The organism is Paenibacillus maysiensis, assembly GCF_000520815.1.
Classification (GTDB): Bacteria; Bacillota; Bacilli; order Paenibacillales; family Paenibacillaceae; genus Paenibacillus; species Paenibacillus maysiensis.
Genome location: NZ_ASRY01000281.1, coordinates 1 through 52,750 on the forward strand (window position 1 = coordinate 1; position 52,750 = coordinate 52,750).

Here is a 52,750-nt window from a genome sequence, read left to right on the forward strand (position 1 = left end):
CATGAAAATCACACCCACGATACGCGCAGAATTAGAAAGATACCTAAAACAAGAGGGTTTGAGCATGACCGAGTTTGGACACATTGCTGGCATGAATCCGGGTACGGTGAGCGGTATTATAACGGGTAATCGTACCATTTCGGTGCACCAATTGGATCGCATTACGTTAGGAATGAATTTACCCACTGACCATTTCTATGAAAGATATATTGAAGAAAGTGTGATAGATGCACCGCTGAACTGGAAAAGAATTAGCCCGTTCTTGTACCGCTGTGTGCAGTTTCGGCGCGTAGACTGTTTGCAAAAAGTAGTGAGTGTTCTGCTGGATAAACCGAGTTATCTCCATTATCTCTTTGAATTAGCCGAGGATTGTTATGAAGAAGGTTATAATGAAGCAGCGGCTTACCTATACGAGAACATCGCTGAGGGTGAGAAGTACCAACATTCTGATCGCTTGGCAATCTGTCATTATCGTATATTCACAATTCAAATTGGAGACGATCAACGCCAAAATCTCAAGGCAGCTACACGTTTTGAATCTTTTGTCGAACGGTTGGACGAAGTAATACAACTTGATGCTCTGAAAGATTTGGGGAATGTGTACCGTTCTTTGCGTGAATGGGACAAGGTTGACGAAATGGCAAGGAAAATGAGAGGAAAAGCGGAAATCCAATATTCGATGAAACATCAGCAGAAGAAACGAGAGCATAATGAGTCTGAAAAGAAGCTGAGTCGTCCCATGTTTGTGTACATTAGCTATGCAGATTTATTATGTGCAGGTGTATGTGAATCACGGGAAGATTATGAACAGGCTCTACAATATACATACGCCTATGCTGATTTAAGTTGGGTCAAAGAGACGGATGAAGATGCTAAATATTGGATTAGCTTGTTTAAACATTGGGCGCAAGCTAACGTTATAGTGAACAAGGTTTTATCTGGAGATATAAAGGCCTTATATGATTATGTAGAATATATTGGTGCATCGTCAGATACAACTGACCAAGATATGGTCACCCAACTGTTAAACATTATGATGATGGCAAACGGATACCAGATAGACGTAAATGATATACTTCAGCGTTTTGAAACGGATATTAACTCACTTTTGCAATTGCCTCAATCTAATGATGTGTATACTCAACAAGTGATTCCAGAACAGTTTGCACGTTTGGGATACGAATTGGCTTATTATTATTTGTATTGGGGGATGTACAGTGTTGGCTTTAAACATTTGATGTATTCAATGGAGAAATATCATATACTAAATAATGAGACTTATTTTATAAAATGTATGGTGCTGTTTGAACGTTATCGAGTCTATGTAGTACCCGAAACTAAGACAACATATTTAAAATTTATTGAAAGGGTGTGGATAGATGATGTTAAGAAAAATGGTGCTATTGATCGTCGCAACTAGTTTTTTGTCTATCGTGACTGTACCTGTTCAGACTCATAGCCAACACCAGAATATCGTGCTTTACGATCAACATGGAGGCGCTTAACATTTCAAATGAATGAGGAAAGATATAAAGCCCATCTTAACAAAAATACACTCCCTAAAACGGATATTGGAGGAACCTAACACAGGTTTAGCCGATAAAATTCTAAGGAGTGTATTTTTATAAATGACGGATTGTCAAGCCAAGTGCGACAGTTCCTCTGTAACCGATTCGTGAGCCGTTTTCCAACCCAAGCATTTTCGTGGACGATGGTTGATTAAATCCAGGGAACGCTCCAATGCTTCATCTGTGATCTGTGCGAAATCTGTACCCTTGGGAAAGAACTCTCGAAGTAGGCCATTGGCATTCTCGTTTGATCCGCGTTGCCAGGAAGAGTATGGGTCAGCAAAGTAGATCTGCACGCCATGTGTGGCTTCCAGATTTGCATAACAAGCGAACTCCTTTCCACGATCGGCCGTAGCGGTTCGAAACGCTCCAGCGGGATACTGTGAAGCGGCTACGCCAAAGGCAATCTCCATCGACAAGGCTGTGCGATCCGGCATTTGAATCGCAGTGTACAGGCGGGTCTTCCGTTCAATGAAGGTCGCCACACAGCCTTTACTTTTTCCTCGACCAGACACCACTGTATCCAGCTCCCAGTGTCCAAAGGTTTCCCGGGAACGCACCTCCTTGGAGCGTTCGGAAATCGACTTGCCCACGGCAAACTTCCCTCGTTTTTCAGCAGGCTGTTGCCGTTTACCTTTGTGCCGCAGCACTTTCAAGTCCACTTGGGCAAGGCGACCGGCATAGATCCAACGATAGATGGTTTTGCAGCACACGGTGGGCTTGCCTTCTGTTCTAAAACGCTCCACGATCTGCTCCGGAGACCAGGTCGCCTGTAGCTTTTCTTCCAGTTCTTTGGCTTGTTCTTCTGTCCATTTGCCTGGGGATACAGAAGCTTTACGGCGCTCCTTGTAAGCGTGTGGGGAGCTTTCTGCTTCGTAGGATGGTAGCTGAGCATTCCGACGGATTTCACGGCTAATGGTGCCGTGGTGTCGTCCCAACTCCACGGCAATCGCTCTTGCACTTTTCCCCTGCTGATGCAGGATTTCTAGCTTGCTTCGTTCGATTATGCTAAGATGTGAATAACTCATGGACTGATTCTCCTTGTGTGAATGCTGGTGTGGTAACTTTCATTCTACACGAATCAGGCCATGGGCCCTTTTTTATTTATTTCCAGCGGGTGTCGCACTTCATATTACAATCCGTCATATATAAGTAATCAGCATACATATGGAATTGGTGACCAAAATTATTTTGCTCACCAAAACTCAAGAGGATATTGCTAATGATTTGAACATAACCACACAGCAGCTACAAAACTAAAAAAAACTCCTGACACTCATCCCTGAATTACAGGATATGGTTAAAGAACAAGATTTGAAAGTGACGACTACTACATCCTAACTTATACATCATTTAACGGGAGTTATACAATACTTTAGACATAGTAAATCTTTTTTATATCAGTTCATTTGTCACATAATATAAAAGGGAATTTCAGGATAATAGATGGATATCCCTAAACATCTCCTTCTGATAAGATTACTTCCATCTAAATTAAAGTGGGCGTGATCAAATGGGCAGAATATTGGTTCCACCTGACAAGCTAATGCAAGTGGCTGACCAGTTCTTGCAAGGCAAGCAGCAAATGGGACATATGTGTGATCAACTGAATCGGCAAATGATGTTCGTCCAAGGTGGATGGGATGGATTGACAAGTCAACGATTCTTTCAAGACTTCCAAAGAGCACAACAATCCATGAGTGTGACGCTTGAACGACTATCGACAGTAGCACAGGAACTCATTTTTATCTCAAAAAGTTTCACACAGATAGATGGTGAGAAAGTCGTGCTGGATGTACCGGGAAATGGTGTACCTATTAAAACGGCATCCAGCGGTGAAGGTTGGTTACATAAAATCTTTGAACAGATCGGACAAGCTGAGATCACCAAGGCTGAAGCCCAGATGGAAGCTAGCAAGCTTCAAGGTGAAATTTTATGGGATACGGCTCAGGGAGCAAAAGGAGCCATTCAGGAAGATTTAACCTTGGGGATGTTACCTGATAAAGAACGGGACTATGATCATCCTATGGCAGCTAAAGTAGGTGAAATTCTCGGTCACGTAGCTACGACATTGCAGGGGGCTGGTGAGGTAATAGTTGGAACAGGTGGAGAAGGATTATCAGTTGCGGTTTCATCTACGGGAGTTGGAAGTATAATCGGAATACCGGGATTGATTGGATCAGCAGCTTTAGCGGCACATGGAGGTACAACCGCAGTTAAAGGAGCAAGCGGAATTGGGAAAAGCTCAGCGGAATTGTGGCAAATGGCGAAAGGGGAAGGTGGAGGCTCATCAAAACCGTCCCTATCATCGGAGGTTAAGGCAGAAAGTGTACCTCATACTGAAAGTAAGGGGAGAAATCAGGAAGAACTAAAGCAAAGATTGTCGCATGAACGTGAATTGAAAGCAGACAAGAAACCCGAAAATCATATGGAAACATTAGCTCAAGCAGAAAAGAAAATTGCTGAACATAAAATGCAGATGGAAAAACTAATCGACAGTGATGGGAACTTTAATCCTAGTAATGGAGTAATAGAAAATGGAAAAATAAGCGAACACCAACTACAATCTTGGGTTCCATCAGGAGCAAGTAATAATTTTAGACCTGATCCTGGTATTATTGAGAGTGGTTATAAGTATAATTTTAATTATAATGGGACAAAGGTTGAAATAAAATGGCATTCACCACAGCTTAACCTGAGCAGCAAGCTTTCTCCATCTGAGCTTGCTACAAGCAATTCCTATAACGGATGGAGCGCACAAATTAAAATAGGAAGAAAGTATTTGGGTACTGACGGGAATATGTATAGAAATAATCAGCAAAATATTACCCATATACCAGTTGATCTTGGGAGGTAAACAATGAATTTGAATGAAATTAAACAGTTGCCTGATATTATGTCTAAAGAACAGTTAGAGTCCTATATTATTCAATATTTAGACTCCATTGAAAATTTAGAGAAGATAAATATTCTTGAAACGTTGGAATGTTTTTCAGAATTTGCTGACAGGAAGACTTATACTTACGAATTGTTAAGTGATTCGTTGAGAAAAAGATTAGACAGCTTTGTCCAGAAAATATGGGATGATACATCTTCAGAGTTAGTAGATGTATATTCTTCAGTTGTTGTCAATCTGAACTTAAAAAGTAGCTATAACTTGATGAAAGAATCTTTAAACAAGGATTTGGATGAAGATGTAAGGGAAATCATCGAGGAAACTGTAAATGAAATTGGTGAAGATATAGAGGTTCCATTTAAAATGAACTAATATGTGAGTTCAGAGCTAGATATACATGATATCAGACGATGTTGATTTGCCCCCAAGCTTGCTCCTTAAACATAGAGAGTGAGCTTTTTTTAGTTGTCCAATCAGAATAAAGGGGGATGATATTTGCATACACCCTGCTTCAAACGAAGGTGCGTCAAATTTAACTCACCATGCTCCAATATCCACCGTGACAAATTCTTATGCTTGGGTAGGCGATCAGCGCGCGCGACAAAATGGCGAACGGTCAATGAAAGATGTAGCAAAATCAATTGGAGAGACCCAACGTACTATCTAAAAGATATTGCTGAAAGCATTGGAGAAAATGAATAGAGTAGGTTCAATTAGAGCCAAATAATACGACTCAAATTTTTCTTCATTATATACATTTCATACATTTCTAATATTCTCATGCCGATGCACACGCATAGCTCCTGATTGTAAAAAATTAGATCATTTCAATTTACTGTTGACAGATATATTCCCATGATATACTATGGGCATATCAACCAGAGCGTAACAGGCTTCAGTTGGAATCACAAAGAAAAGGAGATGCACCAGTGAGGCAAAGGTGAAACGGGATCAAAGGGAATAAAAGTTAAGTAGTTGACAATACATATTGCATTACCACGAATACAATTAACACAGCAGATTTAAAACACAGTAAGTAAATGAGATGAATACTAGATTGGATAGTTGGAATAAAATTATTTTTAGGATTGGCAACTTAATATTATTTTATTCGCTCTATCTGAAATGGATCGTTAAGTTTATTTGTTGTGCGATCTTTGAAAACTGAAAAACAACGGAAGTGGTCTATATTTCTAAAGATACAACTGTCATTCATTCGCGCACACTATCTCTTTACCTTCAGTTAAAGGGATTTATGTTGGTTGCGATTGGTGATGATTTGAAGAGTGACAGGAATGTTTATTTGTTTTGCTCTAGTGAACGCTTACAAAAGGCAATGGCAGATTATAAAACCGATCATGAGTTTCATGAGTATGCCAGCAGAATGCCAGTAAGGGGCTAAACCAATACATTCCAATCATTCTATTCCAAATTTTGTTGATGTTTATGGCGAGAAGTATACAAATAAAATTTTAAATATGAAACGGAGGATATTAGAAGGGGAAACTGACCCGAATACGTTTGTAGTTATTGATTTAGAGGCTTCACTCGGTAAATCGGTGGAAACAAATAAGATTTTGAGGGAATACATAGAGTCCTACCAGTTTACAGGTATCAATTATGGGAAGCAATACAGGAAGTTTCTGTTAGTAAAACGCTTCGCCAAAGATGTTGAAGATTCTAGTCAGTACATAGGTGAAAATGTAGACAGGTTGTACCAAGGATTTGGAGACAGTAACGAACGGATTATAGGCAAAGATCAGCATATCATTGGGATTACCTCTGATAATTGGAGTTATTATAGGCAGAATCTTGAGGTTGTATGTGATTGTGATGTTCTCATTATTTACGCATTCACGCTATAAAATGCTGTGTAAAGATGATGAACTAAGACGTTGGTTCACAGAGGGCAGACACACACAAATCATAGACGAACGCATTGACTTCGATATTGTCAGTTTCAGTAGGTCGGAGTATAACAAATTATTTTCTGTTTTACCGCATACTCTTCATCCCTTGTTGTATGATGCAGTCAGTGGTTTGCTTGATCAGATTAATGAATGTGAACGAATGAAGACAAGTGAAGGGAAAAAGCTCTCAAGCAGGGGAATTATCAAGTGTCATCCCAAAATAGATAGCTTGGAGCCTGTCTATGAGTTGTGTAATGTTATAAACAAAAACAAAGCAGAGATTATCCGTGACAAATCATTACCAGTCTATAATAATCTCAAAGGCATTGTGCAACAACTGGAATTATTTTATAAAAACACATGCTATTACAATTATCATTCGCTTAGTACATATAACAGAAAGCACAGATTGTTTTGTCTAGCCAACAATGTAATACTAGACGCTAACGGGCAGATAGATCACCTATACAGTGTGAAGAACGGGAATATCAAATTTATTTTGGATAAACAATCCAAGCTTATTGACCATTCAGGCTCAACGATAACGCACATTAAATTCAGCACCAGCAAAACCAGCATTCATAAGAAGCTGAACACTGAGACAGGCAACAATGGCTATTTCGAGAAAGTATCAAATTTCATTAAGCGTAACTTTAAGCTTGATAAACGCTATTTGATTGTCTTACATAAGGAGTTCGTGTTATCTGCTAACGGTGATGAAGGTGATTTTATTCGTCAACTCAGACAAATTGGATTCATGGATATTGCCATAGGGGATGAATATAATGGCGAATCTATATCGGTTAACTGGTATGGGAATCTGATAGGTAAGAACAAATGGCGCGACTTCGATTGCTGTTACTTGTTTGGTACGCCTAATTCACGGTTTGAAGCCCATGTCATACATTTATGCCAATACACGGATAGGCATGATTGGAGAATTGGATTAGGTGTTGTTAAGAACGGGAAAACTAAATCTTTCAAAAATGCTGACCTAGAGAAAATTAGGCAATCCACAATCATATCTGATATGTATCAGACAGTGAAACGGGTACAACGCAATCCCAAACCTCAAGCAGAAATATTTATAGTGACAAATGAAGAAGAGGTTTTTAGAGGGGTAACCAAGCAATTAAAAAAAGTAAAAATCGGTGAACCTATCCTATTAGCTGTAGATGATTTTGTTAGCAGACATGAATTAAACGGTGCTTCAGGATCATCAAATGAAGATACAATGACAGAAATGATTGTCGATTGGTTACTTAAACAGCCGCCGGGAACATATCCAAAGAAAGATATAGCCAAGCAACTCAATATTAACAGTAAACACTTTGCGAGGTACTTTAGTAAAGATTTGATTCTCGTCCAAACGTACATAAGAGCAAAACAGATTCGGATTGAATATCGTTCCATCGTCAAGCTGTGATCTTTCAACTACTTCTGCAACAGAAGGATTTAAAGAAAAACTTTTTAAACCTTGTCTCTCCTCATACGAGGATATACTAATTGGGATTCTTGAACTTGATCGAATACTAAATTATCTAATCTATCCAATCTCTCTATATATAATATATAGAAAAATGGGGATATTGACAAAAAACTCCATGTTTATCTATGTTTTTTGCATATTTATTTTTATGAGTTATAGTCAAAAACATGCCCTATTCGGCTATTTTTCAATCAAACTTTTGATTACAATGGGGAGATTGGTGAGATGTAAAATTGTTTAATTATCTGAGTCGTTTGATTTGGATAAGGTTCACAGTGTATGAGATGAACAACATAGCGTATGCTGTGGGGTAAATGTTTGAACACGACCCGATAAGGGGAGTTTTCTAATCGTTACCCGTTGCAGAAGTAGCAAATAGATTGATTGAATCAAGTGATTAGATATATATCTAATTTTAGTGTAAAGATGTGGAGAATAAAAAAATGTGACATACCTTAACGATTTACAGCCTTTGTCATAAACTTAAAGTAGGAGCCAATACAAATAGCTCAGAATTACACCAATACATATAAAAAAGGGAGAAACTACGAGATGAATAAATTCAATGAGGTTTTTGATAATGCTGAAAAAGTGATTGAAAAGGGTGTCGATTTGATATGCAGTTCTCATTTTAAGACAAAGGAGAGTCAGCAGATGATTAGGGAATATGTAGAGGAGGTCAAAAATACCATTCAAGCTATGATAAGAGCGCATGTTAGTGATATTGAAAAAATAACCAATGACACCACTAAAAAGCTAGATTCAATGCGCTCCAGTCTTGACATGGTTAGTTTAGAACTCAGAGAAATTCAAGGTGTACATTCGCAAACCATTGTTCATTGAACGAGGTAGCATGAAAGGGGGGGGGATGTCGATTGAGCGTATAGAATGGTTGCGAGTCGAATTGGAACGTGAAAGAGAACAAATAAAATTGGCATTTTACCATTAGTGGTTGTATTAAAAATCTACCAGCAGAGTGAGCATGTACATAAAAGTAGCTTCATACAGGCGTAAACGTTGTTTTAAGGCGTATATGATGAAGGGAAGGACTATAAATTTAGAAGCTAAGAAGACAAGCTAGACTCTATACATAAGAAGTTGAGAAATAGCGTGGCAAGATTTATGAAGCAGTTAAACAAGGAATGGAATAGGACAAATTAAAACATACATAGGAGTATTTTGAGGTGAGCGTGATGGCTAAAACGATGGAGAGCGGAAAAGTTATGATTGGTGTGACGGATATTATGCGTAAGATGGGAATCGGACGAGATAAGGCATATGAGCTAATTAAATCCAAGCAATTTTACACCATAAAATTAGGAACCAGATATCTGGTGCATGAAGAAGTATTTGAAGACTGGATGAAAGGTCGGCTATAGCGAATTACAAGTAGGTTATAGGGAGGCTCCATGTGGTATGATTACTTTTAGTCACATGCTTGGCCTCCTTTCTTATTGTCACAAGAAGGGAGTTTTATATGGCAGAACCTTTTGTAAATGAGAAGACAAAAAAATGGGATTTTGTTTTTGATTATTATGATGAAACGGGCAAGAGACGTCAAATCCGCAGAAAAGGCTTTAAGACTAAACGTGAAGCAAATGACAAGATGGTTGGGCTTCAGAATGATGTGAAAAATAAAGAATATATCAGGAAAGATAACACTACACTCAATGAGTTTATGGATTACTGGCTGGATAACATCCGGGTTCATGAATGTGGCGAAACAACGCTTTACAATAACAAGTTGTATTTCAAAAATCATATTAAGCCTAAATTCGGAAAAATAAAGTTGCAATATTTTGATTTATTGAAATGCCAAGATTTCGTGAATGAGTTGCACAAGAAGAATTTTGCGAGGAATACGATAGATCGCATTACAACCATGGTCAAAAAAGTATTTGATAAGGCAATTGAATATGGCTTCATTAAAGAAAATCCCATGCGAAAAGTGACACTTCCCAAGCGAATTAAAAAAGAATTGTCTATTTGGACGCTGGAGCAAGTGAATCATTTTCTCCAATTTACCAAAGAAGATCGTTATCATTGTGTTTATGGACTCGCTTTATTAGCAGGAATGCGGCAAGGGGAGATTTTAGGATTAAGATGGAAGGATATTGATTTTGAATCAAAGACAATTACCATTAGACAAACGCTTGCTCATTATGGAACTCGGATCAAATCTGGAGCTAAAACCAACGCCGGGGAACGTAAAATATCTATACCTAATCAACTGATTGCAATTCTTAAAGAACAGCGTAGGCTACATGAAGCTTACAAAGTGAAGTGGAAAAGAGAGTTTGGAGACGGTTTTGTCGATATGGATATTGTCATTTTCAATTTAAAAAATGGTAAAACGGTGTTCCCTGCTAATTTGTCCAAGGTTTATAAAAGGGATGTTTTAAGTGCCAAGCTCCCACATATTCGTTTTCATGATATGAGGCACACCCATGCGACAATGCTGTTGGAAAAGAAAATGAATGTCAAAGTGATTTCAGAGAGATTAGGTCACAGTAAGATATCTGTCACGCTGGATACGTACAGTCATGTGCTTCCCAGTATGCAACAAGAGGTAGCTGATGAGCTTGAGCAGATGATCATGTTGTGATTCTTGTGACCTTTTTGTGACCTCAAATGATTTGTTGCTTAAAAACTGTTGATATAAAAGGCTTTTCTGATGGTTCACATCATGTGCGGCGCACTGGATGTCGGATTGCTGAATGAACGGCTGGGAGATCGGAAAATTCTTGCCGCACGAGCTGTGGGTGTAAAAACGCTGCGCGAATTGTTGGAAGCGCCCATGGAGTCGGTGACGACGGAAGCGGAGCAGCTAGGGATTAAGCCGGGTATGCCGGGGTATGAGGCGCTTTTGAAGCTGGTCTAAGTGGTAGGGCTTTTGCTCTACGAAGGTAGAAAAACGTGAAAAACCGGGGCAACTTCGCTCCGGTTTTTTCAATAGAAAAGTTACATTTTATCAAGTACAACGATTCAACCTTCATGGCATGGATGCCATCCCAGACTTCCTCGGCTGTGAACAAATTCAGTATCACGATGGATTCGGGCAGCAGTCGCTGATCCAGCATTGGGACAAGTGGTCACCTTTCCACACCAGCGACGAGAGAGCCTGACCAGGCACTATTACTTCATTGGAAGCTCCAATCGCAGATTCTTTATTTTCACTCATATCCATTAAGCTCCTTTAATTGAGGCAGCCGTTGCTGTCTGAATAATATCTCCCAATTCACGAATCGAATGCACCTCACGATTGCGTAGAACCAAGGCTTTCCCGATAGATAGCGCCAGTCTTTCCGCTGCTTCCTTGATCGCAGGATTGGCAATCGTGTCTATATCGGCCACATGCGACAAGCTGATGATGCGACGGATGACTTTGCAGCCTGCAAAGCCAATCGTATCTTGCAGCACTTTCTGGAGGTACAAGTCCTGATATCCCGGTGTGCGGGCCATGTGGTCAGTAACATGCTCGTCCCACAGTTTGCGGAACCCGCTTTCATACCGCTCCCATACCTGAATGGCAGTCTCTAAAAGCCAGGCACGCCGTTGCTGCATAGCTGTCTCGCCAGTAGTCCATCCGGGCTGTGCTGCGTAGTTCAACAGCAGATTGGCAATCACCGCTCCGATATCAAAGCCCATCGGTCCGTAATAGGCAAATTCGGGATCAATGACTTTAGTGGACTCCGCTGTTACAAAAATACTGCCCGTATGAAGATCGCCATGCAGTAGCGCTTCTGTTCGCGTCAGAAATTTCTCGCGCAGCAAAGCTACTTCCAGGTGAATGGCCTGATCTGTACGAAGCGCCTCAGCCTCGTCTTCGATGTACGAACCGTAGTTGTTATTGTCTGAAAACCGATAAGGCTCGTCCAAAATAAGATCCTCGGTGATTTTACAAAGATCCGGGTTGATAAAGCGCTTGACCAGCTCTTTTTTGTCCTGCTGATTCATGCCCAGATCCGAGGTGAAAAAGAGCGTACGCGCCAGAAATTCTCCAATATGGTCAGCGAAATGCGGATATGTGTTTCCTTCGATTAATCCTTTGCGCATGATTGTGTATGAGCTTAGATCCTCCATCACAGTCAAGGCGAGTTCATCGTCATAGCCGAGCACTGCAGGAACCAGCTCAGGGCAAATGTGGTGCTCCTGCTGAAGTGCCTCGCGTTCAATACGGGCACGATCCAGTGACAGCGGCCAGGATTCACCCACAATTTTCACATAGGGAAGCGCCTGTTTGGCAATGATACTCTTGTCAGATTCAGAATCCGTAATATGAAAAACCAAATTCAGGTTACCATCACCGATTTCTCGGCATTCCAGACGGGCGTCCTGACTAAAAAATCCGGGGATACCCTTCACGAATTCAATTGCTTCTTCTGTCGTTAAAGGATGATATTGGGACAACGAAGTCACCTCCATAAAATGTGCTTAAGTCGATTTCCAAAGATACTAAAAGATTAAACCAACCATTTTGCTTGGATAGAGCCAAGTATAACGAAAAACGCTTGAATTTTGTACATTTTTTTTTACGAAACGCCGGAAGAGTACTCAGGAACTCTGTTGTTTTGTTTCGTCTCTATACTGGAAGGGTAAATAATAAACAGTCGTCCGGCAGCGAACTGGCGTCTTCCTGTTAGAAGGACGGTGGATGAATACGTAAACGTTCCTGAATGATCAATTTGATGAAAAAGGAAGGGATTTATCATGGCTAAAACAACAAGCAACTCGAAAAATACGCAAACGAAATCGGTGGAAGAACTGTTAAACCGTCAGGTGGCTAACCTGAATGTGCTATATGTGAAGATTCATAACTATCACTGGTATGTGAAAGGCTCCAACTTTTTTACACTCCATGTCAAATTTGAAGAGCTATATAATGAAATTACGCTAAAAATGGACGAGATCGCTGAACGCCTGTTGGCGCTGAAAGGTTCTCCTTCCGCAACGTTAAAAGAATATCTGGAGATGTCCTCAATTCACGAAGCAAGTGGTAATGAGGATGCGCCGAAAATGGTACAAACGCTGATTGAGGACTTTGCCACCGTCTGTGAGGAATTTCAGGAAGGGATTGAATTGGCAGAAAGTACTTCTGATCAGCCAACCGCAGATTTGCTGATTGGTTATAAGGCGGATCTGGAAAAACATATGTGGATGCTTCGCTCTTATCTGGGCTAACCACAATGATGCTGAAAGCTTAATTCTGACAGTTAAATTCCTATCCCGATAGAAGTGGGATCGTGTTTTGAAATAAGCGCTACACATGTAAAAACGCTACTGACATCATGTTGTCGGTAGCGTTTTTATGGCTGAAAAAGACAATTTACAGCATTTTAATGTTTTTTCATAGATAGGGTACGATTATGATGGGATATGCGGTAATGATGAAGAATTAAGCTATAATAAAAAAGTTAGGAAGCAGAAAATCACGGTAAAAGTGTTGAGTAGTATGAATATTTTATGAAGAAAGTCTGATAACGTGTGTCTGTTGGTTGCACCCTTGAAGATATTTATTATAAAATAACTTGAGAATCATTGAGAATCAGTTTAGAATGATTATAAATAAATTTTTAAATATTTCGCTTGCTTGAAATCAGGGGGCTCCCCTGTTAAATATACTTTCTGATTTCGACACCACACTACAAATTTTGGAGGGTATTCTGAATATGGCTACAAACTTTAAGATTGAAGGTCTCAAAGCGACCATTGAAGGCAAGGAAATTCTGAAAGGCATCAACCTCGAAATGAAGGGCGGAGAAATCCATGCCATCATGGGTCCTAACGGAACGGGTAAAAGTACATTGGCTTCTGCTTTGATGGGGCATCCTAAATATGAAGTCACGGATGGCAAAGTAACTTTGGACGGAGAAGACGTTCTGGACATGGAAGTGGATGAGCGCGCACGTGCAGGATTGTTCCTAGCTATGCAGTATCCAAGTGAAATTGCAGGGGTAACCAACTCCGACTTTTTGCGTAGTGCAATTAACGCACGCCGTGAAGAAGGACAGGAAATTTCTCTGATTAAATTTATCCGCCAAATGGAAAGCAAAATGAAGGAACTCGAAATGAATCCTGAGTTTGCTCACCGTTACCTGAATGAAGGTTTCTCCGGTGGTGAGAAAAAACGGAATGAAATTTTGCAAATGATGATGATCGATCCGAAAATCGTCATTCTTGACGAAATCGACTCTGGTCTGGATATTGACGCGTTGAGAATCGTGGCTAGCGGTGTTAATGCTATGCGTTCCGAAGAACGCGGTTTCCTCATCATTACTCACTACCAGCGTCTGTTGAATTACGTTAAGCCTGATTTTGTACATGTTATGATGCAAGGACGCATCGTTAAATCCGGTGGACCTGAGCTGGCTGAGCGTCTGGAAGCGGACGGTTACGACTGGATCAAGGAAGAACTGGGCATCGTTGATGAAACTGTAGGACAAGAGGCGTAAGCCGGAAGCGAGGAGGAAAACTAATGAGTACACAAACAATCCTTCCGGTAGATTCCGAGCAACTGCGTGTTCTGTCCGAACGTAACGGCGAGCCGTCATGGCTGACCGCAGACAGACAAAAAGCACTTGAGCTTGCAGGCAAACTGGAGCTTCCGGTATTTGAAAAAACCAAAATCGAACGTTGGAATCTCAACGATTACGGTCAACATAAAAACAGCGAGGCGATTGCATCGGTGGGGCAGGTTCCCGCAGCGATTGCCGATCTGGTAAAAGAGCAGCAGGAGGGCGGTCTGATTATCCAGCGCAACTCCGGCGCGGTATATGTGAAGCTGAGCGAGGAACTGGCTGCGCAAGGCGTTATTTTCACGGATCTGCAAACGGCGGTTAAGGAGCATGGTGATTTAGTTAAAGCTCATCTGAACACGGTTATTAAGACGGATGAAAATTCATTGTCCGCACTGCACGCAGCGATCTGGAACGGTGGAGTATTCGCTTATGTGCCGAAGAATGTGGAGTTAAATGTTCCGCTCCAGGCTGTTTTCCTGACAGATGATGCGACAGCGACGTTTGCACCTCACGTACTGCTCATTGCTGAAAGCAATAGCTCCGTAACGTACGTAGACAACTATGTATCTGCGGATTTGGCAACACCTGTTCTTCATAACGGTGCGGTAGAAGTTGTTGCAAATGCAGGAGCCAAGGTGCGCTATGCAACGGTGCATCAGCTTGGAGAGCAAGTAACGGATATTTCCATCCGCCGTGCTGCGTTGGGTAATGACGCAGCTATCGAATGGATTGTCGGAGAAATGAACTACGGCAATACAGCGAGCAATACGATGTCCGTGCTGAAAGGCAATGGCTCCAACTCGGATGCCAAGATTATTGCTGTTGGTTCCGGCTCACAAAAGCTGAACTATACGACACAAGCACAGCATTTTGGTAAAAATTCCGCCAGTCAGATGATTACGCGCGCAGTGATGCGTGAAGAAGCGTCTTCCATCATTAACGGAATTACAAAAATTGAAAAAGGTGCTACCAAAGCAGACGGCCAGCAAACAGAACGTGTTCTGATGCTCAGCCCGAAAGCGCGTGGTGACGCTAACCCGATCCTGCTGATTGATGAGGATGATGTAACGGCAGGTCACGCAGCATCGGTTGGTCAGGTGAACCGTGAACAAGTGTATTACTTGATGTCCCGTGGGATTAGCCGTGCAGAAGCTGAACGTCTGATTATTTATGGCTTCCTGGCACCTGTCGTTTCTGAAATTCCGCTCGAAGGACTTCAACAGCAGCTGCAAAGCCTTGTTGAAAGGAAGTTAGGCCAATGAATACTGCATTGATCCGTGAACAATTCCCGATTTTACATCAGGAGATTAACGGTCATCCGCTGGTTTATTTGGATAATGCGGCCACTTCGCAAAAACCGCTGGCGGTCATCGAGGCGATCAAGCACTACTACGAATATGATAATTCGAATGTTCACCGTGGTGTGCATACCTTGGGTAGCCGCGCAACGGATGCTTATGAAGGTGCGCGGGAGAAGGTAGCCCGCTTTCTGAATGCAAAGCGCAGTCAGGAAATTATTTTTACAAGAGGAACAACAACGGCGCTGAATCTGGTCGCTTCTTCCTATGGTAGAGCCAACTGTCAGGAAGGTGATGAGATTGTCATCACACAGATGGAGCATCACAGTAATCTGATTCCGTGGCAACAGGTAGCCAAAGCCACAGGCGCGACTTTAAAATATATTCCACTTCAAGAGGATGGTAGCGTTGATCTTGCTGATGTGGAGAATACCATTACAGAAAACACGAAAATTGTAGCGATTGCGCATGTCTCCAATGTGCTTGGTGTTGTGAACCCTGTCAAAGAGATTGCAGCTATTGCGCATCGCAAAGGCGCAGTCATCGTTATAGACGGTGCACAAAGCACACCACATATGAAAGTAGACGTGCAAGACATCGATGCTGACTTTTATGCTTTTTCTGGTCACAAAATGTGTGGTCCTACAGGGATCGGGGCATTATACGGCAAAAAGGCGCTGTTGGAAAACATGGAGCCGATTGAGTTCGGCGGGGAAATGATCGACGATGTGGGATTGTATGAATCCACATGGAAGGAGCTGCCTTGGAAATTCGAAGGCGGAACCCCGATCATTGCCGGAGCTGTTGGTTTGGGAGCTGCCATTGATTTTCTGGAAAGCATCGGGCTGGACGCTATTGCACAGCATGAAAGCCGTCTGGCCAACTATGCTCTCAAACGTCTTCGCGAAGTGGAAGGCTTGACGATTTACGGTCCTGCTGAACGTCATGTGGGACTCGTAACATTCAATCTGGATGATGTGCATCCGCATGATGTAGCGACCGTGCTGGATAGTAAAGGGGTGGCTGTACGTGCAGGCCATCACTGCTGCCAGCCATTGATGCGCTGGTTGAAAGCCAGTGCAACGGCGCGAGCCAGCTTTTACCTCTATAACACAGAAGAGGAAGTCGACGTTTTGATCAGCGCCTTAATCCAAACAAAGGAGTATTTTGGCGATGCAACTTGATGACTTGTACCGACGTGTAATTATGGATCATTATAAAAATCCGCGGAATCGCGGACGTTTTGAGGATGACGTGGTCACGGTGGATTTGAACAATCCTACGTGTGGTGACCGGATTTCTCTTCAACTCAAGACGAAGGACGGCGTTGTCGAGGATGCCCGTTTTACAGGGGAAGGCTGCTCAATCAGCATGTCCTCCGCTTCAATGATGACAGAGGCGGTTAAGGGAAAAACGATTGATCAGGCGCTGGATATGGCGAATCGCTTCTCTTCTCTGATGAAGGGTGAAGCCGCCGAATTCGACGATTATGAAGAACTGGAAGCTTTGTCAGGTGTCAATAAGTTCCCGGCCCGTATCAAATGTGCGACTTTGGCCTGGAACGCGCTGCGCAAAGGAATTGATGAAGAACAATAATTTAACTAGAATAGAGGAGGTTTGAGAAACATGGCCAAGAAAGCGCCGGAAATGGAAGAGTATAAATATGGCTTTCGCGACGAGCACAAATCCATTTTCCAAACAGGTAAGGGTCTCACTCCGGAAATCGTAAAGGAAATATCCAAAATTAAGGATGAGCCAGAATGGATGCTGGAATTCCGTCTGAAAGCACTAAAGCAGTTTGAAAAAATGCCTATGCCAAACTGGGGCGGAGATATGAGTGAGCTGGATTTCGACGATATCCAGTACTATGTAAGACCTTCCGAGAAGCAAGGAAAAACATGGGAAGAGGTTCCTACGGAAATTAAGGAAACCTTTGATAAACTGGGGATTCCTGAGGCGGAGCAAAAGTTTCTGGCTGGTGTATCCGCACAGTATGAATCCGAGGTTGTTTACCATAGCATGCAAAAGGATCTGGAAGATCAGGGCGTTATTTTCATGGACACCGATACGGCGCTGCGTGAGCATCCTGAAATTCTGAAAGAGTATTTTGCAACAGTTGTACCTCCTGCGGACAACAAGTTTGCAGCACTGAACAGTGCGGTATGGTCAGGCGGAAGCTTTATCTATGTGCCGAAGGGTGTAAAATGTGAAGTTCCATTGCAGGCTTACTTCCGTATTAACTCGGAAAATATGGGACAATTCGAGCGTACACTTATTATTGCCGACGAAGACAGCTTCGTTCATTATGTAGAAGGCTGTACGGCTCCGATTTACAGCACGAACTCGCTGCATAGCGCAGTGGTGGAAATCATTTGTAAGAAAAACGCACGCGTTCGTTACACAACGATCCAAAACTGGGCACCAAACATCTTTAACCTGGTGACCAAACGTGCGGTTGCAGAAGAAAATGCAACGATGGAATGGGTCGATGGTAACATTGGTTCCAAGCTGACGATGAAATACCCGGCAGTTGTGCTGAAAGGCCGTGGAGCTAAAGGTATGGTCTTGTCCATTGCAGTTGCAGGCAAAGGTCAGCATCAGGATGCAGGGGCGAAAATGATCCATTTGGCACCAGATACGACATCGACGATTGTATCCAAGTCGATCAGTAAGCATGGCGGTAAAGTAACGTATCGCGGACTGGCTTCATTCGGTCGTCAGGCTCAAGGGGCAAAATCGAATATCAAGTGCGATACGTTGATTTTGGATAACCAGTCGACCTCCGATACGATTCCTTATAATGAAATCATGAACGACGACATTACGCTGGAGCACGAAGCGACGGTTTCCAAGGTATCGGAGGATCAGTTGTTCTATCTGATGAGCCGCGGCCTGACCGAAGCGGAAGCGACACAAATGATCGTTATGGGCTTTATCGAACCGTTCACCAAAGAACTGCCGATGGAGTACGCGGTAGAAATGAACCGTTTGATCAAGTTCGAAATGGAAGGCAGTATCGGTTAAAACGTTATAAACGTTGTTGCATCAAGGTTTATGATATGATTTCAAGGGGTTAAAGACGGGTCGTGCCGATTTTGTGCCGACTCGGATTCCCTGCTAGTGTAAGAGGCGAACTTTTTAAGTTCGTCTTCTTCTATTTTTTTCGTAATGTCTAGGTAGGTGTCGACAGTTGTCTTAATTGTCTTATGTCCTAATCGTTGCGATACAAATATAATACTGGCCCCGGATTCCAATAAAAGCACAGCGTGAGTATGTCTAAATCCGTGAGTCCCCTTGTATCCTACGCCAGCCCCTTCACAATATCTTTCAATTGAATCACGAGCGGTGGATCATCATTCAGTGCTATCGTTCGATAAGAAGAAGTGTTTTTTAAAGTTGTTAATTTTAGCTTGTTTTTATTATCCCTACGTGTTTGACGTTAACTGTCAGTTTCCCGTTTTTTATATCTGTCCATTTGACGGCTAAGGCCTCGCTAATCCGTAGTCCTGTCTGACTTAGAAAGTACATAAGCAATGCGACAACATATGCGATACTTCGATATGACCCTCCAATTAGTATAGAGAAGATTTAAATACTATGGAGGTGTCCTATGATAAAAGGAATCGCAAAAGGATTAATTGTATTTTTACTGGCAGCTATCTTTTCCGTACAAGGAGCATATGCCGAACCTGTTTCGAGAAGTGTACAAGCAGCAGCTGGGTATACGTTGGAGTTTCCGAGTTCACGTTATCCAGAAAATGGGAGAACATATCAAAGATGCAATAGCAGCCGGACATTCTGCTGTATGTACTATTGACCGGGACGGGGCTTAGGAAAACCGAAAGGAATCCTTAAAGGGAGTTCCAATAAAAAAAGGATATGACCGCGACGAATGGCCAATCGCAATGTGTACAGAAGGCGGTGAGGGAGCAGATATCAAATACATAAGTCCGAAGGATAACCGTGGAGCTGGTAGTTGGGTAGGTCATAAGCTGGATGACTATCCGGACGGGACCCGAGTAGAATTTATAATTAAATAACGGATAAAGATTCTATCTGCAATTTCTGATAGAATCTTTTTTTAGCAGGACAAGCTTTCCCTTACTTCGACATGCGATTAATTATATATTAATTACGTAAATAAAATAAAAAGGAGAGTTTGAAATGAGTGTAAATGCATTAACAAAAAAAATCATGTTAAGTTCTGCAACTGCAACCCTGCTATTTTCTGTTGTGTCTCCATTTTCCGCTTCTGCTGCAAGTACATCTGTGACTTCTTCTACATATAACGAATCCGTCAATCAACCAGAAGGTGTTGTGCCACCAGTAATTAACGGTACTGATCCAAGTCTTAATGGAGATGTAACGACACAAGGTAAAGTCTCTTGGACAATTAAAGGAATAAAGGCGGCTCTTAAATCACAGGCAAGCAAAATTGATAATGTTATAAAAACGACGATTGAATGGCTGCCCGTAAGTGATAGTGTTAAAAAGAATCTTGTTAATATTGTCAAAGTCGATGCGCTAATAAAGGCTTTAGATGTGGTCACAGATTTCAGTGGTAGTATTGAAGATGCGCTATCACAGGCTATGCAGTATTTAGGTGTAGCGGGATGGTTAGCTGATATTATCGCTAGAGCTATCGGCGCTCTATTCCTTTAATAACTGTGATTAACAACGACGAGTGACGGAGGAAGAATGAAAAGAAAGTGGTATTTAAGGCCAATGGTCATAATTTTAATGATCATCATAACCCCACCGATAGGCTATTTGAATGTATTCTTAAATAGGAAGAAATTTGAACCGTCTGAACGCTTAGGCTACTTAGCGATAGCTACAGTATTTGCTGCCCTATGGCTAACAAAATTTCTACCGAATTCATGGCGAATTCCCGCTATAATAGTTGTTGCACTTATTGGGCTATTCATATTCAGAAAAAAATAAATAGTCGAGTAATAAAACAAGCTCTGCTAAACTTAATTGGTCGGTAGAGCTTGTTTTATTTGCGCGCATCCTTTGCGATGCGAGTTCCTTGATGCAGCCCCAAATTGTGTGCGTCTGCTAAATAACTTCTCAGCAAACTCACATCATTTTCGCGGGACAGGTCTATGGTCATTATTCCATGTTTGCGGTGCAGATCCAACATGGACTTTAACAGATTATCAAATTCGGCGCTCATACCCGATCCCTCCAGACCTTTACCGCGACATACACCGAGACGACCAAGGCCGCAATGCTAACAACCATCGTTATACTCTCCATACAATTACCTCCTATAGAGGGGCCTCAGCCCCTTCTTTATTTTACTCTGACCCAGCCTTCTTATCGCATTCAGCTTTTGCACGCTCTATGCCGAGATTTGGTCCCGGCCCTTCCCCAATGATTATACATACTTCGCCGTGGGTGATAGTGTCATGGATAACTTCATAGTACGCACTTCGCTTGCCCTGTACTCTTCTGATCCAGTAGTCACCGTTTTGATACAGGATATCTTCTTCTGTCATCATTCTGCATCCCTCCCGCGTAGGCTCGCCAGCAGATTGTTTATATAAATCCGATATGTTATGATTGGGTATAGAAGGCGCTGTGTAAGCCGCCCTCTACCAAGGAGTCCTTAACGTCTGCGTGGGCCGCGTCGGTTTTTGGTTCCTTTTTTCTTTGTCTTCTTACGCAAAATCGAAAACTAAGCTTGCCGGATGGTTGATGCTTGTGAGCGGTATTGCTGGGTTCATAAGCATTTCATTATTTTACTTCCAGGTGTGTTGCTTATTATTGCTGGATTCATGGGAATATTCAGCAAGAAGAAGACAAACCAACAAAACGCAGCGGTATAAAAAAAGTGACCTTGGGATATAACTCCGAGATCACTTTTTTCGTTCAAGCAGATTAAAACCCAGATTGCTCCGGGGCTCTTTATGCATTACTTCTTCTTTTCAGTAATTTTAAGACCGACTTTTTCTTTTGCTTCCATTAGTTTAAGAATACCTTGCATTGTGTCCTGATCTGCTAATTTGATATTCTCTTCGAAGTCATTCATATAACTAGGTTTTTGTTCATCAAGATATGAGAGTACTGAATTAAATGCTTCACTTTTCGAGTAATAGGCAGTTGCCAAGTGTCTTTTGGATTGTTCAAGAAGATCTTTAACCTCAGAAGGCAAAGCATTTGGAACTTCAAGCTCATTATATTGTGACATTAACGATAAAGCTGTATCTTTTGCGTCCTTAGTTGATCCATATACCGTCAACACGTCAGTCTTACCTTTACCTAAGGAATCCATGTCTGATTTGTATTTATTGAATACAGTTGATCCACTGTTCTCAACACTAAAAAATGTTTTCTCAAAATTAATAACCAGTTGCTGCTTCATTTTTTTATCTGCTGCTTCTTTCTTAGGATCAGAAACAGCGACAGGCGTTTCAATTTTCTTTTCTGGTGTGGATTTCTGCGTGGCATCTGCCGGAGTGAATTGCTTTGTACCCGTATCACTAGCGTTCTTATTCTCTTCTTTATCTTTACCCATATTACCTATTCCGCTAATCACAATAACAATAATGACCCAAAACCACCACTTCTTATAAACAGGTTTCTTCAAGCTTTTTTTCTCCCCCTAATGGATCAGTAATATACTCCATATATAGTCTATCAGGCCTAGGAATATTTTTCTAATTAAATCAATCTATTTGAGTTTAGTCTTGAATTGCCGTCACGACTCCATTCTCAAGATAGATATACTTGTAATGTTCATAGACCCATTGTTCATTTACTCCATATAAAGTTGTGGTTTTGTTTACGCGTTTTGGCAGTCCCCATTTTGAATCCAATACTTCCTGTTCGGTCATACCGATTTGGGGAATAAGTTTTTCAGGTGGAATATCATCGTAATCTCCGATCTTTGTATATGTTCTGGAACCAAAGTAGGGGTCCTCATCCTTTTCGATTAGTTTATCGTTTTTGAGATAATATATTGTACCGATATCGTCATGCAATTCTTTCCCTACGATGGTCGTTGACCAGGTGTAGGTACTTTCATCTTGCAAGCCAGAAGATGACACTTGGGTTACTTCACGGTAGAGGAGTTTCATTATATGGGAAAACATCAAATTGAAATACCGTGGGAAGTCGAAAAGGAGAATTTCGAAATTTTCATTCGGTTTGTGATCCATGTATACCAAATAAAGACTCCTGTTCAAGTTGAGGCTATATCACCTTCAGACTCTTACAATTTTTTGATTACAAGTTAGAGATGGTAATAGTTTTCGGAGGACCCCAAGAACATATTTACGTTAATTACGTATTTATAATAGAAGAAACTCGTCGTTAATTTGTATTAGTTGAATAAAAAAATGCCATTTAAGCATAGGCGCTCAATGGCAAAGGAATACTATGAATTACATTTTGGAGGACGTGCCGAATTCGTGCCGACAAAGCTAATTAACCAAAGTTGCTGTTTAAAAAGATATTTAATCGAATTTTTGTTTTAAAAGCATTTTTAAAGAGTATGCAATTATGCGGATACCTCATTTGATCAAATTCGAAATGGAAGGTAGTATCGGTTAAGCCTGATATATCGGGGTTTACACGTCGGTTTCTTCCAGACGAAGCGCATACTATACCTAAATGCGTGTAAAATTGTTAGTTAAATAGGAAATCCCCGCTAACCATAATGAGTCGGCGGGGATTTTTGTACATATGTGTCGTTACGAACAAGCTCCTAAATAAATTTATGCATGAACAGGTTCAGGGCGTTTTATTTGAAGAGGCGGGGGAATAAGCCAGCCCTTTTCTTTGTTCATTTGGAGTATTCTAACCCCTAAAGCGGTCTTAGTGAGGTGATATTTAGCGAATAAAGCACCGATGTCTTCTCTAATGGATTGGCCCATAGCTTGGCTGCAAGACGCCAAACTGACTGATGTATCTAATGCGATTTTAGCTGCTATTTCGGGATCAGTAAACCTAGCCCCAGCAGGGATATCTTCAAGTTTCACAGGTGGTCTTTCTGGCATGGTAGGAGCGGGAGCAATTCCGTTATCAGTGAGCAATGTATCGCATTCTTTAATTTCAAGTTTAGCCTGATCAATAAGATTTTCCAGTACTTTTTTAAGTTCCTTGTCTCCAGCGTGGTTTAAAAATGCTTGGTAAAATGAAACACTGCCCTTTGCTAATGTAGAAAACTGCCACACGGTATAAATTTCTCCATAGTGCATAGGTTCATTTTTTGGATTACCGCTTAGGATACCCATCGTATTTGTCGCTCCTTTGTATTTTATTTCGTGCGAGTTTAGAGTGCCCAACAATGAAAAATTAAGCAAGACCAGATATGAGAAAAAAATACATAATTTTCACATCACTTCATATCAATAGGTATTAAAAGTATGCCGCATACAAAATAATAGATTGGACATACTTTAGCTATTGTAAACACTAAATTAGAGGAGTCGATCATATGTTAAAAAAGGTTAAGATGATGTTTTTAACGGTATTAATGATTTCAAGTCTCGGAGCAGCAGTCGCATTTGCTGAAACCACTGGAAATGGGGCGAACACTACTGACACAGGTACAACACAAATGCAGACAACAAATAATAATGATGACGATAATAATGATTGGGGATGGCTTGGCCTTTTAGGTTTAGTTGGATTACTCGGTTTAAGACGTCGTGATGGGGATACTCGTAAAGTCGATAAACGTTGAACTTTCCAACTTTAAATGTGTTATCCTTGTTTTATAAGGGTTAACTTGGAGCTGAGCCATGATAACCACCAAGCATTTGTTGTAACATAAAAAGAGACTGTCCTTCGTAGAAAGAATCTACGGATTTAAGGACAGTCTCTTTCGCGTAGCATGTGCCTCGGCAGAACATTCCGTTCTGTTCTACCGAAGAACTGCCGAGCGGCAATTGCAAATCAGTGCGGGGTCGCAAATCAGGATTCCAAATAAATTTCATCAATGGATACATGTCGCTCTCTGGACAAATCTACATACTCATTTTCAGTAATTTTTACTAAAGGTCTGAAGTAGTCAGCAGGATTGTTCAGAATAATGGTTCCTGTCTGACCAGAAGTCAGAAGTACCTGCTTGTTAATAAAGTTCGGAAGCATATGCCGGATAAAGACTTGAGTGGCTTCTGGGTTTAGATGTCCGAAGCTCATGCTGTGCAGCTCGCGCAGTACGGTGAGCAGCTCCTGCTTCGTCTGGTACACACGGTTGGAGATCATAGCGCTATATACGTCCGCAATCGCCGTAATACTAGCGAAAGGATGAATATCCTCCTTGAACAGTCCGTGCGGGTATCCGCTCCCATCTTCTCTTTCGTGATGCTGCAAGGCGACGATGGCTGAAATCTCATCGCTGGTTGAATTGCGAATGATATCATAGCCGTAGAGGGAATGTTTTTTCATTTGCTGAAATTCTTCAGGCGTCAGCTTATCAGGTTTATTCAGAATCTCATCCGGTATCATGGACTTGCCTATATCATGTAAATATCCGGCCTTGCCGGCGGCATAGGCTTCTTCTTCCGTATATCCAAGCCATATGGCAATGTAATACGACAGTACGCCTACTTGGAGAGAATGATTGTACGTATAGTGATCTCCCCGCTCCATAATTAACAGCAGAGATACGACATCTTTTTGATGAGTCAGCTCTGAAACGAGGGGGCCGAACAGCTCATCGACTCGAAATTCATCAAATTTGCCGGTTGCGGAAGCTTTGAGAAACATGCTTTCAAAGCCATGAATAGTCTGCTCCATGAGGGGAACGACGCGTTTAAGGGACTCGGGGGAAGCGGGAACATCGGGGGCAAAGTCAACCGGAATGCTCGCTGAACCGGCATCAATGTCGATATAATCGACACCGTGCATGATGAGCTTGGAAATATCGTCGTGCTGTAGCATGGTGCCCTGAATCATGACGGGTACGCCGTGTTCATTGTATGTATCAGATCTGAGACGATCTCCTGGCTTGGCATCGGTAACGTGAACTCTCATGTGCTTAACCTCCTTATTGTCGTAAATTTGTCGAATTTACGAAGCAAACCTAATATATCAAGAATTATATGGGATGACAACGACTAATTTACTATTATTCCTAGCTGTAAAATAGGTCTCAGGAACCCATCTTTTCTCAGAGGCATACGAAGACATTGTGACCTTGCTTCTCCCCGGGTCTCTATCCTGAGGCAACAGAGTAGCTAAATCGTAGGTTGTAGCTCACCCCCGCCGACATGTACCATAATGCGAAATAACATGGTATCCTTAAACATTAGAAGCAACAGAGTCGATATATAAACTATAGAGGAGGGCGGTTATGGAGATGACGACTCAGCAAACGTTAACCATTTTGCATACCAATGATATACATAGTCATTTTGGCAGTATGCCTTCGATAGCCGCGATGATTCATGAACGAAGAGCTGCATCAGGAGATGCGCTGCTTGTGCTGGATATGGGAGACCACATGGACCGGATGGCCCCCGAAACGGAAGGAACGCTGGGTGGGGCGAATGTGGATGTGATCAATTTGACGGGGTATGATGCGATTACGATTGGTAACAACGAGGGTCTGACTTTTACCCCGGATATTCTTGCACAGGCCTATGCGGGAATTCACTGCCCGGTCGTATGCGGAAATATCAGGGAGAGCACCACAGGGATGAAGCCTTCGTGGATGACGGATTCGCTCATTTTGGACAAGGCGGGGATTAAGGTAGGCTTGCTCGGAGTGACGGCTCCTTTTGGCGAGTTCTATCAATTGCTGGGTTGGGATGCACTGGATCCGTTTGAGGTATTGGGCGAGCAAATTCCGTCCCTGAGACAGCAGGTCGATGTTCTGGTCGTGATGTCGCATCTGGGTTTACCTTCGGATAAGAAATTGGCGTCGCAGTTTCCAGAGATTGACGTGATTCTTGGAGGGCATACCCATCATGTGCTGGAGGAACCGTTGTGGATCGGGAACACAGCTCTATGCGGAGCTGGTAAGTATGGAACGCTACTAGGTGAAGTGACCCTAAGCCGCAGCAGCAGTCATGAACCGTTTCGGGTTACGTCAGGCGGCGTAGTTCCTGTAGATCACACACTGCTGGATGAAAAGGTGGCGTCGGCCATTGTACTGCATCGCAGACAGGCAGTGCGTGCCATGGAGAGCACGGTTACGGTGACGGATCGGAAACTGGAGATCGCATATGATCGGGAATCTCCTTTCGGAAATTTGCTGGCACAATCGGTGTCACATTTTACGGGAACCGCTATTTCTCTAGTGAATGCTGGCCAACTGCTTGGCTCTTTGCCTCAAGGTGATATCAGTAAAGGAATGCTGCATTCCTTATGCCCTTCGCCGATTAATGCCTGTATCATGAAGCTGTGGGGAAGAGATATTCGGCTCGCGCTGGAGCAGTCTTTGCTACCGGAATTTGCTAACAAGAAAATGACGGGATTTGGCTTTAGAGGTAAAGTGCTGGGTACGATGTGTGTGGAAGGTCTAGAGATTCAATATGATCCGGTCCGCGCTCCTTATGATAAAGTGACGGATATACGTGTAGCGGGTCGTTCAATGGAGGAAAATGAGCAATATACGGTGGGTACGTTGGATATGTTCACTTTCAGAGCAGGTTATGAGGTGCTTGCGAATGGAACGGAACTCCGATTTATGCTTCCAGAATTTTTGCGGGATTTGATTGAAATGGAGTTGAAGCGTCCGGGCGCGATGGAAGAGTGTTTTGCTGCTAGGTGGCTTCAGGTATCAAAACAATCGGGAGAGGATTAAGCTGCGACTGGTACCTATTACATTATTGAGAGCCGGCATGAAGCTGGGCAAAAAAATATACAATGAAAATGGAATGGTGTTGCTCTCGGAAGGTGTTGAGCTTACTTCGCGATTGATTGAACGTCTAGGCCAAGTCGGAATTGGATATGTATACATTGAGGATGCGGTGACAGAAGATATCGTGATCCCCGAAATGATCCATGAACAGACGAGGGCTGCGGCGCTACAGGAGATCAAAAAGCAGTTTCAGGGTCTGTCCTCCTACTCCGTAGATCATAAGCACCAATACTTTGGCAAGTCATTTTATAAGGTGATGGAATCCATTCTGGATGATATCGGAGGCCGTCAGGATGCCGTCATTATGCTGATGGATATCGGGGCGGCAGATCAGGATCTGTATCATCATTCATTGAACGTATGTCTCTATTCGCTTGTACTGGGAATATCCAGTGGCTACGATAACAACCAGCTCATGGAGCTGGGCATAGGTTCACTACTGCACGATATTGGCAAAATGAAAATTTCACCCCAAGTGCTCTATAAGCCGGGCAAATTGACGGACGAGGAATACGAGCACATGAAAACGCACACGGTGATCGGCTACAAGCTGCTTAAAGACGAACCGGGAATCCCCCTGCTGTCTGCTCACTGTGCATTACAGCATCATGAACGTATCGACGGCAGTGGATATCCGAACGGCTGGAAGAAGGACCAAATCCACGAATACGCCAAATGGATCGGCCTGGCAGACTCGTACGATGCGATGACAGCAAGCCGCATATACAAGCAGGCATTGTTGCCCTATGAAGCAATGGAGGTACTGTATGCCGGTGCAGGCACGCTGTATGAGCAACGGATGCTGGAGGCATTCCGCGATTGTGTAGCTATATACCCGCTGGGGCTCTCTGTAGTGCTCAATACGGGGGAAGAAGGGGTTGTGGTGCGCATACACTCCAAAATCCCGCAAAGGCCCGTTATTCGCATTGTGAGGGATCGGGATGGACAGGAACTGAAAGCACCTTACGATGTGGATCTGTCCGTATCTCTTTCGGTGATGATTATCAACACACTGGGCGCTACAGCTTCCCCTTTTGGAGCAATACACGTGGATTAGCAGATGAAGTGGAAGAAAACATGCAGACACTTTACACATCATGATATGATATTCATACGTCTTTTGAGGTTAATAACAGAAATAAGGTGAAAAATAATGACAGTTCTACAAAACAACATACTTCCACAAATATCGCCAGCGTATGATCCGTGGGACCCGATTGTCTCGCTGCGTACACATGGTCGTCATTTGCTGACAAGTGTGGAAATGACCGTGACGCATCTGTGCAATATGCGCTGTGAGCACTGCGCTGTGGGCGACATGCTTGTTATGAAGGAGGCTCCCTTCCTTCCATTAGATCTGATGCTGAAACGACTGGATGAAGTCGAGCATCTGGAGACGATCAGTATGACAGGCGGAGAACCCGCTTTGCTCGATAAAACGGTGGACGAAGTGATCGTTCCGTTGCTGAAATATGCCAAAGAGCGTGGCATTCGCTCGCAAATCAACTCCAACCTGACATTGGATATTCGCAGATATGAGAAGATGCTTCCTTATCTGGATGTCATGCATATATCGTTTAATTATTTGAATGAAGACGATTTTTATGAAGTGGGTTTTGCAAATACCGGACGTGCGACTCCACGCGCGGGGGCTGTTCGCCTTTATGAGAAAATGGTGGAAAACGCCCGCAGGTTGAGCGAAATGGGGATGTTCATTTCTGCCGAATCCATGATTAATTACCGTACTCACACGAAGCTGGATGGTATTCACCAGTTGATTAATGAAATGGGCTGTCGACGGCATGAGGTTCATCCGATGTACGCATCGAATTTTGCCTCTGCCTTGCCAGTCCTTTCACTCGACGATATGCGCAACTCCATTCATAAGCTGCTGGATGTGCGTAATCAGGATATGTGGATGCTGTTTGGCACGTTGCCGTTCTTTGCCTGCTCGGACCGGGAGGAAGACCGCAAGCTGCTTCGCCGACTGCGCCAAGAACCGAATATTACGGTGCGTAATGATCCGGACGGAAGAAATCGCGTAAATGTGAATATGTTCACGGGCAGCGTATATGTGACGGATTTCGCAGACATTCCGGCTTTCGGAAATATTCAGGAGCGCGGTCTGGACGATATTTTCGGTGAATGGCTGAATGAGCATCCGTTGAATCAGACCGTGAACTGTCATTGTGATGCCGCTGCCTGCTGCGGACCGAATCTGCTCGTAGCGGATATGTATTACAAGGGAGTAGATTTTAAATCCAGAAAAGCATTACAACTATAGAAATGGGGAGTTCGTATTGGAAGGTCATACCGAGTTTCATTGGGGATTGCTAACGGTGAATCTTCTTTTGGTACTGCTGCTCGTCTTTCTGAACGGTGTATTTGTGGCAGCGGAATTTTCGCTGGTTAAAATGCGCCAATCCCGATTGACGCAGCTCCAAAGTGAGGGGCATCGTATGGCAGGCTATGCGCTAAAGGTGAACCAGAAGCTGGATGCTTATCTGTCCGCCACCCAATTAGGCATTACGCTGGCTTCGTTGGGCTTGGGCTGGATTGGTGAACCAGCAATATCCGGCTACCTGATCGAGCCACTCATGCACAAACTCGGTGTAACTGACGGTACACTGATTACAACGGTATCCGTTGTCGTCGGATTTTGCGTGATTACCTTTTTGCATATTGTATTGGGTGAGCTGGCTCCAAAGTCTTTGGCGATTCAGAAAACCGAAGGTGTGGCCTTGTTTTTATCCGCTCCTTTGCTGCTTTTTTACAAGATATTTCTGCCTGTCATCTGGGTGTTGAATAACGCTGCGAATTTGCTATTACGGGCGTTCGGCATCCAACCTGCGAGTGAAGCGGAAGCGGCGCATTCGGAGGAAGAGATCCGTATCCTGATGAATCAGAGCGCCAAAAGCGGTGTTATTGATAAGGACGAAATCAAGCTGATGGACAATATTTTTGATTTTTCCGATTTGCTGGCCCGTGAAATTATGCTTCCTCGTACGGATATGGACTGCTTGTATACGAATTTATCGTTTAAGGAAAATCTGAAAATCATCAGTGATACCAAGCATTCTCGCTACCCGGTAGCGGTTGAGGATAAGGACCAGGTTATCGGCTTTGTTCATATTACCGATCTTTTGTTGGCTGAGCAGGGTGAGCAACTGGATCTGGCCTCGGTGGTGCGTCCTATTTTGAATGTGCCAGAATCCATGGAAGTAAGTCACGTGCTGCGTCTTATGCAGAAAAAGCATTCCCAGATGACTCTCGTGGTCGATGAGTACGGCGGAACGGCCGGACTTCTGACAGCGGAGGAAATATTGGAGGAAATCGTCGGGGATCTCTACGATGAATTTGAGGATGAACGTCCAAGCGTGGAGATTAAGGATAATCTCATTTCCGTGGACGGTCGTATGCTCATTGAGGATGTCAATGATCTGACCGGGGTGAACATTGAAGACGACGAAGTGGATTCCATCGGGGGCTGGCTGTTTAAAGAACTGGAAGGCAGCCCGGTGAAGGGGAAAAAGATTGAGTTTTATAATCTGACCTTTGAGGTGGAGGAAGCGACAAGGCTTCGTATTATGAGAGTGAGGATTCACCACAAGCCCGACAACCCTGTAATCGAAGATGAACTTTCCACCGATGAGTCCTGATCCATAGATATGGTTAGGGTCAGTTCCGGTGTGAAAGCTATTATAGAGTGTAAATGCAAGAGCCTTTAAGCACCACGTTATCGTGGTTTTGAAGGTTCTTTTTTTATCTGTAATTTTGTGTTCGAGACTTGGGCGATGCCGCATATGTTGAATAGTAAAGCAGATGAATCAATCAAAGGAGGCCCCGGCCCGTGAAATTTCCACAGCAAGGTGAGTTTGCCCCGTTTGTCGGTCCGTTCGATCCGTGCCCGCCCGTTTTGTGTAAAACCTTTGTGCTTCCACCGAATCTGTTTGTGCAATTTCAGCCCCCAGGTCTGCCTCAAATCAGTCCGGAGGAGGCACTGAGGAAGGGAACGCTATGGCCCTTGTTTTACAGCCCTTATGAGTCTTGCAGAAACCAGGGGGGAGGCGAGTAAAATGGATTATCCAAATCAGGGTCAGGCCCAAAATCAGCCTCAGTATCGAAATCAGGTTGAGAACCAGCAGCAGAATCAGAATCCAAGCCCCTATTCAAACCCGTATCAACAACAAAACCATACTGAGGGCTACAATCAGTACGACAGAAACCCATACCAAGGCTATGCGCCCCAGACCAAGCCGGGTGATGCACAGTTTTATGCACTGTTGGAGAAGCTCCAGGCGGTGGATTTTGTATTGGTGGAACTGAATTTGTATCTCAATACGCACCCGGATGATTTACAGGCTATCGAACAGTTCAATAAGCTGACGCAGGAAAGGACCGGGATTGCCAATGAGTATCAGATCCTATACGGACCTCTGCAAAATTTTGGCCGTGCCTATTCCAAGTATCCTTGGGAATGGAACCAAACCCCTTGGCCGTGGCAGGTATAGGCAGATACAACCTTTTATAAAGGAGGAACATAAATGTGGGTATATGAAAAAAAGCTGCAATATCCCGTACGTGTCAGCAAATGTGATCCTCATATGGCCAAATTGCTTATGGAGCAGTATGGGGGAGCAGATGGTGAGCTCGCCGCAGCTTTGCGTTATCTGAATCAGCGATATACGATTCCTGATAAAGTCATTGGTGTGTTGAATGACATCGGGACGGAGGAATTTGCGCACCTCGAGATGATTGCCACGATGATTTACAAGCTGACGAAGGATGCGAGTGTGGAGCAATTGAAAGCGGCCGGTCTGGGCGAACATTATGCGGCGCATGATCATGCGCTGTATTATCAAAACGCTGGCGGTGTTCCTTTTACAGCGGCCTATATCCAAGCCAAGGGCGATCCTATCGCGGACCTGTATGAGGATATTGCAGCAGAGGAAAAGGCGCGAGCTACATATCAGTGGCTGATTGATTTGACAGATGATGTGGATTTGCAGGATAGTCTGAAGTTTTTGCGCGAACGTGAAATAATCCATTCGCTCCGCTTCCGTGAGTCTGTGGAAATTTTGAAGGAAGACCGGAATCAAAGGAAAGTGTTTTAAGGAAATCATTCAGAATGTCTCTTGGTAAGCTAATGCTTGCAGGAGACATTTTTCTTTTAAGAATTGTAATTTATGAAGGGCGCTTCAGCATCGAAGCGCCCTTCGTGTTGTCTATATAAGTGAGCAGAAATGATCTCGGGAAACGGCTCAACGAGCTGCTGAGCCAGTTGCAAATCATGGAGTACATTAATTAAGGCGGATAATCGTCAGGGCTGCGCCTGTCGCGCCGCCTCCGACCAGTGTGGCAGCACCTACGGCCCCGAAAAATTGCACGCTGACGGTTGTAGCGGCTGCTACGTTCACAATAACGGTATTGATATAAGAAGAGAGGGAGAGCACGGGCGAAATGACGGAGCCTGGAGCCTGCACGCCGTTAATGAGCAAACGGGTGCTCAGCGGAAGACCGGCCGTTGTGTTCACCTCATAGGTAATGTAGTAGGTTCCGGCACTCGCCAGTGTCAGCACATCGTTCGTGCGGTCGACTGCATAGAATGACATACCCGGTGCCCGTCTTCCTCATCCCTATTGTAGCTGTGAGAAATACTGTTCATTATATAAAACGCTCGGATGAGTAGGATGGTGCAACTGGGAAATACGGTGATGCAGCTTTGCTTTGTCGATGTCGCCAATCCGGTCGTAACACAGACATAATTGCAAGTGCGGAAGCCAGGTGTAATAGGACGAATTGGTTAAGGCCATCGCATCTTGTGGCGGTTCGATCAGTGTAGCCTGACGGAACCAGTAAATGGCTTGGGCATACTGTTCCGCTTCAATCAATAAATTGCCAAAGGCACAGCAGAACTGGGCGCGTGGTGTGTCGAGAGTAAGCGTGCGAAGCAGAGTGATGCGCTGCTCCTGCTTTTGACCTTGGCGGCCGTAACAATCCGCAAGCTTAAAGCAAGCAGCAATCCGGTCCTCGATCCATCCCTGATTGAGGCTTAAATAGTGTTCGTACTGCTGTATGGCTTCTACCGTTCGTCCGTTGTCATACAGTTCATTGCCAAAATAGTAGTGATCTCGCTCAGAAAATGCGGTGCCCTGCTCCCGGTGCCTGAGATAAATATGTAAATTACGGTCAGTGTAGGCACGTGTCTTTTTATGAGTCACCGCTATATTGCTGTGAAAGGTGCTTCCGGTCACTTGCAGGAATTCATGCACAAATCCGATCCATCTGAAATGACGGTCCCGGCGGACAATCCGGTTTCTTTTGAGCTTATACAGCGGTTGTCCCTGTTCATCTACCGATAACACATAATCCATCGTAATACTGTCATACGAGAGGGTGTCTTGCTTTTTCCAGTCGAGAAATGCCAGTCGGTCTTGCTCTTCCAGGATGTCGTCGGCATCCAGCCAAAATTGATAGTCCTGTGTTGCCTGATCAAATGCATAGTTACGGGCTGCGGAAAAATCATCGCACCATTCAAAATCGTATATCCGGGCATTAAACGATGCGGCTACCTCTTGGGTGCGGTCGGTAGAGCCGGTATCGACGATTATGATTTCATCCACCAGATCATGGACTGATTTGAGGCAGGTGTGAAGTGCTTCTTCTTCATTTTTAACAATCATGCATAAGCTGACGGTTACCATGCTCTTTGTCCCTCCCAAAAAACTTGGTATGATTTCCATTTTATTAGGATAGCTTGCTCATTATGTAGGAATTTAGGTTGAACGATTGAAGGGTATGGTGATGATCATAAATGGGGCAGCGCTCTAATAGATTAGAAAATCAAAGTCTGATGCAAGGGGGGAGGCATGAACCGCCCATTCATTTCACTGTGCATGATTGTAAAAAATGAGGCGGAACGGATCGAAGCTTGCTTCACCTTCAGCATTAATCAGGTGACTTAATGACAGCTCTTGAAAGGCGATGCAGGCAAGCAGTGTATTGATGTTGTTTTCATCGATATTTCCAGGTGTAAGTCCATTCATATCACGCTCACTCCCTTATCGCTTCATCGCAATTAGCGTATGCGTCAAAGCAAGCAGGAGGAACGGTTATGAGGCTTCCGCCTGATGGGAGGCGTCGACTCATGCGTATATTAATCGGCAGTCCGGTGTATCAGAAGCCCGAAATATTAGCTTTATTTCTTCAAGCTTTGGAGCGGCTGGAAGCACCCGATGTGCTGCCGGATTATTTGTTCGTCGATGATAATGACAATCCAGCCTCAAGCCAATGGCTGGCCGATTTTGCGAACCGGCTCCCGGGGCGTGTTTTGCCCCCGCTGTCAGGCTTGCAGCAATATGAGAACCGAAGTGATGAGCGTACCCATTATTGGCCCCCTTCCCTCGTCTGGAAAGTGGCCGGGTTCAAAAATCGTCTCATTGACTACGCGCTTCAGCATCATTACGACGCGCTATTTTTGGTTGATTCAGACCTGGTTCTCCATTCCCGTACTTTATGCAGATTGGTCGAGACGGAGAAGGATATCGTATCCGAGATTTTCTGGACACGCTGGCAGCCCGATGGGGCGTTGTTGCCTCAGGTGTGGGTCAGTGATGAATACAATCTGTTCCATCGTGAAGAAGGTGAAGTGCTATCGGCAGAAGAGCGGGCACATCGCGAGCTACATTTTATACATCAGTTGCATGTTCCCGGTTTGTACGAGGTAGGCGGTCTGGGTGCGTGTACCTTAATTCGCAGACGGGCGCTGGAAGCCGGAATTCATTTTGGCAAGATCTCTAACGTTTCTTTTTGGGGAGAGGATCGACATTTTTGCATTCGGGCGGCGGCGTACGGGTTTTCGCTTTTTGTGGATACGCATTACCCGGCCATGCACTTGTACCGCGAAGCGGACCGCATCAAGGCAGAACAACTGCTACTGACTCTGAATGGAATTATTACGCAGGGCGCAGCTAATACGGACGATCAAGAAGCTTCACTCACTCCTGAAAATTCAAATATTCCAGAAAATTCTCCATCCAACACTGCCTCTAAAGCCCCTGAAATCACCATTCCACCGGATCTCCGCGAGTCTACTGTCTTTGCAAAGCATCCTGCGGATTCTTTTGTCGTGCCAACAGCCTTATCCGGTCCACGACATAGTGAGCTTCATGCTCCGCCTGTCTTCAGGCCCAAATTGACACTGAGCATGACGGTATACAATGAGGCAGATCGCAAGCTTGCAGAAGTGCTTCGAAGTCATCGGGAATATATTGATGAAGCGGTCATTATTGATGATGGCAGCCGTGATGATAGCGGTGAATTGTGCCGGGATCTGCTAAAAGGGATTCCACTGCGTTTGATCCGTAATGAGAGGGCCTCCTTTACGAATGAAGTGGAGCTGCGAAAACAGCAATGGAGAGAGACGCTGGCATCTTCCCCGGAATGGATTTTAAACATGGATGCTGACGAAATATTTGAATCCCGATTTGCTCAAGCTGTGCATGCTTTATTAGCCGGAACGAAAGCCGATACCCTTTGTTTCAGGCTGTTTGATATGTGGTCTCCCACGCATTACCGTGATGATGATTACTGGCAGGCCCATCGTTATTACCGTCCTTTTTTAACTCGGTATCGAGATAGCTTTCCTTATAAATGGAAAGAGCAATACTTGCATTGCGGGAGATTTCCCGATAATGTGCTTGAGCTTCCCAGTGAAATTAGCGACTATCGTATCCAGCACTGGGGCTGGTATACACCAGCTATTCGCACATCCAAATATGAACGCTATCAACAACTGGACCCGGATGCCCGTTATGGGTGGAAGGAACAATATGAGTCCATTTTGGACCCAACTCCCCGTCTCAGTCTCTGGATAGACCCAGGCCGGGATGATGTAAGCAATATACATGAGGCTGAATCCGGAGACACTGCCAGCATAAAATCCGATGTGAGCACGGGCATGAATATCGAGGATGCGACTACTGAGAATAAAATTGAAGCAATTCATACCGTTGAAGCTGTTCAAATGGCTAACGCTGCCAACCCCGTTGAAACTGCTCCTGCTCATGAAGTTATTAACCCTTCGAGCCCTGTCAACACAAGTGCTGTCGCTAAGATTGCTAGTGTTCATGCTATTATTGGCTCCCGTACGCTTACCAAAGGCGAAATAGAGGACGCGCTTTATGAAAAAGGGAAAGGAGAAGAACAGGGCATGGCGTGCAAACTGTGCGGCTCGTCCAATACGGCGGTGTTCCATCGGTATGAACATTTTACATTGATAGGATGCGGCTCCTGCGGACTTATTTTTCGCCATGATGTGGATCAGATACAGCCTGAGGATATGATCGCAGATATTTATAACGTCAAATGGGTCGCCATGCGCGATAGTGCAGCCGCTTCGACCTACGGGGACCATGCTCTTTTCGGACTCATGCTGCTGGATATGTTCAGTCCCGGTAAAGGAAATTTGCTGGAAATCGGATCAGGTACGGGAGAATTTATTCATGCTGCCCTTCAAAGTGGATGGAATGCTGTGGGCATTGAGCCTTCCATAGACTCGCGCGCATATGCCAAATACAAATATGACGTGGATCTGCTGCCGGGCTACTGGAATGGCGATACAGGGATAGAAACAGGAGAAGAAGTGGCGAATGAAGCGCCAGAAACAGAGGGAGATACTGCCTTATCACTGGATCACGAATATGAGGCCGTTGCATGCTGGCATGTGCTGGAGCATATTGCAGACCCCGTAGCATTTTTAACGGATTTACGCGAGCAGCTTCAACCGGATGGAACGTTATACATTACAGTACCCAACAAAAACTCGTTTACTAATGAGGCTTATGGTGCTCACTCGCCTTTATTTACCGAGGAAGATCATTTGTATCATTATTCAGAGCACACGCTGACACGTTTGCTGGCGAAGTCCGGTCTGCGCCCGGTGGCCCTGTTCACCCGTCAGCTTCCTTCCGGTCTGGACGCCTTGATAGAGGCACATCCCTTGTATGGCGAGCTTACTTTCACGGAGCGGATGGGGCTGTTGGCCAAACTTCAAGGTGAGAAACGTGGTCATGAGCTATGTTGTGTGGCAAAGGCGATCTGAGCTGGCTGGGGGAATATGCGGTCTGACCCCATACCGTTTCACCTTTCATTCAAAAAAGGAGGCTGCATCCATGAACGCTGCTGATCCGTACCTCTCCCGTTTTTTCGTGCATTCTGACCCCAATACCTCCAGCCTGATCTACAGGCTGCCCCAAAGCTGGTGGAGCCGTCCCTATGAGTATGAGTGGTGTCTGCACTTTATGTCCGGGCAGGATACGGTGCTTGACGCGGCATGTGGTATTCCGCATCCGTTCAAGTTTGAGCTGGCCCGGCGCTGCGCTCAGGTCTATGCCTGCGATCTGGATATGAGGATCGTTTCCGTGGATGCCATATTGGCCGAAGTGCGCCGGGATATCGGAGAGGAGGCTGCCGAGCGTGTTCAGGAAATTTTACCGATTCGTCTTCACTCTGCGCATGCTAATTTAACCGCCTTGCCTTATGAGGATGCCAGTTTTGACAAAATTGTATGTATTTCAGTACTGGAGCATCTAACCCCTGATGACTCGTTAGCTGCCTTGCGTGAATTTCACCGGACTTTGCGGGATGACGGGATGCTTCTGCTGACCTTTGATTATCCTACGGTTAATCTGTCCACAATGGAGCAATGGATGAGTCGGGCGGGGTTTTCGTACTGGAGCGACGTTGATCTCAACCTTCCGCCGGACGCCTTGCATACGGATTTGTGGGGCGGTTTGCATTGTTTCAGGGCTGTTTTGAAAAAATATAAGAGTTAACGGTATGCGCAATGAGGTTTACACGGACCTCTCTTATTGCTTAACATGAGAGGGGTCCGAACTGTAAATCTGCATAGGAAAGGAATGACTGACAACTACATGAACAATGCACCTGTGTTGAAGAAACCTGAGGCTATGGTATTTGATATGGACGGTACACTTTTTCAGACGGAGACGCTGCTGCTTCCTGCGTACCACAAGCTGTTTGATACGCTGCGCGCCGAAGGGCTTTTTGAAGGAGAGACGCCGCCCGAGGAGCTTATTTTGAATAGTTTGGGTATGCTGCTGGATGAAATCTGGAGAAGAGTAATGCCGGAAGCCAGCGAAGCGGCCCACAGAAGAGCGGACGAGCTGCTGCTCCAGTTGGAGCTGGAGGGATTGAAGAACGGAAGTCATGCCCTGTATCCACATGTAAAAGAAACGCTCCAGACCCTCCACGAGCAGGGTGTTCGGTTGTTCGTAGCCAGTAACGGACTGGAGGATTATGTAAAAGGGATAGCGGCTGCATATGAAATGGTCCCGATTTTTGAAGGACTGTATAGCGCTGGTGAATACAGCACACTTTCCAAAGTGAATTTGCTGGAGATTTTGTTGAGCAAGCACGGGATTTCAAACGTATGGATGGTAGGTGACCGTTCTTCTGATGTGGAGGCAGGCAAAAAGAACGGACAAACAGTCATCGGCTGCGCCTATGCTGGATTTGGCGTAAACGACGAGTTGAAGGGTTCCGATGCGATTATTACGGACTTCACGCAGTTGCTCACACTTTATAAAAACGCCGAGTAGCTACGAAGCACAGGTTACTGGTTATAGAAATGCTTGACGTACCCATATAAAAAACATGCGAGGCTAGTCGAATAAATGACAAAACAAGGAAGGCGGCCGCTTTTACGCGGAGCCTTCCTTTGCTTTATTTTCAGTTTTGCTTTCGGTTTTGCTTTCGGTTTTGCTTTCAGTTTTGCTTTCAGTTTTGCTTTCAGTTTTGCTCTCTGTGTTGTGATCCGTCAGAGGTTTTGGATTAATTTGTGTGTGATAGACCCATAAGGCGTATTCCATGGGCTTGGCGATAGAGCGGCGGTAGGTTTCTTTTTCACCGATACGTGCAAATACCTCGCGTGCTGGCTTCGGATTGACCTCCAGTACATAAATGCGACCGTCCTTGTTGATCGCCAAATCGAGCGCAAGCTCGCACAATGCCCCGTAGCTTTTCTCCAGATAAGCAGCGATATCCAGACCGAGCTTTTCCCCTTGCTTGATGATCTTCTCTCTCTGGTTTTCATCACGAATCCATTGCGTCAGCAGTTGTTTCATCGGTACCGCCTTGCCTCCGCCATGCAGGTTGGAAGTGACGCTGCGATGTGCCCCGATCCGTCCTGCACATCCGGTTAACTCCCATGTCCCCTGGCCATTTTTTTGCACCAGCATACGGTAATCATGAACCCTGCCATTGGGCAGTTGCACAGGAATGCCCTCCTGAACAATGTAATTATCCATGTTCCAGCTACTCAAACGTGGCTCCAGACGGTCCAGACGCACCCGCTGTTGAGGAATAATATGACGTTTGCGATTGCGGCCCTCGACCAGATACAGGCCGCTCTGCTTGTTAACAGGCTCAATGCGTAAAATTCCGCGTCCTCCGGTACCGTTAATCGGCTTGAGGTAGACCAGTGAATTCTTTTTGAGCATCCGCCTTACACTATGAAATCCTACGAACGGCTCCGTTTCAGGGAGATGTGATCGGAAGGCAGACTTTCTCGCAAGCTGCTGATGAATGGCCCATTTGTTACTCAGTGGCCGGTTTAAATATACGAGATCAGTATATTGCACCCGAAATTCCTGCAACTGACGATATCGTTCACTGCGCTGTACCCGGCAACGGTCGAAAATCATATCCGGGAATTCACGCCATTTAAGGGCCCATTTTCCACTGTGCGGATCATACATTTGGGCAAGGAGCAGCTTGCGATCCTTGTGGACATCGGCTGGAGTGAATACATACATATCCAGCCCCAGTCTTTTACCTTCTGTAATCATGCGCTCATATATGGCGCGTTCCTCCAATTGCTTTTTGTTGTTCAAATACAAGGCCATGATGCCTAGGACAGGTTTTGGCACAGCATTCCACCTTCCTCTGCCGTCTGCTCATCTTCGGACAGCTCCCCGCGAAATACGAGGGTGGGCTTTCCGGTCGGTCCAGTCGTCATTTCATGCGCCACAAGTCCTGCGTGAAAGCAGGTTTTGAGACTGGCCATATTGTCGGCGGCCACGCTGCACGTCAGGCGACGCAGCTGTTTGAGCTGGGCGGACAGCAGTCTAGCGCCCAGTCTGCGGCCCCGATAAAGCGGACGAATGATCACGATGCACGCATCCTCACCGTAATTCAGAGCGAGACAAAAGCCCGCAATCCGTAGCCCTCCCTCCGTGCGCAGATAAGCGCACAGGAGGGAGGAGCCGGGGGATTTTAATTGCTCCGGCGTTAAAACGGCCAACTGCCGCAGGGCATCTCGGGTAATGCGCATGCCACCTGAGCTGCGGGCCAGAAACAGTAGTTGCCGTCGTCTCAGCAGCCAGCTCCGGGCAGGCAAATGTTGAACATCGCTAATGTGCGGCATGATTCCACTTCCTTGACTCATAATTTCATTCGTCCGGCCAAATAGGAGCTGTACTGGAATATGCGTCTCAGCGATTTTTGACGAATTTCCGGCTCGTCGAATTTCATGGGTTTGGCGTTGGCTTCAAAAAACCAGGGAGTACCGAGCGTATCCACCCCCAAATCCATAGACATTTCCCCATGAGAAAGGCCGGAGCCACGTTCAATTTGGCGTGCGATCTGAATGGCCGTACTTTTGATCTTGTTCAGCAGGACCGTGCTGCTTTCAGGCCCAAACAACGCAGACAGCAGCTTGAACGGGTCCTCCACACTTCCACCGCGAGGGACATGTGTCGTAATACTTCCTTTGCCTGCCAATCTGGCACCAACTCCGGTAATGCTCCATGAGCCACGGGCGTTTTTTTGCACCAGGAGCCGCAGGTCGAACGGCTTTTTCTGATAGGTTACCAGCTCGATACCCTGCTGGATGATATAAGGTGACGCACCCGCTTCCCGGCGGATGCGCCCCCACAGTCGGGACAATGATACCGACCTGTAGGTTACACTTTTTTTGTCATGCTGAATCGTCAGCCTGTAGGCCATCAGATGGTCCGGCTGGTATTTGAGAATCATAATCCCTTTTCCGGCCTTACCGTTCTCCGGCTTGAGATACAGGTATGGATACGCAGACAGCATTTTCCCCAAGGCAGACAAATTGCTTAACCGTTTGGTTGCCGGAACGAGCTGACGAGTGGATTCCGAGGCACGGAGCCATTTGAACAGCTCCCATTTGTTGAAAAAGCCCGGATTGTACAGCTCAATGCCAGAGGCATGTGAAATTTCATCCAGCTTTGTGCGCACAGAGGTTTTAAGCTCATAATTGCGGTTCGGGATGCGATTATAAATGACCTGAGGCAGTGGAAAATTCTGTTCCTCCCACGTCTGTGAGCTTTTGCTGAAAATATAGCCCTTGACCGTTTCGGATGCCAGCTTCAGATCCCTGACGGTAATGATGTACACCTGATAGCCCATCCGTGTTCCGGTTTCAAGAATATCCTTAAAATTGCGCTGATTACCCTTAAAAAATTGTCCTTGGTCGTGCACGGTCAATACGGCAACGACTGGTTTTTGCTGCGCCCGGGTATTCATAGTTCCTCTTTTCTGCGGAATTTACTGAGGTAAAGACAGTGGTCCAAAATATGCTCCACGGATGCTTTACCCTCCGCACGCAACGATGGATGCTGAAAAATGGATCGCCCCGGCTTGGAGTTAGCTTCGAACATCCATACCTTTTCCTGCTGGTCAATGCCCAGATCGAAGCCGATTTCACCCAGCAGATGCTGGTGATGGTGCTCGATAGCTTCTGCGAGCGTAACCGCTGCGTTCTTGGCGCGCTGAAGCACCTCACCCGCCCGGTCTCCGAATACCCGGTTCAGCGCCTGCTCGGGTGTCATGAGGGAGCCGCCGTTTTTAATATGGGTCGTGACACTGCCGCGTCCGGCCTTTTTGGCTCCAATTCCGACGACGACCCACTGGTTATTGCCGTTCTTGTGCATATGAAATCGGAAATCAATCGGGCAATTGTCAATCTCAATCAGCTGGATACCCTGCTGAATGACGTAGCCCTTTAACGTCTGGCCCTGATTGGAGTGAAGCATACGGAGCATGGAGTTAAAAGAGGTAAAGCGCAGCAATACATTGCTGTTTTTCTTACGGTACCTCACATAATAACCTTGCTTTGGAACATGGGAGAGACGGTAAATTCCTTTGCCGAGACTGCCCCCGCTCGGCTTGTAATAAGCAAATTGGTGACGGTCCAGCATACCCCGGATACGCTCTGAGTTGGGGTTCATATACGATTCGGGGACATAACGGTTGACCTCCGGGTTATTTTCCAGTAGATGATAGATATCCGATTTGTTGAAGAAGCTCCAGTTGAAGAAGGGAATCCGTTTGCGGGAAAAGCGCTCGCGCAACTGATTGATCGCCGGAGAAAAATCAGAGCGGCGGCTCGGCAGCCGATTATAAATCACGTCCGGCAGGGGTACGATTTTACGTGTAAAATCCCCACCCGAGGACAGAAAATAGCCGTTAATTGTATCATTTTGCCAGTTGATATCCCGAGGGGTGAAGACGAAAATATAAGATTTCTTGCTGCCTTCCTTCAGCAGTTGCTTAATGAAGCCCGTGCGTGAGCCAAAAGGGCGGGTGGCAGAGGCGGTGCCGTCAGACAGCACGCCAATTAACGGTCCGAGCTGTATATCTCCATCCAGATTCCGCAAATAGATGGCCCCGCTTTTAGGAACACGGATGGCATTACGCAAGCCTGAGGTCAGGTACAGATGGCGTCCCGCCTTCTGAATCGGTTTTATCGTCGCGGGAATCTGATCCTTGCCGAGCCGCAGACGAATGGACTTGGTTCCGGATAATTTAAGGCTTTTCAACAAGGAAGTGGATATATACGCCACCTTGTCGGGCTGCTGTGAGAAATGCACATTGCAATGCGTTAAACTCATCTGTTTATCCTCCTATACCGTATGTTCAAGGGAGGCGCCCGCGCCCTTTGACCCCGTCGGTTTCGAATGAGTCATTAAATACCGGGCATATTCGAGCGGGCGGTTGACTGACCGGTAAGCGCACTCTGGCTGACGGGTCTGAAAGAAGGAGGCCCGACCCGGCCGGGAATTAACCTCCAATAGCCAGATGTTCCCGCTCCGGTCAATACCGTAATCAATTCCCAGCTCGCCAAGGCGGCCGTATCGTTCCTCCAGCGCCCCGGTAATGGTCAGGGACAGCGCCATCATCTGCCCGATGATGAGACGCGTGCTGTCCGCGCCATATTGTTCACGAAGGTAAGACTCTGCCGGATGGGCTTTACCCCCTCCGTGCAGATTGGAAGTCAGGGTTCCTTTCCTGCCTTCTCTCACGGCAAAGCCCGTCAGGCGCCAGCAGCCGTTGCCGTCCTTTTGCATGAGCGCGCGGACATCAAAGGGATGACCGCTTTGGCTCCTTAATTTCAAATAAGGCTGCACGATATAGGATCGTCTGCGTGCAATCCCGTCGACCCATGATAATCCGGCATCTAGCTCGGAAAACAGGCGCCGGAACGGACGGTTTCGGGAGTCTCTGCCCTGCACGAGCAGTGCGGTGTCTCCGTCCGTTAGTCGTAGATACAACGTGCCCTTGCCATGCGATCCGGCCTGGGGCTTCATAAATAGCGCCGAATGGCGATGCAGCCATTCTACAAGCTGAGCCGTGTCCCGGTAAGGCGCCGTAGGCGGCACAAAGAGACGCACTTCATCTATTGCGTGCAGCGTACGATATACCTGCCATTTGCCGGGCAAGTTACGCGACCAGTAGATGAGCTTGCGTGATTCCTGCTCTGCTATATGCTCCAGTGCGTGCCCGGCGCTCTGGCTACCGTGGGCGTGGAAACAGCGATTATACACAATATCAGGCAAAGGGAATCGGCCGGATGTCCATACTCCATCGCGATAGGTATAACCTCGTATGGAGTGATCTTCGGGCGAAATTCCTTCGGCGGTAAACGCCATTACGTTAAGGCCGGAGCGCCTGCCCAACAGACTTAGCCTGCGGCAAAACTCCGCTTCGGTAATCGGGGGAATCGCCGCCTGATTCCGGCTGACGAGCACGCCCAGTGTGTCTGGTACGACAAGAGACACCGATAACAGCCTCCTTTGGCAGCTGGATTCCGTAAGAGACGGATTTATTTGAATCCGGCTGAATAACGGCAATATTCAATCATTTTCTTCACAGACGGTCGGGTTTTCTGATCATTTAACGGCGTATTGTCATTTTTCGAAGGTTTGGAGTTGACCTCCAGCAACCAGATATGCCCCGTGCTGTCAATCGCCAGATCAATGCCAAATTCCGCGAAATGGGCTGGAATCGCCTTCTCAACGCCGTTTGCAATTTCGAGCGCAGCTGTTTTCAGATGAGTCTGTCCGTTCGATTTGACTAAGGCAGGCAGCGTGGTTTTGGCCAAGGCCTCCTTGACCGTGCTCAGCGTGCCACCTCGCGCCAGATTGGACACAAAATGGCTCCCCCCGGCAATCCGGGCGACGATGGAGGTCACGGTCCATTCGCCAGAGGCGTTTTTCTGCACAAGCGCACGAAAGTCAACCGGACGCTTGCCGTGATCAATCAGGGTAAGGCCCTGCTGGAGCTGGAAGCGCGTCGTTTTCATTTTTCCTGCCAAGCCTTTGTACAGCTTTTCGACGTTCGGATACATTTGCTTTCTGGGTGTGCCGGCGGTGGTGGACAGTACGCAAAAGGTGCCATCGTCTTGCTTCGTAATGCGCATAATGCCTTTGCCCAGACTTCCCCTTACAGGCTTGAGAAAAACGGTGGGGTACTGGTGACACATTTTTTTGAAGACCGCAAAGGTTTGTAACAAGTGGGACTCGGGTAAATACTTGCGCAGGGATGAATTGGATTTAAGCGCGTCGAACACTTCATTTTTATCGAGAAACTTTTCATTAAAAATGGTCGTGCCGTACTGTGATTTTACTTCTTTCATAAAATGCTGTACGCTAGTTCTGTTCTCGAGTTTACGAGAGGTGAGCCGGTTATTGACGACATCCCCGGCGGGCATGACGGTCTTTTTCCAGCCTCCGTCATAGACCCATCCCTGAACGCGTCCGGGCTGATTTCCAATATGCTCCGGGGTGAAAAAATACACATATGCTCCTTGTCTGCGGCATTCCCCGACCAGTTCACGGCAGAACAGGGTGATCGACCCGAAAGGCTTGTCGGGCTGTTCGGGATAGTCCCGACTGACCAGCACGCTAATAAGTGGGCCCACTCGAAGTGTCCGGCGTCCTCGGCTGTAGGTTACTCGCAGCCCACAATTGGAATGAAGTCCCATTTTGCGGGCCAGCACGCTTCCCACACGCAGGCCGCTGTAACGGGGTACCGAAATGACGGTAACCTGCTGGCGGAACGAACCGAAGGCGAGCTGTACGGGGTGGCCTGCGGATATTTTCCATTTGCGAAGCAAGGACTCGCCGACCATGAGTACGTCATCCTGCAAGATGCCCGATCCGATGATTTGAATCGTTGTTTTTTTGATGGACATCGTGGATCTCCTTCCAGGCAGCAACTTGATGTCTTAAAAGTAACGGGAAACGTGAAGGGCTGTAATAGCACTGATTCATCATATGAGGACATATATCCCTTGGTGATTGACGGACAATGTGAAATGTTTGCACTATTATTTGAATTGGAGGAAATAACGAATATGAATATCTATGACAAAGCCCATGATTTGGCGAAAGCGTTGAAGGAAAGCAAAGAGGTAGAGGAAATTACGTCAGCGATGAAGCTGATTGAAACCGACCCGGAAGCCAAGAAAATGCTCGATGATTTCCGTGAGCGCCAAATGGAAGTACAGCAGCGGATGATGAGCGGTGATATGCCGGCACAGGAAGAGATGGAAAAAATGGAAAAGCTGTTCGAGGTGCTGAGCCTGAACCTAAATATCCGCCGTCTGTTCGACGCCGAACGCCGCCTGAGCGTGATCATCGAGGACGTTAACAAAATTATCGCAGACAGCCTTCAGCATTTGTACGGCTCGTCTCTGTAAGTTTGTCTCATATTCCTTCCTGCCCTCTCATAGACTAGATACATAGAGTCACAGGGAGAGGAAGGGATAACATTGGGTACCTTTAAAAAATGGAAACACGGCTTGTACACACTGATTGCGCTGGCTATGGTGCTTACCGCGCTGCCGCGTATCTCGCTCACGGGCGGACTGAACTGGGTCAACGGCTTCGGTATCGTCTGGGTACTGTTCGCGCTGCTTGTCATCGGAGCGAATCTGCACTTTTTGCTTGGCGTGGATGAGGAAAAAAGGAAAACGCTGGAGCGTGTGCGGCGGGCCAAAATGAAGCAGTGGCAGATGAAATGGGATAAAGAAGCTGATAAAGGCAGCACGCTATAAAGGTTTCCTCCCGGCTTGTCGTGAGCATGCTCTGATGCTGTCTATCCGTGATAGTTAAGAAGCGGTCCCTGTAAAAAGGAGATCGCTTTTTGCTATTTCTGGCCTTGAAATTCAGTGATTCACGAGGGTCTAAAAAGCTAGGGTTTTGTGCTATAATAGATACAGAATGATACAGATTGAACGTTGGGGGTGTAACAGATTTGGACGGGCTAGATGAAACGGTTACGAAGCATGAGCAGCTATTGCGTCATATCGAGCAGTTGAAAATAGGCTCCAAAATTTCTGTGCGCAGGTTGGCTAAAGAAATGAGTGTCAGCGAAGGAACGGCCTACCGGGCCGTGAAGGAAGCGGAGAACCTGGGGATCGTTATTACCAAGGAAAGGATCGGGACGGTACGGGTGGAAAAGCGTCCGCGCGGGTTGTCCGAGCAGCTAACCTTTGCGGATGTTGTGAATATCGTGGAAGGGCATGTACTAGGGGGAAGCGAGGGACTGGAAAAGCCCTTGCACAAGTATGTCATCGGAGCGATGCGTGAAGAGGCGATGGCCCGATACATCGATGCAGGCAGCCTGCTGATCGTCGGTAACCGCGAGGATGCGCACTCCCTTGCGCTGGAGCAGGGAGCTGGTGTGCTGATTACAGGCGGCTTCGGGACGAGCCGGGAGGTCAAGCAACTGGCGGACCAGATCAGCTTGCCGATCATTTCCTCGCGTCACGATACCTTTACGGTGGCCTCTATGATTAACAGAGCGATTTTCGACCGCTTGATCAAAAAGAAAATTATGCTGATTGAAGACATCGTGGCAGGCAAACCGAAGACGCAGACCTTGAAAATCAACAGTACTCTTACCGAATTTGAAGAGCTTTCGGTGACGACTGGAAACCACCATTTTGCGGTGGTGGATGAATGGAACCGTCTGATCGGCATCGTCAGCCGCAAGGATGTGGAGGGATTGCAACCCGAGCATACGATGGACAAATGCCTGATCCGCAATCCGGTAACCGTGACCTACCAGACCTCGCTCGCTTCGGCTGCGCAGATGATGGCGTGGGAAGGTGTGGATTATTTACCGGTCGTGGATCGCAACCGCAAGCTGCTGGGTTCCGTTACACGGCGGGAGGTACTGGATGCACTGCGCAACGCCCAAAAGCAGCCTCAGCTTGGCGAGACGTTCGACCAGCTGATCTGGAACGGATTTGCCGAGGAGCGTGATGAGGACGGATCATTATTTTTTCGTGGCTTCGTCATTCCTCAGATGGCGACCAATCTGGGTACCATCTCGGAAGGCGTGCTGGTGAACGTGATGACACAAGCGGGTTACCGGGCGGCCAGAGACATGAGCGGGAAGGATTATGTGCTGGACAATTTAACGACCTATTTTATCAGACCGGTACAGATCGAGGATGCCATAGTCCTTCGTCCGTTGTTGCTGGAAACGAGCCGCCGCAGCTGCAAGCTGGAAATTGCAATTTCACGGGAAAATCAATTGGTATGCAAAGCGGTGATGACACTTCATTCCATTGAACACGGCTAGTGTCCATTCGTGTGTGGTAAGTGGAGTCGGAACAGAGCGGGTTAATGACTTTCGGGAAGTCTCTCTCTTGCCTCCAGCCAAATTTGCAGCACACCTTCCATTACAAGCATCGTTTTGACCTGGATTGTATACTCCTTGTCACGAACGGTGTATTTTTTTTGGTGAAGCAGCATGCGTACCAGCTTGCTGTCGGAATCAATCTCGAACATGTCCCGGCCTCGAAGCACCTCCAGATCCCGGCTGACGCGGCGAAGAAGCTCCTTTAGATTAATAGAGTCAATCTTTTCGGCAGAAGCTTCTTCGGCGATTAATTTGATTTCCTTGACAACAGTCTGGCGTTTGCTGTATTTGCGCAGTGTTTTATTGTCCTCCTGCGCTTGCAGGAGCTGGAATTGAAGGTCCTGATTGTTTATCCACAGCTCATTGAAGCTGGCGTGCCAGATGGCATTGTAGACAATCGCTCCGGTAATCATGCCCAGCACAAACACGGAGGATAATTGCATAAAAGGGCGCAGGCGCTCAAAGGGGGGCACTCTCATGGTCTGTTCACCTCACGGACGTCCGTTGCCGCACACCCACTTGACCAGCTCTGCACCCATATGAGCGCCCAAAAAGGCGAAAATCAAATATAATATCTGCTTAATGGCAGGCGACAAATTACCATCCAGCATATTGCTCTCAATGACCCGGATCGGGTCCATCGTTCCTCCCACAGCGGCGGCAAGCGCCCATATTTTAATTCTTCCGGCAACCTCCAGCATCGTCTGGGTAGGCGGCTGAAGCGATACCACAGCTCCCATTCCGCCGAGCATGGCTCCCCCGAGCACGATGCCGAAGGCAATGAAGAAGTCGAGAATCGCTTTGGATATAAAAGTGCTCATGCTCTTTTCCTCCTTAGGTATACGAATCAGGACCGCGCTTGTCCGCCGAGGTCTGTACTTTTATTGTATGGGCGCTACCAACGTGGATATGATAAAATAGTTTGAAGAAAAACAAGCGGTGAAAGGAAGAGAAGCGCATGAGTTCATTTGTGCATTTGCATGTTCACAGCGAGTACAGCCTGCTGGACGGCGCGGCTCGTACCGCGGAGTTGGTCAAACAGGCATCAGCTTACGGAATGAAGGCACTGGCCCTTACGGATCATGGGGTTATGTATGGTGCCATTCCTTTTTATAGAGCGTGTGTGGAGAACGGCATTAAGCCGATTATCGGGTGTGAGGCCTATATGACGGCAGGCTCGCGCAAGGAGCGTGGTAGCCGAAAGGATCAGCCCATATATCATTTAATTTTGCTCGCCAAAAATAAAACAGGTTATCAAAATCTGATGAAGCTGTGCTCTATCGGCCATTTGGAGGGCTTTCACTACAAGCCGCGCATCGACATGGAAGCTTTGGCTGCCCATCATGAAGGCATCATATGCTTGAGCGCATGTTTGGGCGGTGAAGTGCCGCAGCATTTGCTGCATGGTCGGGAAGCCGAGGCAAGGCGGGCGGCGGAACGCTACCGCAACATTTTTGGCGACGATTTTTATCTGGAGCTCCAGGATCATGGTCTGTCGGAGCAAAAACGTGTAAATCCTCTCTTGATCGCACTGGCGAAGGAACTGGATATTCCGCTGGTGGCGACGAATGATGTGCATTATCTGACCGAGCCGGATGCGGATGTTCAGGACGTTCTGATCTGTATCGGGACAGGGAAGACGGTTGATGATGAGGAGCGCCTGCGTATACCGACCCGTCAGTTGTACCTGAAAAGCCAGGAGGAGATGACTCGTTTATTCCCGCATGTGGCGGAAGCCATCGACAATACAGTGCGTATTGCTGAAAAGTGCGAACTGGAGCTGGAATTCGGTCAATCCATTTTGCCTGAATATCGTCCGCTGCCGGAAGGCATGACTCCTTCGTCCTATCTGCGCAGTTTGTGTGTGCAAGGGCTGGAGCGTCGTTATGGGAATGATCTGGGGTGGGAACAATCGGAGGAACGGGAAAGGCTGGAGCAGCGGCTCAGTTATGAGCTGAGCACGATTGACAGCATGGGATTCAGTGATTATTTTCTGATCGTGTGGGATTTTATCGCTTTCGCTCATAAGCATAATATTGCTACTGGCCCCGGACGGGGTTCCTCGGCGGGCAGTCTGGTCGCCTATGTGCTTAACATCACGAATGTGGATCCGATGAAATATAATCTGCTGTTTGAACGGTTTCTGAATCCTGAACGGATTAGCATGCCGGATATAGATATTGATTTCAGCGATGAACGACGGGATGAGGTTATCGACTATGTGGTGCAGAAGTACGGTAACGAGCATGTAGCGCAGATTATTACCTTCGGAACGCTGGCGGCAAGAGCCGCAGTGCGTGACGTTGGGCGTGCGTTGAATGTACCGTATGGCGAAGTGGACAAGGCAGCCAAGCTGATTCCGGCGCAGCTCGGAATTAATATCCGTCATGCGCTTGAGATCACCCCGGAGCTGAAGGCACTGTATGAAACCAAGCCCAAGACGCGCGAACTGCTGGATATGGCGATTAAAGTAGAAGGCATGCCGCGTCATGCCTCAACTCATGCGGCGGGTGTCGTCATTTCGCGGACCCCGTTGACCGATGCAGTTCCGCTTCAAGAGGGGAGTGAAGGGGTTCCCCTGACGCAATACTCAATGGAAAATCTCGAGCGGATTGGTCTGCTGAAAATGGATTTTCTTGGACTGCGTACCCTTTCTATTATTGAACGCTGTATGCGTTGGATTACCGAAGAATATGGGGAAACGCCTGATTTTAGCCGCATCCCTGACAATGACCCACATACCTATGACATGCTGGGCAAAGGCGACACAGGCGGTGTGTTCCAGTTGGAGTCGGCGGGGGTACGCCGGGTGCTCAAGGATCTAAAGCCAAGTGTGTTCGAGGATATTATTTCTGTATTGGCCTTGTATCGTCCGGGTCCAATGGGCTTCATTCCTAACTTTATTCAGGCCAAGCACGGGGAGATTGAGGTTCATTATCCGCATCCTGATCTGGAGCCCATTTTGAAGGATACGTACGGCATTATCGTATATCAGGAGCAAATCATGCAGATTGCTTCGCGCATGGCGGGCTTTTCCTTGGGAGAAGCCGATCTGCTGCGCCGCGCCGTGTCCAAGAAAAAGCGCGAAGTGCTGGATCTTGAGCGAGGTCATTTTGTAGAGGGTAGTGTCAAGCAGGGTTACACGGAAGAGGAAGCCGGAAAAGTCTACGATATGATCGTCCGTTTTGCGGACTATGGATTTCCACGTGCACATGCGGCAGCCTATGGTGTGCTGGCGTTCCAGACGGCGTATCTCAAAGCCCATTATCCGGTGCATTTTATGGCTTCCATGCTGACAGCGGTGATGGGTAGCCACCGGAAAGTGGCGGAATATGTTGTCGAATGCCGTCGTATGGATATGGCGGTCCTGCCGCCTGATGTGAATGAAAGCGGGGTGTTGTTTACTCCGTTGCAGCAGGGTAATATCCGCTTCGGACTGGCCGCGATTAAAAATGTCGGCACGCAGGCGATGGAAAGTATTCTCGCTGTTCGCCAGGAGCGTCCTTTTGACAGCTTGCTCGATTTTTGTCGCCGTGTGGATTTGCGGGTGTGCAATAAGCGGGTGATCGAATCGCTTATTCAGGCAGGGGCGTTTGACTCATTGCCAGGTCATCGGGCACAGTTGCTTGCCATGCTGGATGAAACGGTGGATGCAGCGGTCAAATGGCGCAAGGAACGTGACGATTTGCAAATTGATATGTTTGGTTTTGTGGAAATGCCTAACTGGGATATCGAATATCCCGAAGTACCAAAATTTAGTGCAGGTCAGCAGTTAGAGCTGGAACGTGAGTTGTTGGGACTGTATCTGTCCGGGCATCCGCTGGATGATTTTGAGCCGTTGCTGGAAAGCAGCGATTCGGAGCGTCTGATGGAATTAGGAGATGTGCCGGATGAAGCGGTTGTCGTGACCGCTGGTATGGTTGTGTCGCTCAAGACGATTACGACCAAGCAGGGTAAGGCTATGGCCTTTATCGAGCTGGAGGATCAGATTGAGCGCTGTGAGGTTGTGTTGTTTCCCGAAGTGTGGAAGCGAAGCCACCAGTGGATTGAAAAGGGAGCGCTGCTTGCGCTTCGTGCCAAAATGCAGCAACAGGACGAGCATTTCAAGCTCCTTGCGGACGAAGCCGCGCCGCTGGCGGAGGATTCGCTGGCGCGGCTTCTCCAGCGCCGACGTGCCGGAGCGCGTTCGTCCGCTGCGGCTGGAAAATCCGCGTCAGCGGCTGGCTCTGCCGCTGGTGGTCCCGGCGGGGGAGCACCGCGCGTGCCGT

The 52,750-nt window shown here is 46.1% G+C and carries 50 protein-coding genes and 3 pseudogenes; 32 read left to right on the plus strand and 21 right to left on the minus strand.

All coding sequences use genetic code 11. The features are described 5' to 3' along the window. The first annotated feature begins 1 nt into the window (after window position 1). On the plus strand, window positions 2-1,420 hold the full coding sequence (locus L696_RS0120815) for a helix-turn-helix domain-containing protein (protein ID WP_025685356.1): 1,419 nt from the start codon (window positions 2-4) through the stop codon (window positions 1,418-1,420). Between the two features lie 219 nt (window positions 1,421-1,639). Here the strand turns inward: L696_RS0120815 and L696_RS0120820 are convergent, their stop codons facing one another. Next, a complete protein-coding gene (locus tag L696_RS0120820; protein WP_025685357.1) occupies window positions 1,640-2,596 on the minus strand; it encodes an IS30 family transposase in 957 nt (318 codons plus the stop codon). 485 nt (window positions 2,597-3,081) lie between these two features. Here L696_RS0120820 and L696_RS0120825 point away from each other — a divergent pair, with 485 nt between their 5' ends. The 8 genes and pseudogenes from L696_RS0120825 to L696_RS0120855 all read left to right on the plus strand — a co-directional run. After that, window positions 3,082-4,425 (plus strand): WXG100 family type VII secretion target, encoded by a 1,344-nt coding sequence (locus L696_RS0120825; protein ID WP_245233414.1) that lies wholly within the window; start codon window positions 3,082-3,084, stop codon window positions 4,423-4,425. A gap of 3 nt (window positions 4,426-4,428) precedes the next feature. Beyond that, the gene (locus L696_RS0120830; RefSeq protein WP_025685358.1) at window positions 4,429-4,836 is read left to right on the plus strand and encodes a hypothetical protein; all 408 of its coding nucleotides are present in this window, start codon (window positions 4,429-4,431) and stop codon (window positions 4,834-4,836) included. A gap of 808 nt (window positions 4,837-5,644) precedes the next feature. Continuing rightward, the gene (locus L696_RS32800; RefSeq protein ID WP_425339337.1) at window positions 5,645-5,866 is read left to right on the plus strand and encodes a DUF5659 domain-containing protein; all 222 of its coding nucleotides are present in this window, start codon (window positions 5,645-5,647) and stop codon (window positions 5,864-5,866) included. Window positions 5,867-6,288: 422 nt separating this feature from the next. Beyond that, window positions 6,289-7,800 (plus strand): hypothetical protein, encoded by a 1,512-nt coding sequence (locus L696_RS0120835; protein WP_245233415.1) that lies wholly within the window; start codon window positions 6,289-6,291, stop codon window positions 7,798-7,800. Between the two features lie 615 nt (window positions 7,801-8,415). Continuing rightward, window positions 8,416-8,706 (plus strand): hypothetical protein, encoded by a 291-nt coding sequence (locus L696_RS0120840; RefSeq protein ID WP_025685359.1) that lies wholly within the window; start codon window positions 8,416-8,418, stop codon window positions 8,704-8,706. Window positions 8,707-9,056: 350 nt separating this feature from the next. After that, complete coding sequence (locus L696_RS0120845) at window positions 9,057-9,242, plus strand: helix-turn-helix domain-containing protein (protein WP_025685360.1); 186 nt, start codon at window positions 9,057-9,059, stop codon at window positions 9,240-9,242. 98 nt (window positions 9,243-9,340) lie between these two features. Then, window positions 9,341-10,468 (plus strand): site-specific integrase, encoded by a 1,128-nt coding sequence (locus L696_RS0120850; RefSeq protein ID WP_025685361.1) that lies wholly within the window; start codon window positions 9,341-9,343, stop codon window positions 10,466-10,468. 75 nt (window positions 10,469-10,543) lie between these two features. Then, window positions 10,544-10,744, plus strand: a pseudogene (locus tag L696_RS0120855) (YunC family protein); the annotation flags it as partial. Window positions 10,745-10,850: 106 nt separating this feature from the next. Here L696_RS0120855 and mtnA read toward each other — a convergent pair. Together mtnA and mtnK are read right to left on the minus strand one after the other, a co-directional pair. Continuing rightward, a pseudogene (gene mtnA / locus L696_RS29785) lies at window positions 10,851-11,044 on the minus strand (S-methyl-5-thioribose-1-phosphate isomerase); the annotation flags it as partial. A 5-nt stretch (window positions 11,045-11,049) separates the two neighbouring features. Further along, on the minus strand, window positions 11,050-12,273 hold the full coding sequence (gene mtnK / locus L696_RS0120860) for an S-methyl-5-thioribose kinase (RefSeq protein WP_025685363.1): 1,224 nt from the start codon (window positions 12,271-12,273) through the stop codon (window positions 11,050-11,052). Between the two features lie 300 nt (window positions 12,274-12,573). Between mtnK and L696_RS0120865 the strand changes: the two genes are divergently transcribed. The 6 genes from L696_RS0120865 to sufB all read left to right on the plus strand — a co-directional run bounded on the left by L696_RS0120865 (window position 12,574) and on the right by sufB (window position 18,703). Next, on the plus strand, window positions 12,574-13,044 hold the full coding sequence (locus tag L696_RS0120865) for a Dps family protein (protein ID WP_025685364.1): 471 nt from the start codon (window positions 12,574-12,576) through the stop codon (window positions 13,042-13,044). Window positions 13,045-13,532: 488 nt separating this feature from the next. Continuing rightward, on the plus strand, window positions 13,533-14,315 hold the full coding sequence (sufC, locus tag L696_RS0120870) for a Fe-S cluster assembly ATPase SufC (protein WP_025685365.1): 783 nt from the start codon (window positions 13,533-13,535) through the stop codon (window positions 14,313-14,315). Window positions 14,316-14,338: 23 nt separating this feature from the next. Next, window positions 14,339-15,643 (plus strand): Fe-S cluster assembly protein SufD, encoded by a 1,305-nt coding sequence (gene sufD, locus L696_RS0120875; RefSeq protein WP_025685366.1) that lies wholly within the window; start codon window positions 14,339-14,341, stop codon window positions 15,641-15,643. Next, on the plus strand, window positions 15,640-16,863 hold the full coding sequence (locus L696_RS0120880; protein ID WP_025685367.1) for a cysteine desulfurase: 1,224 nt from the start codon (window positions 15,640-15,642) through the stop codon (window positions 16,861-16,863). The genes sufD and L696_RS0120880 overlap by 4 nt, the downstream gene beginning before the upstream one ends. After that, complete coding sequence (sufU, locus tag L696_RS0120885; protein WP_025685368.1) at window positions 16,853-17,275, plus strand: Fe-S cluster assembly sulfur transfer protein SufU; 423 nt, start codon at window positions 16,853-16,855, stop codon at window positions 17,273-17,275. Before L696_RS0120880 ends, sufU begins: the two co-directional genes overlap by 11 nt. A gap of 30 nt (window positions 17,276-17,305) precedes the next feature. Continuing rightward, a complete protein-coding gene (gene sufB / locus L696_RS0120890) occupies window positions 17,306-18,703 on the plus strand; it encodes a Fe-S cluster assembly protein SufB (protein WP_025685369.1) in 1,398 nt (465 codons plus the stop codon). Between the two features lie 41 nt (window positions 18,704-18,744). On the opposite strand, the gene L696_RS29790 is transcribed toward sufB, so the two are convergent. Then, window positions 18,745-19,011, minus strand: a complete 267-nt coding sequence (locus L696_RS29790) for a tyrosine-type recombinase/integrase (protein WP_081750771.1) — start codon at window positions 19,009-19,011, stop codon at window positions 18,745-18,747. 278 nt (window positions 19,012-19,289) lie between these two features. Between L696_RS29790 and L696_RS28865 the strand changes: the two are divergent. Continuing rightward, window positions 19,290-19,719 (plus strand): annotated as a pseudogene (locus L696_RS28865) (NucA/NucB deoxyribonuclease domain-containing protein). Between the two features lie 124 nt (window positions 19,720-19,843). Beyond that, complete coding sequence (locus L696_RS0120900) at window positions 19,844-20,341, plus strand: hypothetical protein (RefSeq protein ID WP_025685371.1); 498 nt, start codon at window positions 19,844-19,846, stop codon at window positions 20,339-20,341. A gap of 337 nt (window positions 20,342-20,678) precedes the next feature. Here L696_RS0120900 and L696_RS0120910 read toward each other — a convergent pair whose 3' ends face one another. The 5 genes from L696_RS0120910 to L696_RS0120935 all read right to left on the minus strand — a co-directional run bounded on the left by L696_RS0120910 (window position 20,679) and on the right by L696_RS0120935 (window position 23,922). After that, the gene (locus L696_RS0120910; RefSeq protein WP_025685373.1) at window positions 20,679-20,858 is read right to left on the minus strand and encodes a hypothetical protein; all 180 of its coding nucleotides are present in this window, start codon (window positions 20,856-20,858) and stop codon (window positions 20,679-20,681) included. Between the two features lie 124 nt (window positions 20,859-20,982). Then, on the minus strand, window positions 20,983-21,186 hold the full coding sequence (locus L696_RS0120920; RefSeq protein ID WP_025685374.1) for a hypothetical protein: 204 nt from the start codon (window positions 21,184-21,186) through the stop codon (window positions 20,983-20,985). Between the two features lie 413 nt (window positions 21,187-21,599). Then, window positions 21,600-22,274, minus strand: a complete 675-nt coding sequence (locus L696_RS0120925; protein WP_025685375.1) for a hypothetical protein — start codon at window positions 22,272-22,274, stop codon at window positions 21,600-21,602. Between the two features lie 94 nt (window positions 22,275-22,368). Further along, window positions 22,369-22,854 carry a hypothetical protein gene (locus L696_RS0120930; RefSeq protein WP_025685376.1) on the minus strand — a complete coding sequence of 162 codons (486 nt, stop codon included), beginning with the start codon at window positions 22,852-22,854 and terminating at the stop codon, window positions 22,369-22,371. A gap of 549 nt (window positions 22,855-23,403) precedes the next feature. Continuing rightward, entirely contained in the window at window positions 23,404-23,922 is a 519-nt protein-coding gene (locus L696_RS0120935; RefSeq protein WP_025685377.1) for a DUF3231 family protein, read from the minus strand. Window positions 23,923-24,125: 203 nt separating this feature from the next. On the opposite strand from L696_RS0120935, the gene L696_RS0120940 reads away from it, so the two are divergent. Continuing rightward, on the plus strand, window positions 24,126-24,374 hold the full coding sequence (locus tag L696_RS0120940; RefSeq protein WP_025685378.1) for a WGxxGxxG family protein: 249 nt from the start codon (window positions 24,126-24,128) through the stop codon (window positions 24,372-24,374). 230 nt (window positions 24,375-24,604) lie between these two features. On the opposite strand, the gene L696_RS0120945 is transcribed toward L696_RS0120940, so the two are convergent. Further along, window positions 24,605-25,669, minus strand: a complete 1,065-nt coding sequence (locus L696_RS0120945) for an HD-GYP domain-containing protein (RefSeq protein WP_025685379.1) — start codon at window positions 25,667-25,669, stop codon at window positions 24,605-24,607. A 319-nt stretch (window positions 25,670-25,988) separates the two neighbouring features. On the opposite strand from L696_RS0120945, the gene L696_RS0120950 reads away from it, so the two are divergent. The 7 genes from L696_RS0120950 (at window position 25,989) to L696_RS0120980 (ending at window position 32,614) form a co-directional block, all read left to right on the plus strand. Then, window positions 25,989-27,443 (plus strand): bifunctional metallophosphatase/5'-nucleotidase, encoded by a 1,455-nt coding sequence (locus tag L696_RS0120950; RefSeq protein WP_025685380.1) that lies wholly within the window; start codon window positions 25,989-25,991, stop codon window positions 27,441-27,443. After that, on the plus strand, window positions 27,397-28,557 hold the full coding sequence (locus L696_RS0120955) for an HD-GYP domain-containing protein (RefSeq protein WP_081750772.1): 1,161 nt from the start codon (window positions 27,397-27,399) through the stop codon (window positions 28,555-28,557). The genes L696_RS0120950 and L696_RS0120955 overlap by 47 nt, the downstream gene beginning before the upstream one ends. Before the next feature lie 96 nt (window positions 28,558-28,653). Then, window positions 28,654-29,784, plus strand: coding sequence for a radical SAM/CxCxxxxC motif protein YfkAB (yfkAB, locus tag L696_RS0120960; protein ID WP_025685382.1), 1,131 nt, complete (start codon window positions 28,654-28,656; stop codon window positions 29,782-29,784). 16 nt (window positions 29,785-29,800) lie between these two features. Further along, complete coding sequence (locus tag L696_RS0120965; RefSeq protein ID WP_025685383.1) at window positions 29,801-31,159, plus strand: hemolysin family protein; 1,359 nt, start codon at window positions 29,801-29,803, stop codon at window positions 31,157-31,159. 191 nt (window positions 31,160-31,350) lie between these two features. Further along, window positions 31,351-31,575, plus strand: a complete 225-nt coding sequence (locus L696_RS0120970; protein WP_025685384.1) for a spore coat associated protein CotJA — start codon at window positions 31,351-31,353, stop codon at window positions 31,573-31,575. Window position 31,576: 1 nt separating this feature from the next. Continuing rightward, window positions 31,577-32,011, plus strand: a complete 435-nt coding sequence (locus tag L696_RS32100; protein ID WP_025685385.1) for a spore coat protein CotJB — start codon at window positions 31,577-31,579, stop codon at window positions 32,009-32,011. Window positions 32,012-32,044: 33 nt separating this feature from the next. Beyond that, window positions 32,045-32,614, plus strand: a complete 570-nt coding sequence (locus L696_RS0120980; protein ID WP_025685386.1) for a manganese catalase family protein — start codon at window positions 32,045-32,047, stop codon at window positions 32,612-32,614. Window positions 32,615-32,800: 186 nt separating this feature from the next. Here the strand turns inward: L696_RS0120980 and L696_RS0120985 are convergent, their stop codons facing one another. The 3 genes from L696_RS0120985 to L696_RS30655 all read right to left on the minus strand — a co-directional run bounded on the left by L696_RS0120985 (window position 32,801) and on the right by L696_RS30655 (window position 34,546). Further along, window positions 32,801-33,112, minus strand: a complete 312-nt coding sequence (locus L696_RS0120985; protein ID WP_025685387.1) for a BclA C-terminal domain-containing protein — start codon at window positions 33,110-33,112, stop codon at window positions 32,801-32,803. A gap of 24 nt (window positions 33,113-33,136) precedes the next feature. Then, window positions 33,137-34,204: a glycosyltransferase gene (locus tag L696_RS0120990; protein WP_025685388.1), complete on the minus strand. Its 1,068-nt coding sequence runs from the start codon at window positions 34,202-34,204 to the stop codon at window positions 33,137-33,139. A gap of 183 nt (window positions 34,205-34,387) precedes the next feature. After that, entirely contained in the window at window positions 34,388-34,546 is a 159-nt protein-coding gene (locus tag L696_RS30655; protein ID WP_155985448.1) for an alpha-helical endospore appendage domain-containing protein, read from the minus strand. Between the two features lie 101 nt (window positions 34,547-34,647). On the opposite strand from L696_RS30655, the gene L696_RS0121000 reads away from it, so the two are divergent. The 3 genes from L696_RS0121000 (at window position 34,648) to L696_RS0121010 (ending at window position 39,121) form a co-directional block, all read left to right on the plus strand. Then, window positions 34,648-37,602, plus strand: a complete 2,955-nt coding sequence (locus tag L696_RS0121000) for a methyltransferase domain-containing protein (protein ID WP_025685389.1) — start codon at window positions 34,648-34,650, stop codon at window positions 37,600-37,602. Between the two features lie 70 nt (window positions 37,603-37,672). Then, complete coding sequence (locus L696_RS0121005; RefSeq protein ID WP_025685390.1) at window positions 37,673-38,335, plus strand: class I SAM-dependent methyltransferase; 663 nt, start codon at window positions 37,673-37,675, stop codon at window positions 38,333-38,335. Between the two features lie 84 nt (window positions 38,336-38,419). After that, on the plus strand, window positions 38,420-39,121 hold the full coding sequence (locus L696_RS0121010) for an HAD family hydrolase (protein ID WP_025685391.1): 702 nt from the start codon (window positions 38,420-38,422) through the stop codon (window positions 39,119-39,121). Between the two features lie 102 nt (window positions 39,122-39,223). Here the strand turns inward: L696_RS0121010 and L696_RS0121015 are convergent, their stop codons facing one another. Genes L696_RS0121015 through L696_RS0121040 form a run of 6 tightly spaced genes read right to left on the minus strand, consistent with a single transcriptional unit; the run spans window position 39,224 to window position 46,023 of the window. Then, on the minus strand, window positions 39,224-40,450 hold the full coding sequence (locus tag L696_RS0121015; protein ID WP_025685392.1) for a YheC/YheD family endospore coat-associated protein: 1,227 nt from the start codon (window positions 40,448-40,450) through the stop codon (window positions 39,224-39,226). Continuing rightward, entirely contained in the window at window positions 40,432-40,947 is a 516-nt protein-coding gene (locus L696_RS0121020; protein ID WP_025685393.1) for a GNAT family N-acetyltransferase, read from the minus strand. The genes L696_RS0121015 and L696_RS0121020 overlap by 19 nt, the downstream gene beginning before the upstream one ends. Window positions 40,948-40,964: 17 nt before the next feature. Further along, window positions 40,965-42,074, minus strand: a complete 1,110-nt coding sequence (locus L696_RS0121025) for a YheC/YheD family endospore coat-associated protein (RefSeq protein ID WP_025685394.1) — start codon at window positions 42,072-42,074, stop codon at window positions 40,965-40,967. Next, the gene (locus L696_RS0121030; RefSeq protein ID WP_025685395.1) at window positions 42,071-43,441 is read right to left on the minus strand and encodes a YheC/YheD family endospore coat-associated protein; all 1,371 of its coding nucleotides are present in this window, start codon (window positions 43,439-43,441) and stop codon (window positions 42,071-42,073) included. The genes L696_RS0121025 and L696_RS0121030 overlap by 4 nt, the downstream gene beginning before the upstream one ends. A gap of 12 nt (window positions 43,442-43,453) precedes the next feature. Beyond that, window positions 43,454-44,608 carry a YheC/YheD family endospore coat-associated protein gene (locus L696_RS0121035; RefSeq protein WP_025685396.1) on the minus strand — a complete coding sequence of 385 codons (1,155 nt, stop codon included), beginning with the start codon at window positions 44,606-44,608 and terminating at the stop codon, window positions 43,454-43,456. A 44-nt stretch (window positions 44,609-44,652) separates the two neighbouring features. Next, the gene (locus L696_RS0121040) at window positions 44,653-46,023 is read right to left on the minus strand and encodes a YheC/YheD family endospore coat-associated protein (RefSeq protein WP_025685397.1); all 1,371 of its coding nucleotides are present in this window, start codon (window positions 46,021-46,023) and stop codon (window positions 44,653-44,655) included. Window positions 46,024-46,185: 162 nt separating this feature from the next. Between L696_RS0121040 and L696_RS0121045 the strand changes: the two genes are divergently transcribed. The 3 genes from L696_RS0121045 to L696_RS0121055 all read left to right on the plus strand — a co-directional run bounded on the left by L696_RS0121045 (window position 46,186) and on the right by L696_RS0121055 (window position 48,422). Then, window positions 46,186-46,530, plus strand: coding sequence for a YlbF/YmcA family competence regulator (locus tag L696_RS0121045; RefSeq protein WP_025685398.1), 345 nt, complete (start codon window positions 46,186-46,188; stop codon window positions 46,528-46,530). 72 nt (window positions 46,531-46,602) lie between these two features. After that, a complete protein-coding gene (locus tag L696_RS0121050) occupies window positions 46,603-46,887 on the plus strand; it encodes a hypothetical protein (protein ID WP_014280689.1) in 285 nt (94 codons plus the stop codon). Between the two features lie 200 nt (window positions 46,888-47,087). Then, window positions 47,088-48,422: a DRTGG domain-containing protein gene (locus L696_RS0121055; protein WP_025685399.1), complete on the plus strand. Its 1,335-nt coding sequence runs from the start codon at window positions 47,088-47,090 to the stop codon at window positions 48,420-48,422. A 41-nt stretch (window positions 48,423-48,463) separates the two neighbouring features. Here the strand turns inward: L696_RS0121055 and L696_RS0121060 are convergent, their stop codons facing one another. Beyond that, entirely contained in the window at window positions 48,464-48,961 is a 498-nt protein-coding gene (locus L696_RS0121060) for a sporulation membrane protein YtrI (protein ID WP_025685400.1), read from the minus strand. A gap of 12 nt (window positions 48,962-48,973) precedes the next feature. Next, entirely contained in the window at window positions 48,974-49,303 is a 330-nt protein-coding gene (locus L696_RS0121065) for a YtrH family sporulation protein (RefSeq protein ID WP_013309582.1), read from the minus strand. 137 nt (window positions 49,304-49,440) lie between these two features. On the opposite strand from L696_RS0121065, the gene L696_RS0121070 reads away from it, so the two are divergent. Further along, the coding region (locus L696_RS0121070; RefSeq protein WP_025685401.1) for a DNA polymerase III subunit alpha at window positions 49,441-52,750 on the plus strand (3,310 nt) is incomplete at its 3' end.

Bases quoted from the DNA above. Each gene is read 5' to 3' on its own strand.
- L696_RS0121065 (WP_013309582.1), bottom strand. From the start codon at position 49,303: ATGAGCACTTTTATATCCAAAGCGATTCTCGACTTCTTCATTGCCTTC.
- L696_RS0121060 (WP_025685400.1), bottom strand. From the start codon at position 48,961: ATGAGAGTGCCCCCCTTTGAGCGCCTGCGCCCTTTTATGCAATTATCC.
- L696_RS0121000 (WP_025685389.1), top strand. From the start codon at position 34,648: ATGCGTATATTAATCGGCAGTCCGGTGTATCAGAAGCCCGAAATATTA.
- L696_RS0121020 (WP_025685393.1), bottom strand. From the start codon at position 40,947: ATGCCGCACATTAGCGATGTTCAACATTTGCCTGCCCGGAGCTGGCTG.
- L696_RS30655 (WP_155985448.1), bottom strand. From the start codon at position 34,546: ATGAATGGACTTACACCTGGAAATATCGATGAAAACAACATCAATACA.
- L696_RS32100 (WP_025685385.1), top strand. From the start codon at position 31,577: ATGGATTATCCAAATCAGGGTCAGGCCCAAAATCAGCCTCAGTATCGA.
- L696_RS0120945 (WP_025685379.1), bottom strand. From the start codon at position 25,669: ATGAGAGTTCACGTTACCGATGCCAAGCCAGGAGATCGTCTCAGATCT.
- L696_RS0120940 (WP_025685378.1), top strand. From the start codon at position 24,126: ATGTTAAAAAAGGTTAAGATGATGTTTTTAACGGTATTAATGATTTCA.
- L696_RS0120985 (WP_025685387.1), bottom strand. From the start codon at position 33,112: ATGTCATTCTATGCAGTCGACCGCACGAACGATGTGCTGACACTGGCG.
- L696_RS0120840 (WP_025685359.1), top strand. From the start codon at position 8,416: ATGAATAAATTCAATGAGGTTTTTGATAATGCTGAAAAAGTGATTGAA.
- sufD (WP_025685366.1), top strand. From the start codon at position 14,339: ATGAGTACACAAACAATCCTTCCGGTAGATTCCGAGCAACTGCGTGTT.
- L696_RS0120950 (WP_025685380.1), top strand. From the start codon at position 25,989: ATGGAGATGACGACTCAGCAAACGTTAACCATTTTGCATACCAATGAT.
- L696_RS0120990 (WP_025685388.1), bottom strand. From the start codon at position 34,204: ATGGTAACCGTCAGCTTATGCATGATTGTTAAAAATGAAGAAGAAGCA.
- L696_RS0121030 (WP_025685395.1), bottom strand. From the start codon at position 43,441: ATGAGTTTAACGCATTGCAATGTGCATTTCTCACAGCAGCCCGACAAG.
- L696_RS0120980 (WP_025685386.1), top strand. From the start codon at position 32,045: ATGTGGGTATATGAAAAAAAGCTGCAATATCCCGTACGTGTCAGCAAA.
- L696_RS0121005 (WP_025685390.1), top strand. From the start codon at position 37,673: ATGAACGCTGCTGATCCGTACCTCTCCCGTTTTTTCGTGCATTCTGAC.
- L696_RS0120845 (WP_025685360.1), top strand. From the start codon at position 9,057: ATGGCTAAAACGATGGAGAGCGGAAAAGTTATGATTGGTGTGACGGAT.
- L696_RS0121025 (WP_025685394.1), bottom strand. From the start codon at position 42,074: ATGAATACCCGGGCGCAGCAAAAACCAGTCGTTGCCGTATTGACCGTG.
- L696_RS0121045 (WP_025685398.1), top strand. From the start codon at position 46,186: ATGAATATCTATGACAAAGCCCATGATTTGGCGAAAGCGTTGAAGGAA.
- L696_RS0120920 (WP_025685374.1), bottom strand. From the start codon at position 21,186: ATGATGACAGAAGAAGATATCCTGTATCAAAACGGTGACTACTGGATC.
- L696_RS0120815 (WP_025685356.1), top strand. From the start codon at position 2: ATGAAAATCACACCCACGATACGCGCAGAATTAGAAAGATACCTAAAA.
- L696_RS0120910 (WP_025685373.1), bottom strand. From the start codon at position 20,858: ATGAGCGCCGAATTTGATAATCTGTTAAAGTCCATGTTGGATCTGCAC.
- L696_RS0120880 (WP_025685367.1), top strand. From the start codon at position 15,640: ATGAATACTGCATTGATCCGTGAACAATTCCCGATTTTACATCAGGAG.
- sufU (WP_025685368.1), top strand. From the start codon at position 16,853: ATGCAACTTGATGACTTGTACCGACGTGTAATTATGGATCATTATAAA.
- L696_RS0120830 (WP_025685358.1), top strand. From the start codon at position 4,429: ATGAATTTGAATGAAATTAAACAGTTGCCTGATATTATGTCTAAAGAA.
- L696_RS0120825 (WP_245233414.1), top strand. From the start codon at position 3,082: ATGGGCAGAATATTGGTTCCACCTGACAAGCTAATGCAAGTGGCTGAC.
- L696_RS0120820 (WP_025685357.1), bottom strand. From the start codon at position 2,596: ATGAGTTATTCACATCTTAGCATAATCGAACGAAGCAAGCTAGAAATC.
- L696_RS0121010 (WP_025685391.1), top strand. From the start codon at position 38,420: ATGACTGACAACTACATGAACAATGCACCTGTGTTGAAGAAACCTGAG.
- yfkAB (WP_025685382.1), top strand. From the start codon at position 28,654: ATGACAGTTCTACAAAACAACATACTTCCACAAATATCGCCAGCGTAT.
- L696_RS0120935 (WP_025685377.1), bottom strand. From the start codon at position 23,922: ATGGGTATCCTAAGCGGTAATCCAAAAAATGAACCTATGCACTATGGA.
- L696_RS0121040 (WP_025685397.1), bottom strand. From the start codon at position 46,023: ATGTCCATCAAAAAAACAACGATTCAAATCATCGGATCGGGCATCTTG.
- L696_RS0120900 (WP_025685371.1), top strand. From the start codon at position 19,844: ATGAGTGTAAATGCATTAACAAAAAAAATCATGTTAAGTTCTGCAACT.
- sufC (WP_025685365.1), top strand. From the start codon at position 13,533: ATGGCTACAAACTTTAAGATTGAAGGTCTCAAAGCGACCATTGAAGGC.
- sufB (WP_025685369.1), top strand. From the start codon at position 17,306: ATGGCCAAGAAAGCGCCGGAAATGGAAGAGTATAAATATGGCTTTCGC.
- L696_RS0120865 (WP_025685364.1), top strand. From the start codon at position 12,574: ATGGCTAAAACAACAAGCAACTCGAAAAATACGCAAACGAAATCGGTG.
- L696_RS0120850 (WP_025685361.1), top strand. From the start codon at position 9,341: ATGGCAGAACCTTTTGTAAATGAGAAGACAAAAAAATGGGATTTTGTT.